The following is a 57,671-nucleotide window of genomic DNA, read 5'->3' as shown; positions in this document are numbered from 1 at the left end:
TGGCATATCGACCCTGACCCAGGATTCATTGAACGGGGTAGTATTCTATCTGATGCACGATATGATTGCCAAGGCGCTGCTGTTCTTCCTGGGCGGACTGATTATCGCAGCCTCCGGAACAGAGCAGCTGAGGCAGATGGGCGGTTTGATCCGCCGGTATCCATGGACGGGCTGGATGTTTTTTATCCTGACACTTGCGCTTGTAGGCGTACCGCCGCTTAGCGGCTTTGCCGGAAAAGTGATGATGGTCCGCAGCGGCTTCGGAGAGCAGCATGCCGCGCTTGCACTGATTGCGCTGGCTTCAAGCTTCGTCGTATTGTATTCGCTGATCAAAGTGTTCCAGCAGGTGTTCTGGGGAGGCGAGAAGAACGAAGTGGAAGTGCACCCTTTGCGTTACAAAGCGATGATGGCCCCGGCCGCTGTGCTGTTTACCCTCGTAATTCTGATGGGTGTCGGCGCCGAGACGGTGAACGGATATGTTCTTCAAGCCGGAGCTGTGCTGGCTGATCCGGCAGAATACATTAACGCTGTCATGAAGGAGTAGATGAAGATGGCCTTTCAAATATTATTGAATTTCATGATAGCGTTCTTGTGGATGTTCTTGAATAATGACTGGGCGGCATCCGGTTTCATCGTCGGATATCTTCTGGGTATCGCTGTTCTGTTCGGACTGCGGCGTTTCTTCGACGGACGTTTGTATCTTGGCAGGGGATGGGCCATTATTAAGCTGGCTGCCCTGCTGCTGCGTGAACTGGTCGTATCCAGTTATGTTGTGGTGAAGGCCGTGCTTAGGCCGAAGCTGGATATTCGTCCGGCCATTCTAATGTACACTACAGAGCTGAAGTCGGACTGGGAAGTGGCTGTGCTGATTACACTGCTATGCCTAACACCAGGGTCGGTGGTGCTGGAGGTTTCAAAAGATAACCGGACATTATATATTCACGCTATGGATATAAGGGATGCTGAACAGTTCAGAGACAATATCCGCAACACGTTCGAGCGTGCGATTCTGGAGGTGTCCCGCTCATGATTAACTTTATACTTATGCTGTCCATATCAATTATGGTAATCTCCATTGCTATTTGCGCCTGGAGGCTGGTCAAAGGGCCGTCGCTGCCTGACCGGGTCGCAGCGCTGGATACGATTGGAATCAACCTGCTTGCAATGGTGGCAGTCCTCTCGGTCTTGTTCAGAACACAAGCCTTTATAGAATATATTCTGCTCATCGGAATTCTCTCTTTTATCGGAACCATGGCGCTTGCCAGATATATCGAAAGGGGAGTGGTGTTTGAATATGGAAATGATCAAGACGGCAGCTGAACTGGTGTTCGCATTGCTTATTCTGACAGGTGCTCTGCTTAGTGCCGTCAGCTCTGTTGGACTGATCCGCCTGCCGGATGTATATCTGAGATCACATGCCGCAGCCAAAAGCGCCACGCTTGGAGTGTTATGTGTTCTCAGCGGGGCCTTTCTCTACTTTGCTTTTTTTCTCGATTTCATCAGTGTCAAGCTGCTGCTCGGAATCGTCTTCGTATTTATGACTTCGCCTCTGTCCGCCCACCTGACTGGCCGGGCGGCCTACCGGTCCGGAGTTCCGCTCTGGAACCGCCGTATTCAGGATGATCTGAAAGAGGTATTGGAGAAAGAAAGGATCAGGACAGATTCATCATCATAGGCTCATGACAACAGCAGGGATGTTTCCCAAGCCGTGCAGCGGCTTAAGGGACATCCCTGTTTTGTTGTAACGGACCCGAAGAGAACGGCTGGATACCATCCCGGGTGCGGGCGGAGCACCGCCGACTAAATCATGGCCGAAGCAGGCATGAAGGTGCAGGAACAATTGGGTCCGGCGGCGGCGGAGCAATTATTTTTCCTTTAAATTCTGAACGAATCATTCGAACCTATGCGGGCGGATACAAATGCTACAGCTCCGGCTTGCTGTATACTTACGAAGGCTTGAACAGCAGCGTTCGCAACTTCTATATCCTGGGAGCCCGTTCCCCCGCTCACGCCGATGCCGCCTGCGGTCTTGCCTTCTGCGGCGAACGGAATGCCTCCGCCCAGGATGGTAATCTTCCCTTGATGGGTTGTGTTGATCCCATAGGCATCACCTCCGGGTTGGGCAATCCGCGCCAGGTTGTCCGTCGGCATTTGCAGGGCTGCGCTCGTCCATGCCTTGCCCATGGAGACCTCAATATCGGCGATCCGGGCGTTGTCCATGCGGTGAAAGGCGATCAGATTTGCACCTTCATCGACGATTGCAATATCGCAGGAAAGCCCCAGTTCACGGGCTTTCTGTTCCGCGGCTGCAAGCAATTGTTTGGCTATTGCCAATGTAAGTTTGACCAACCTATTCGCTCCTTTGAGGTTTCAATGGATTCCGGGCCATTTATCAGGTGACGATGGAGCCTCCATTCACAAAAATAACCTGCCCTGACATGTATGAAGCATCGTCTGAAGCCAGCAGCACATAGGCAGGAGCCAGCTCGAACGGTTGTCCCGGGCGTTTCAAGGGTACCTCCGTGCCAAATGTGCTTACTTCTTCTGCGGTAAATGCGGAGGGGATCAACGGGGTCCAGGTCGGCCCGGGCGCCACCGCATTAACCCGAATGCCTTGATCGGCAAGCGAGAGGGCCAAAGAGCGGGTGAAGGAGACGATGGCTCCTTTGGTGGCCGTGTAATCAATCATGTTGCTCATTCCTGAAAAGGCTGTATCCGAGGTCGTATTAATGATGGAGCTTCCTGCAGGGAGATGGGGCAAAGCCGCCTTCGTCATATCAAAGAAGGAAATAATATTCGTCTGGAAGGTATTCATCAGTTGCTCTCTGCTAATATCCATAATGCTTTTTTGATGAAACTGCACACCGTGATTGTTGACCAGAACATCCAACTTTCCATAAGCTTTTATCGCAGCTTCCACTACAGAATGACAGTTTTCCTCTTGTCTTAAATCTACAGCAACCGGCAAACATTGCCGGCCCAGATTGTTGATCATTTGCTTCGTTTCGGCCGCATCCTGATGCTCATCCAGATAGGCGATGACCAGATCGGCACCCTCCTTGGCAAAAGCTATGGCGACAGCCCTGCCAATCCCGCTGTCCCCCCCTGTAACAATCGCTATCTTGTTTTTCAGCTTCCCGCTGCCTGTGTAGCCGGGATTTTGTGACAGCGGTCGAGGGTTCATCAAATATTCATACCCTGGATGCCGATTCTGATGCTGCGGCGGAAAGACGACCGGGACGTTGGTGCATTGCTGCTTCCAGCCGATATACGGATATATGAAATAAGGCATGCCTTGATCCTCCTCTTGGTATCAATATCACACTTTATTCCACTGGATTTGGGAATATGAAATATTTTTGTGGATAGGGGGAGGAGGCGCCGCAGCTGTTTTACAGGACAGCCCTGAAAGTTCCAGGCCGTTGTGTTTTTTATTTCAGTGTGATTTCTTTTTTTCAGTTGAGCTCTTGGCCCTGATCGTTTTTGAACTGGAAAACAACCTCGCCTGTTTCCGCAAAGCCCTTTACGATGCCGAGAGGCGTCTTCAGCTCGTGTGATATGTTGGCAATCTTACACCTGAAATCCTCGGTTCGATATTCTTGCCGTAGCATTAGTATTATTTTTCAGAAAATTCAGACAAATCATCATGTTTTTTATGCAAATATACTTATTTTCTGAAATAATCTAAATTTTTCAACTTATTTCGTCGATAGTAAACATTGAAACCATGTTCAACTGACAAATATGGTGAAAAAATATTCGGAGGTCATTAGAAGATGAACCAGGAAGAGCCAACCCAACTACATACGATAACAACTGCAAAGCAAGCACACCAACCTCCGAAGGAACGGTTGAAGGTACGCCAAGCTATAGCTAAAAAAGGGGGGAATTACAAGTGGTATAAATCTTTTATGGGAAAGATGATAACTGTGCTTTTGTTAGTGCTTCTCATCCCTAGCAGCTTAATAGGATTTGTTTCGTATGATAGTGCAAAGAGCGAAGTTAATAAACAAATTCAGATAGGCGTCAAGGCAAGTTTGAATATTGCCCAGAATACGATAGGTCAAATTTTCAATTCGGTTGTCAGAGAGCTCGACCAGACCGCATATTTTCTGGAGTCAGGTTCAGATCTGGATAATGCTGCGGCTTTGCAGAATCGGCTCAATTATTTACTTGAAACCATGTCATATCTTGAATCTGTTATAGTTGAGCAAGCGGACGGTAGCATGGTATCCGCACCGATTTCCACTGAAGGCAGTATAGTTTCGCTGGAACAAGAGTTAAATCAAAGCATCTCCGAAAACGCAAAGAAATATCAGATTTCGACGCCTGAAACAGACCCGCTGACCGGGAATCAGGTAGTCACTTTTACTCGTAAACTGGAAGGCAGCGGGAGTACATTGAAGTTCAGCGTCAGCACAAGTAAGATTTCCGAACTGATAAGCAACTTTAATATCGGTGAAAATGGGAGTTTGCTTATCCTTACTCCTGAGCGTGAAGTTGTTGCGGGCGCAGGTAATTTGTATACATATGGATTTGATCTAGGGTTCCCGTTCAAGGAAATCGAGCAGATTCCTGCAGACTTTACACCTGGCAAAGCTGACGATTTTTTTGCTTCGGAGATACAAACTGATGTTACAGGAGAAACAATCTATCTGAATGCGTTAAGCGCAATCGATCCGACAACCGGTTGGGAAATTAGCGCTTTGGTAGGCGCAGAAGATTATATTAACGCGGTTAAGCCAATTAAGATAGCTGTCTTATCTTATATCGCTGTAAGTTTTGTTTTTTCCTGTTTGCTTATAGTCTACCTTTGGAGAGCCTTCAAACGTCCTATTAAGAACCTGCAATCCAGTATCCAAACGATTCGTGAAGGTGATCTGACGGGAAGAGTAGCCTATAATAAGAAGGATGAGTTTGGATTATTGGCCTCCAATTTCAATCATATGACAATGTCTTTACAAAATATGGTGACGGCCGTTAAATCGGCTTCCGAGATGTTGGCAGCATCCGCTGATATCATTCAGAAGAGTACACAGGAGACGACTGAGTCTGTGAACCATGTTACTGAAATAGTTCAGGAAAATGCAGAGTATGCAGTTAGTGGTGCGGAAGCCGCTAAACAGGCGGCTAGTACAATTGATGAAATGGCCCGCGGCATTGTATCTGTCGCTGAATCTGCGGGAGTCATTGTGGAAGCTGCTTACAAGACAGGCGAACAGGTCAGTGTCGGCAATAATCATATTCAGGAAGTCGGTAATCAGATGAACAGAATTATGTCCGCCGTTGATGATTCTTCCGGAATTATGAACGAGCTGTCCATGCTCTCCGGCGAAGCGGGAAAGATGACAGTGGCAATTTCCGATATTTCCAGACAAACCAATTTGCTGTCCTTGAATGCCGCCATCGAGGCTTCACGTGCCGGCGAGAACGGGCGGGGGTTTGCGGTCGTTGCGTCTGAAGTTCGGAAATTGTCTGAGCAGTCAAACCAAACTGCTGTGCAGATCGGCAGCACCCTCAACCGAATGATCGAATTAATTCATCGTTCAAACCAAGCGCTGCAGGGGAATGTCCGTGAGCAGCTTAATCAGGGATTACAGGTTTCAACTGACGCAGCCGATGCTTTCAGCGGTATTGAACAGTCGACCACGCTCATTAATGGAATGATCCAAGATATATCTGCTTCAGCCGAGCAGATGTCAGCCAGTACGGAACAGGTTTCAGCTACGGTGTTTGAGCTTTCCAATATTTCCAAACGGACGGCGGACAGCGCTCAATCAACCTCGGCTTCAACTGAGGAGCAAATGGCCATGATGCTAGAAATCAATCACTCCACTCATGAACTGGCTGGAATTTCCGAAAGTTTACAGGAGCTGATCAAAAAATTCAAGGTCTGAAAGTACGGGCTTTAGCATTCGCATATTAATAGCTTAGAAAATTTCTCTTGTTGCTCTGTACGATTTGTACCCCGGCATAACTTCAGCACAAAGAGCCCGCGTCCTGCGCGGGCTCTTTGTAATTTATTCTTCCACCGTCGCCACCGGATTCTCGCTATATGAAATCCAGTCGCTCCAGCTCCTTACTCCCCCACGCCCCCGATTCTTGAATAGTTCCAACGAAAAAAAATGGGGGTTCGGAGCAGCGCGGCGGGAATGCCTCGGAAGACATGCCAACGCCCGTTTTCAACGACCTCCCTTGGCGCTTGGGCGGACTTGTGGAGCAAGAAGCCCGTGGAGGACGGGGCTGGAGCGGCAAGACGGTTTGAGTCGGGCAAGTCATCCACCCTGTGGCTAGGTCAAGCCGAACGGATCGCCAACAAAAGGCCAAGCGAAGTAAAGTAACACCCGAAGGGGGGACAAGTGTCCAACGCTGTTGCTTGCAAGCCATCGTAATTGAGAAACTATCGTATCCTTAATAAAGAGAAGTGCATCAAGCTTCTTCGATCTTAAGCCATGCTTCTAACTCAAAGATAGTATCTGCATAGCGTATAATGGAGTGTATCGTCCATCTATCCAATCAAAAACAAGATAGAATTGATCGTCTACTTCATGAATAGAATTTTCACTGAACACTTTAGCCGGTAGGGCAGGCACATAGCCTGCAGCAACATTGGCAATCCGTTCTGAGTCAATAAAGTTTTTCATGGCAGTAGGTCTGCGCATGATTTCTGGGTTTAGTGCTTTGACTACGTATCTCCCGAGAGTGGTTTTTAACGCATACATTCGGTGCATAAACCCGCCACTCACTGCTACAGGCGCTTCTACTATCTCTCCGAGCATTAAATAATTACATAGCTTTTCAAGCTGTACTATCTCGCTCAACTTTTGCAACTCCTTTTAGGCACCTCAACCCAAGTCCCCTCAAAATACACAGCAGTATCGTAACCTTTTAACCACGGCTATCTGAACAGTCGATCTGCATATCTAATTCACTTAATTTTTCATATTTTACAATCCACGACAACAGCAACACACAAACGTTTGACTTCCGCCGCAATCACCTTAAATCACCATTTTTGTTGACTTCATGTTGAATGAGTACTTATCGCTGTTGAGCCGTTGACTGATTTGATCAACCGCTTCATAAGTCGTAACTGCCGGCTTTCATTGTTTGCGTACAGCGGTGAGGACGTATGCTCGGTGGGCTGTACGATAAATAAAGAATCATACAAACAGGCGCTCGGTGCGGGGCTTCCTGAAAATGTTTACAGAGAGCGAGCGTTGACTCCTTGTTGACTTCGACGATCCCGAGCACGTAGCAAAGAAGTACATCGCTACATGAACGATGTACTCCGAGTCACATGCTGCTATGCCGTTTAAGCCTTTTCTTTGTCGCCAGTGGCTACAGGGTTTTGAGGGTACGAACTCCAATCGCTCCAGCTCCCCGCATACAGCCGGACATTCTTGAATCCGGCCTTCTCCAGCGCCAGCACATTGGGGCAGGCGGTTACGCCGGAGCCGCAGTAGACGATGATCTCAGCGTCTTGGTCCAGCTCGGAGAAATGCTCCTGCAACTCCTCAGCGCTCTTAAAGCTGCCGTCTGCGTGCTGCGTATCCTTCCAGAAGTAGTTGACCGCGCCCGGGATATGTCCGGCCTTCTTGTCCAGCGTTTCATTCTGCCCGCGATAGCGGTCATTCGCGCGGGAGTCGATCAGCACGGGAAGAGCAGAGGTCGAATCTGAATCCGAAGCCGGAGCATTTTCAACCGTCTGTCCGGATACCCGGCGAACCTCACCGACATCTGCCAGCATCTGCGGCTGCACATTTGCTGTAAATGAACTTGGCACCCGCACCGGCTGATGATCCGTCACCGGGAATTCCGCTGCTTTCCAGGCGCTGAACCCGCCTTCCAGAATGAATGCCTGCTCATGTCCGAGGTAGCGCAGCAGCCACCAAAGCCGCGCAGCATTCATGCCATTCTCGTCATCATAGGCCACGATGCGTGTATCGTTGCCAATTCCGAGCTTCGAGAGGCGTGCAGCAAGCGCCTGCGGGTCGGGCAAGGGATGGCGTCCGCCGTGTTCCCCTGCAGGACTGGACAGATCAAGTTCCAAATCGAGATAGACAGCACCCGGAATATGCTCTTGTTCATAGCTTTCCCGGCCAGCCTCAGGTTTACCGAGTGTAAACCGGCAGTCGACGATTGTCTGCTCCGGCTCATAGAGTCTTGCCAGCAGCCAGCGCATGGAAACGGTAGCGTCCATAAGTATCCCATCCTTTGCATATATCAATATGAAATTTATTATAGCGGAAAAATGGAAATCCGCATAACCGGCTGCATGAGATCCGGAAAGAGCCTGAAAGCCAGCAGGGCAAGGGAAAACTTTTTTAATGTATATAACTAAAAGTACATTACTTACAATATTATATTTAATGGTGTATAATGATTGTATTGAAATAAATGAACAGTCGCACTATAGTAGTGCAGAACTGATAAGAAAGGAAGAAGATGCACATGCATACCTTCAAGAAAAATGGATTGGAATTTGGCCTGTATACACTTGGGGACCATCTCCCGGACCCGGCCAGCGGAGAACGCATATCCGCTGGGCAAAGAATCCGGGAGATTATTGAGATGGCGCAGCTTGCCGAGCAGGCGGGGGTTGAATTTTTTAGTGTCGGAGAAAGCCACCAGTCTTATTTCGCTACCCAGGCCCATACCGTTATTCTCTCCGCTATTGCCCAAGCCACCAGACATATGAGAATCGGCAGTTCCTCGACCATCATCAGCACCTCGGACCCTGTACGGGTATATGAAGATTTCTCCACTGTTGATCTGATCTCCGGAGGGCGCGCGGAGATCATTGCCGGGCGTGCCTCCCGCATTGGCCTGTACAAATTGCTTGGCTATAATGTGGACGACTATGAGGAGCTGTTCGAGGAAAAGTTCGATTTGCTGCTCCAAATTAACCAGAATGAAACACTTAACTGGAAGGGGAAATTCCGTGCTCCTCTGGAGAACGCCCAGGTGATTCCGCGGCCCCAAAACGGCTCGCTGCCGATTTGGCGGGCGGTGGGCGGTACGCCGGCAAGCGCCATAAAGGCAGGCTATGCAGGCGTTCCGATGTTTTTGGCCCATTTGGGAGGTCCGGCCTCCAGCTTCAAACGCTCCATCGATGCCTACAGAGAAGCCGCCGCAAGCGGGGGCTTTGATCCGTCAGAGCTGCCTGTGGCGACCGCCGGATTCTTTTATGCCGCCGAAACGACCCAGCAGGCGCTGCAGGAATATTATCCCCATATTAATGAAGGGATGAAGCTGACGAACGGAAGGGGTTTTCCCAAGCAGCATTTTGCCCAGGGCTTGGACAAGAGAGATGTATTGAACGTTGGCAGTCCCCAGCAAATCATTGAGAAGCTGCTCTATCAGCATGAGCTGTTCGGGCACCAGCGCTATACGGCCCAGTTGGACTTTGGAGGGGTGCCTTTTGCAAAAATCATGAAAAATATCGAGCTGATTGGTACAGAAATTATTCCTGCACTGAAAAAATACACTAAGGAGGAAGTACAATGAAAGTGACTCTGCTGTCCGGTTCTGCGGTCGGTTCAAAAACCAGTACGGCTCTGCAGACAGCGGCTAAATATATTCAGGAGCAATTTGCAGGCGGCACTGTCCAGATCATAGACCTGAAAGATTACCATATCCAGTTCAGCGACGGGCGCAATTTCCTGGAATATGAAGGGGATACGGGTTATGTTGCAGGTGAACTGATGGATTCCGATGTAATTGTATTCGGCATGCCCGTATTTCAGGCATCTTTGCCGGGTACATTGAAAAATATATTCGACCTGCTGCCGCAGAATGCATTGCTCGGCAAAGTGGCCGGCATTGTGGTGACGGCGGGCTCTGCCAAGCATTATCTGGTGCCTGAGCAGCAATTGAAGCCCATCCTGTCCTATATGAAAGCGCAAATCGTGCAAACCTATGTATTTATAGAAGAAAAGGATTTTTACAAAAAAGAAATTGTAAATGACGATGTTATATTGCGTCTCCAGCGGCTGGCGGAGGACTTGAAAATCACCGCTGACACCTACCGGGAAATAAAAAGAATACAAGAAGCGGCATACGATTTCTAATTCATTCAATTAGCCGGATAGCCGGAAGCAAAGAGCACAAATAAGAGAGGGGCATAAGCCTACGGATACCCTTATAAGCCAGATTTGGCCGGAGTGGAACGGGAAGCTGAGCAAGCGGAGTGGAGGCTGGAATAATACTACTTATTTTGTTGAAAATGGAGCTCGACGTGCTGTGCTGCGGATCTATGATACGCACAGGGACAGAGGCAAAATCGAATTCGAGCATGCCGTGCTGCAAAAGCTGGGGGGAAGGTCTCTGCCATTCCAGGTGCCTGTGCCCATCCTCACCCCAACCGGAGAAACTCTGGTTCAGCTGGAGGAGGGGGCAGGCAAATTTGCCTGCTTGTTTCAATATATTGACGGCGATTCGCCCGCAGAAGAGGAATCCGGCTATTTCGAATCCTTCGGAGAGGCGGCAGGTACGTTGTCCCGTGTGCTGGCCGGCGTAAGTCCGGGCCTTGCTCCGGTGTACCGCCCTTATTATGAGCTGCGCCGGGCTTATCCGCTGTGCACCGGAGAAGTTATCCGGGAGCTGTGCCTCAACCCGCCTGTTCCTCTTACTGAACTGGGCCAGGAGCTGCAGCTGCTCTACAGGGCGCATGAAAATATCACGGCTTCACTGGCAGAATTGGAAGGGCTGCCGCACCAGCTGGTGCATGGTGATTTGAACGCTTCCAATCTGCTGGTGGAGACAAAGGATCACCGGCAAGTAGCCGCATTGCTTGACTTTGAGTTTTGCACCTCCGATGTGCGGGCAATGGAGCCGGCGGTTATTCTGTCCGGGCTGCTGGGGCATACGGATGAAAAGACGGCGGTCCGGGATTTTTGCCGGGGCTTCAGCCGCCGATTCCGTTTCACCGCAGCTGAAATCAAGGCCATTCCGGTGCTGATGCTGCTGAGAAAAGTTGATGTGTTCCTTCATTTTGCGACCCGCTATCTGGAAGGAACCGATGAAGCCTCTGTGCTGCAGGAGCAGGTGAAGCTGTTGTCCGTGGATTTAAATCAGCTCTCGGTGAGTACAGGGGCAATTATGCAGATTTTGCTGGAGGAACAAAACACTCGGGCGCAAACAGGCATTCTGACGGAACAGCTTTCCAATGCTGAACAATACATACCAGGCATTGATTGAACGCATTTGCTCCGGAGAGACGCCGCAGCAGTCCGCCAGAGCTGCCGGCAGGCTGAGTAACTTTTTCACAATAGCTTCCTAAGCAGAAGCAGAGGCGGGACACTGTCAGACTACGCCTTGCGCCAGCATGGTATCGGCGACCTTCAGGAATCCGGCGATATTGGCACCCGCCACCAGGTTTCCGGGCATTCCGTATTCCTCTGCCGCCCGGACAGCGCTGCGGTAAATGTTCTTCATAATCTGCCGCAGCCGTTCGTCCACCTCTTCAAAGGCCCAGGACAGCCGCATTCCGTTCTGGCTCATTTCCAGCCCAGACACGGCAACGCCGCCGGCATTGGCTGCCTTGGCTGGCGCGAACAGGATTCCATGCTCCAGAAAATAATTGACCGCCGGCAGTGTGGACGGCATGTTGGCGCCTTCTCCGACAGCCTTCACACCACCTGCTGCCAGAGTCCGCGCCGCTGCTTCATCCAGCTCGTTTTGCGTGGCGCAGGGCAATGCAATCTGGCAGGGGATGCTCCAGATGCCGGAGCAGCCTTCCGTATATACCGCATCGGAATGCACTTTGACATATTCACTGATCCGCAGCCGGTCCTGCTCCTTCAATCTCTTGACGGTATTCACATTAATGCCTTGCGGATCATGGATGTACCCGCCGGAATCGCTGCAGGCGACGACGAGTGCGCCGAGCTGCTGTGCTTTTTCCATGGCGTAAATAGAAACGTTCCCTGAACCGGAAACCACGACAGACTGCCCCTGAAAGTCCATTCCTTGCGCTGCCAGCATTTCCTGCACGAAATATACGAGCCCGTAGCCCGTGGCTTCTTTTCTCGCCAGGCTTCCGCCGTACAGCAAACCTTTGCCGGTTAGCACGCCTGCCTCATGCCCGCCTCGAATCCGTTTATATTGCCCGAACATATAGCCAATCTCGCGTGCGCCGACACCAATATCACCTGCAGGTATATCCGTACCCGGTCCAATATGGCGGTACAGCTCGGTCATGAAGCTCTGGGCGAAGGCCATAATTTCCCGGTCCGACTTGCCCTTGGGATCGAAATCTGCGCCTCCTTTGCCTCCTCCGATGGGCAGGCCGGTCAGGGCATTTTTGAATATCTGCTCAAAGCCCAGAAATTTGACAATGCCCGAGTAGACGGATGGATGGAAACGGATGCCGCCTTTATAAGGCCCAATGGCACTGTTGAACTGTATCCGGTAGCCGCGGTTGACACGGATTTGTCCGGAATCATCGCTCCAGGGAACACGGAAGGTAATGCTGCGCTCCGGTTCGACAAGCCGTTCCAGAATTGCATTCTCCTTATAATGGGGATTGTGCGCCAGCACGGGCACAAGGCAATCCAGAATTTCCTTGACAGCCTGATGGAACTCGCGTTCATGGGGATCGCGGCGCTTAACCTCTTCGTAAATTTGCTGCACATAGCCGGTAGCCAAAGCCAATGCCTCTGATGTAATGGCGGACACTAATATGAACACTCCCTGTCTGTGTAATGGATGCATATTAACCTATTATTTGTTAACTGTTAAGAATTTAAAATAATCTTACTAAAACCTAACATCGTTTTTCCAATCATTTCTTTTTTGATGGTCCATTAATCATTTCTATTAAACTCACAAGAGTTGTCATGTATTAGCGGGGAAAAAGTGTCGATGAGCTGTTCCGAGAGGTGTATGCGGAATGATGAGGCTGATGAAATACGATTTGGAGCGCAGACGTGAGCGGCTTCTTGCATTCTTTGTCTCCATGGTCATTGTCCGGATTGGGATATGGATTGAAGCGGCTCCATGGGGATCGCACCCGTCTCGCTGAATATGATTACGTATGGTATTTTGGCTGTACGCGGCTGATTTCTGCCATTATCAGCCATGACCGATATTTAAGATCCTATGCCAGACGGCTTTTGCCGTTGCCTGCTGTGCAGAGTGTGCTCTCGCCGCTGCTGCTCTGCTGGGTCCTGCTGCTGATCCAAAGGAGGATCGAAGAATAAGCATATATTGGTTCCGGTTGGCGTAAGCATGATCATGGGCTGCATGTTCGCTTTTGCGCAAGCAGAAACTGTGCTGCTGCTCCCCGCCGCTGAGAGCCGCTGATCAAGCGCATCCCCAAAAGACGTCCTCCTTGAGGAGGGCATCTCTGATGACGGAGGGACTATACTCATTGCGCTCTGCGCGAATTCGTCCAGAGCTCAAGCTCCCGGAGCAGCTGATCTTCTTCAGCTTCCTGTAAATCCAGGCGGATGCCGTATTGGAACTGTCCCAGTCCAAACATCCAGCCCCAACGCACGCTGCCTTCGAACTGAAGCTTGTCTTCCGCCAGCCGGAAATGGATAATCAGCTTCGTATCACCAGCGGTGAAGCGGAGGTTCAGCGAGGTGCGCACCTTGCAGCCGGAGCGGCTAAGGTCGAGCAGCACCCCTTCAGTCAGCTTTCCGGCACCGGGCCCGGAGTTGCCGGCTGGAAGTTCCAGCCAGCATTCGATTGGCTGATTCATCACATATCGGAACGGTTCTTTTCTGCTGGAGTCGTCCATGGTTACCTCCGCTGTTTTTTTTGCAATTATATCGAACTGCAATGATCACCACAATCTACTAAAGTGCTATTTTTAAAAGAAAAGATTTAAAATTTTTCTCTGCTTAATGAAAGGGAGACTCACTGCCGGGAGATAAGGCGGCAGGACTGAAAAAAGAATACCGGCAGCTCTCCATGGCTGAGACAGCGGTATTCCTGATTAGAATGGAAATATGTACAAATTCTCAGAGGAATTAATGAATGCATAGAGAAGCCAACCGTCTACTAACATCTTGGGTACTCGGATCGGCCCAGATCCTGTGACGAAGCAATATTTCTGCCCCAACAAAGAAGAAAGCGAACCTGTTCCAAGCTTGCAATTGTAAATGTTGCGCTCAGCGCTGGAGCAGGGTGCTTGTCCATTTAAACCTTAAACCTTTCACCATAGGTCTGGAGAACTATCCGGCGCACTATGAAGAAAGGTTTTATTTAATTCTGCCATAAGCCGGCACGGACACTTCTGATGAGGGCTAGCGCAGTCTTTTACGCGGTTTGGACCACCATTTAATCCATAGATAGCCTTCGTCGTCTCGGAAGAATTTGACTCCTATCCAATTTAGGGGTGTCCAGAGCTCTTTGAAATAATATGAAGGCATAGGCAATCAGACCCTCCTGAGTAGTGAATTGTAACTATATTACGGCAAAAATATGAAAATCACAAGTGTCGTTTGCTTAGTATTACCCAAAACATTCATTATTGCTTCTATAATACATGATGCTGCAAAAAACACCGGTCTAATCTATTAAAAACACATATCCATAGGGGACCGCACAGGCATTTCAACAGAATCCGCATTCTATATAGAGAAAGGATGTGAGGAGATGACGGAGAGTGAATTTATTGCCAAAATCGTGCCTTTTGCTGTTGCCGATATGAAGCAGAGCAATATTGCAGCTTCCTTGACGATTGCACAGGCAGCACTTGAATCCGGCTGGGGAAGCAGCGGACTGACGGTCAGGGCTAACAATCTGTTCGGAATCAAGGGCCGCGGGCCTGCCGGAAGCATCACCATCCAGACGACTGAATATCAGAACGGAAAAGCGGTACAGGTGTCTGCGGCTTTTCGTGCCTATAATAACTGGGGAGAATCCGTAGCCGACCACTCTGAGCTGATCCGGGAGGGTGTCTCGTGGAACCGCAACTTGTACAGCAAGGTCATCGGGGCGGGTGGCGCGGCCGCAGCACGGGAGATTGCTGCAGCCGGCTATGCCACTGATCCTAACTATGCCGCGAAGCTTATCCAAATTATGAATACTTATAATCTGTTTCAATATGATGAATTAAAGGAGGATGGGGAGATGTCGGCAGAGGATAAACAAAAGCTGGCCAGTCTGGAAGCGCAGCTTAAGGAGCTTCAGCAGCTCGTCAGCGGACTGGGCACAAGCAGAGATACGCTCAAGACCGGAGTTATGGAGCAGGGCCAGACCATCAAAAATGTGATAGACCGTCTGGCAGCCCTGGAAGGGCGGACAGCTATGAACGTGCCCGAGTGGGCTCAGCCTGCGGTCAATGCAGCGGTGGCAGCGGGACTGCTCGATACGCCTTCCGGGGGCAGCTATGATTTTTACAGAACGCTCACTGTGATGTACCGGGCAGGCCTGATTGCAGCCGAGAAGGAGGTGTGATGCACATGGTGAATGATGCACTGAACAATGTGCTGGCGTTTGCTTCCGTCCTGGCTGTCTTTGTCCTCGCGCTGGTTCAATTGGTCAAGACTACCGTGGTCCTTCCCCGCAATCTGGTTCCGGCCGTCGGACTGGTTATCGGCCTGTTTGTAGGCGCTGTAGCCTATCCGTTTACAGACATGAATCTGATTCTGCGCCTGTGGGCGGGCGGACTTGCAGGCCTGTCGGCAACCGGACTGTTCGAACTGGCGTTCAACAAGAGAGAAGGCTCAACAAAGGATTGATAGACATATCGCAAGTCTAACCGGGCCTATAGCCGCCGGCTGTAAGCTGGGCGAGCTTCACAGGCCGTCAGTACAAGCTGCCGCGGCGCTTATGAGAACTTATCTTAATCCTGTCACACCCTTGAAAAGGCGAGGCGGGATTTTTTTGCAAGCTGCAAATGCTGTATTTGAGCGGCGGGCACAAATGACTGCCTAAATTTAAACGGTTTAGCCCAATCTGCACGGGGCGAGGGTACATATTCTGTTGTGTAGTGACCATTTTGAAGGAGGTAATCTCATGGGAGCAGATTGCGGTTATGGCGGTAAAGAGGCCGGGGTTAAGGGAGGCTATCCTCCTGTAAGTCCTTTCGCCTCAACAGGTGCGATTCTGGTGCTTTACATCCTGCTTGTCATTATTTTGAGTGCATGCTTCTTCTAAGTTATAAGAACTGAGGCGTGATCTAAGCTGAAAAGCCAGGTCGCGCTTCTTTGCCTGGGTGGAATGGACAAGCCACTGGAATATATTTTCAACACGGATTGTTTTGCGCTAAAAGCCCCGTTCTCCTTGGGCATCATACCCAAATTCAACGGTCAGTCGCCAGGAGTTATTGCCGCGCTTTTCTATGCTGCCTTTCGCCATGATTATATGACCTCCCTAACTTCCCAAGTAGAATAAAAAATTTGATTCTGGTACAATCTATATATCAAGTTTGAAGGAGCGGAGCACATGGATAATGATTGGGTGCAGTTATTTCGGTCTGTTATTCGGGAAGAATTGGTACCTGTAAATGAGCGGTTGGATCGTACAGATGAACGGCTGGATGGTGTAAGCCAGCATCTTGGGAACATTGACCAGCGTCTGAACCGCATTGAGGCAGATCAGCACCTTATTAAGAGCGCTGTGCTGGAAACCAACGAACGTGTAATTAAAATAGAGACTATTCTAGAGAATCAGCACCGGATTATTGAACTGCTCTCGGCACGTTCCATTGAGCAGGAAGCCCAGCTTAAACGAATTAAATAGATGGCTCAGTCCGGCGCGGTCAGGTGTCGGATTTTTTTTGTTTTGTGATTTTTTTCAAGGCTGAAATTAGAGTATGCACTTTAAGGCACAGTCTGTTCGCTGAAGCCTTGTCGTGCGTACTTTTTTCATGTGCAGGATCGTGAGAATGAAGGGAATCAAGCTATCAGTCTTGAAAGGACGTTCGTCTCTTAGCAGAGCTGGTTTTGGCATTCATGAAAAATGGCATAAAAAATCGAGGCCCTATCTCTAGGGCCTCTTTCATGGGAGAGGAGAAACCGGACGAAGAGCTTATGGGGAAACGTAAGCCTGCTCCGCGGTTGTCTACGACATTTTGCGATGTCGATAGTTACATGATGTCCCTGAATGTCCAAACTTATACACGCCAGGCCAGAAAAGTTGTATAGATTACACTTGAGATCTGTGGCCTTGATGGCCGATAACCCTATAGGGGATTTATTGCATGGCTGCACTTTGTGCAATAGCTTCCGTTTTACGAAGGGTCTACCGGTCCTAATGCGACATGTACAGACAATCTTTTTATTTCAATAGACAATTGTGGTACTATAGGCTTGGACTAATGCCCTGAACGGCATAACAAACAGAGACATAAAAGCAGGTGGACGAGCGGTGAGAGTTGTATCGGGAAGTGCGAAGGGCAGACCCCTGAAGAGTGTTCCGGGCAGCGGAACGCGGCCTACAACCGACAAGGTTAAAGAAGCGATGTTCAGTATAATTGGACCTTATTTCGAGGGGGGCGCCGTGTTGGATTTGTTCGCCGGAACAGGCGGACTGGGAATTGAAGCCTTGAGCAGGGGAATGGACCAGGCTGTTTTTGTGGATATGGAGCAGAAGAGCATTGATACGGTGCGCGCTAATTTGAAGGCGGCCAAGGTGGAAGAACAGGCGGAGGTCTACCGCAATGATGCAGGGAGGGCGCTTAGTGCGCTGGAGAAGCGGGGGCGTTCGTTTGATCTTGTATTCCTGGACCCTCCCTACAGGCTGAAGCACGGGCATGAACTAATGCTGGCAATGGTTCAAAAGGGTCTGCTGCGGCAGGACGCGGTCATTGTGCTGGAGCATGAGTCAGGCTATGAATATCCGGAGGTAATTCCGGGATTCCATAGAACAAGGCAAGCGGTATACGGGGAGACAACCGTCTGCATTTATAAGTATGAAGCTTCTTCCCGAGAAGAACCCGGGAGCGGCAAGGAGGGTAATGATGAGTCAGCAGATTAGAAAAGAACGTGTCGCCATTTATCCGGGAACCTTTGACCCGGTAACAATGGGGCATATGGATATTATTCAGCGTGCAGCGAAACAGTTCGACAGGCTGATTGTTGCCGTCCTTAACAATTTAAGCAAAAATCCGTTGTTCTCCGTAGAAGAGCGCACCGATCTGCTGCGGCAGGCAACCGAAGATATTCCCAATGTGGAAATAGACAGCTTCCGTGATCTCTTGGTGAATTTACTCCGGCAAAAGAATGCCCAGGTAATCGTCCGCGGAATCCGTACGGTGACCGATTTTGAGTATGAGCTGCAGAATGCCTCCATTAATCATAACCTGGACCCTGAAGCGGAAACGATATTTATGATGACCAATCCGAAATATTCCTATCTAAGCTCAAGTGTAGTGAAGGAGATTGCCCATTTCGGCGGGAATGTCTCCGACTTTGTGACGCCTGAAGTAGAGCAGGCCATGAAGCTCAAATTCATGCGGATGGACGGCGGAGCGAAGCAATAACATAAACAGCCCCGGACAGGGCTAATAATAATAGCAGGATCAGGGACTGCAAGCCCAATAATTGGGGAAAAGAGCTCCAGACTGTTGCGGGGCTTAAGGTGTCTGCGGGCAGGTATTCCCCCGGGACTGCGGTCGCCGGCAGCGCAGCCGTGTGCAGATTCAGCAGCGGCTTCCACAATAGCAGAGTCAACAAAAAGGCATAGATGCCATGAAGCAGGCGGCTGCCGGCATAAGCCAGGAAACGCACTCCGGCCTGCTTAAGCACGGTCAGCGCCTGGAGCTGTCCGCACACACCGCTCCAGCCCAGGGCAGCCGACAGCAAGGCTGTGCTCAGCAGGCCTGTAGAATTGAAGGAAGGAAGTCCCGTTGCTTCTGTGCTAAGCGCGCGGGCTCCGAGATGAATCTCCAGCACACCGGCCGCAAGTGCCTGTGGCAGCTGCGGGAACATGGAAGCCGCTATATTAATCGCTACTGCGAACATGATCATATAGCCGCCGACGACCATCAGATTCTGGACGGCAGAACTTACGGATTCGCCGAGCAGTCTGCCGAAGCTGCGCCCATCCTCTATGCGGGCTTCGGCGGCGGCGCGGAGAACACGTTTGGGCAAGGAGGCTTTTTTGCCGTTCACCTCTGCAGGGGGAACCGGCTCCTGAACCCTGGAGCGTCTGCATATCAGGGCGGAGGTACAACCGGCGATGAGCCCGGCAAGCCAGTGAATGGCCAGCAAGGCATACCCTGACGCCGGATTGTGCAGAAAGGCTACTCCTACGACGACCAGTACGGTTACCGGACTGGCGTAATGAGCCAGCGAGGCCAGGCGTCCGGCTTCCTTGCCGGAAATGCGCCCCTGCTTGTGCAGCTGCATGACCGCGTCGGCTCCGGCCGGGAAGCCTGCAGTCATACCGAGCGCAAGCGTCCAGCCTCCGGTGCCCGGCAGGTGGAATATCCGTTTCATCAGCGGCTCCAGCAGCACGCCGAAGCCGTGTACAATTCCCGAGGCTGCAAGCATTTCCGACAGGATAAGAAAAGGCAGCAGTGCCGGGAAAACAAGGGTCCACCAGAGCTTAAGGCCCTGCATGGAAGCCGCGAACGAAGCTTCCGGCGCGGACACGATGGCAACGGCGAGCAGTATGGCTGCCGCTCCGCCAAGGTAGGGTGCGGCGCCCGCGGTTATCCGGTGTATTTTAATGTTATTCATTTTGCGCATCACCTCTTCATAACTTAGGACATAGGCTAAAGACTGTTATCAATTTATGCAGGGAAGACAACCATCATGCCACAGCGAAACGAGGGACGGGACAAGATTGTTCTAATGTACAGCCTGGAGCCGTGGGAAAGAAGGGAAAAGCAGTGAGGCAACTGAAACGCCGGGTAGGATTCCGTGCCACCGCCTACTTGTTCACATTTGTGGTTATTCTGTACGTTGCTGTATTTATGAATACGCCTTATATTGTCTATCAGCCGGGCAGCGCCTCCGAGGTAGCGCCGATGATTCAGGTCCGGAACGCCGATGCGGATGAAAAGGGCGCCTTCATGATGACCACGGTATCTGCAAGCTATGCCAATGTAGCGCTTCTGATCGCCTCTGTATTCAATTCCAATGCGGAGATTGTACTGAAGGAGACGCGGCTTGGGGATAAAACGGAGCAGGAATATGCGGCTGAGCAGGTCTATTATATGAACAGCTCGCAGTCCTATGCGGTACAGGCGGCTTACCGTGCAGCTGATATTCCCTATGAAGATGTTGTGGATTATCTGTATGTGTTCTCGGTGCCGGTGACCGGCAACCAGAACAAATTCAAGCCCGGAGACAAAATCATCAGTGTGGAGGGGCAGACCATACCCGATCCGGAGGCATTGTCCGCACTTTTGGCGGCAAGCAGGATTGGTGACCAGGTGGCTGTTGTGCTGGAGCGGGGCGGCAAGGAAGTCAGGGAAGACGTTAAGCTGGTTGAGGTCAAAAACCAGGAGAGCGGGACGGTAAAGCCCGGGCTGGGCGTCGTAATCGGAGCGGTGCAGAAGGTGAAGCCTGAGGCCGAAGGGAACACAGTCAGCTTTGTGGATACGGATGTCGGAGGCCCTTCTGCAGGGCTGATGTTCACCATGGAGATAGTTAACCAACTAACCCCGGGCGATCTGACCAAAGGCAGCCGGGTGGCCGGTACGGGTACGATTGATGCCGATGGGAACGTAGGCGCTATCGGCGGGGTCAAGCACAAGATTGTCGCGGCGGACCGGAAGGGGGCGGAGATTTTTTTCGTGCCGGTCAAAAACTATGAGGAAGCCAAATCCAAGGCCGACAAAATAGGCACGGACATGCAGCTTGTGCCGGTATCCACCCTTGCGGAAGCGCTGAAATACATGCAGGAGCTGCCGGTCAAACCCTGACCGGCGGCTCCAGGTAGTCCCCGTAAAGATCTGTGCGCGAAGGATTGCTGAATGCTCCGGCAAAAGCGGCTGCCGCCTGCAGATCCCTTTCAAGCAAAGGGTGGGAGAACCGGGCCGGATTTGTCACGACGGGCCATACGGCACTGTGCTTCATTTGCTTCAGCAGCTTACGCCCGCTTTCCCGGAAGCCGAGCACCCTGATGTAGCCCGGACCCCGGGCGAGCACTGCCGGCGCCATTTCTTCCTTGCTGTGATTCAGCAGCACATGGATCAGCAGGCGCTGGAGCCTGGTACGGGTATAGCGCTTGCTTTTCAGCGCTTCCAATAGTCCCGAGACGGTAAAGTCCGGCAGGGCCGGCATGATTCGAAGCAGCCGGTTTTCAAGGCCCTCGTTCATGTCCTGCAGGTGTTGCAGCTCCGAGGCTGTTCGGGTACTGAGCAGATGGCGGAGCTGCATCCGGAAGCTTTCCAGGTTCAGCGGTCCTTTGCCTGCCGCCTGCTCTCTTTCCAGGATGGATATGCTGTAATCCGGCATATATTCTGCCGGAGAGCCTCCCTTTTCGAGCAGCCGGCGGATTGCCGTGGCGCTGGCAATCCGCGACCCGCTCTGCAGCGGGTCGTGGAAGCCTGCGCCGGTGCGCGGCACCGTAAGAGGCCTGATCGCGCTGCCGAGCCGCCGCAGCGCGATCAGGTAGTGCAGGCCGAGGCTGTTGTTCGGCTGGCGCAGCAGCTCGGCGGCATCGAAGGTTCTCTCCCCTCCCGGGAGAGAACCTTCCCAGGCGGACGCCGCAGCTGCGGCGTATGCGGCCGGAAAGCCTGCACCGAGCGCCATGCGGCGGCGGATCCCGTCCTGGAGCGCGCCGCTCTCTTCGGCCAGGAACCCGGCCAGCGGCAGCAGCGTGCCCAAAGTGCCGGCTTCGGAGCCGAAGCACAAGCTGTCCACGACGCCGGTCGCTTCCAGCAGAGCTACCGCTCCGAAGGCGAACCACTCCGCCGGCTGGACGGCATATGCCACCGGCAGCTCAAGCACGAGGTCGGCGCCCATATGGAGCGCCATCTCCGTGCGGGCCTGCTTGCTCACCGCCGCCGGCTCGCCGCGCTGGGTGAACGGCCCGCTCATAATGACAATGGAGCGGTCCGCGCCCGACAGCTTCTTCGCTTCCGTGAAGTGGTGGACATGCCCGTTATGCAAAGGACTGTATTCTGCAATAATACCGACCGTAGCCATTTGGTTTCACTCCGATTCTGGACAATTAGTAATTTCATTAGTTATATAGAGTGAACTTAAGAATTCAACTTGCTGCACTGGCGGAATCCTTGTTTCCCATGGATTGGGTCAGTCAGTTGGCCATCATTCTTAAGTTCAGCTTATATATATCATAAATTGTCCGGCAGGATGAAACAATATAAAGGGAAAATGGTTGACAAAGCTCGGTAATAATAGGTATAATAAATTTTGTTTGTTTGGAGTGATACTTATGAAGATTCACTTTCGCAAATTGGCTAATGCCGACGAGTCCCTGCATATTCAGGAAACGCTGGATGTCAGTGAGCTTGTCAAGGGGCGAAAGGATATACTTGCTGTTGCGCCGCTCTCAGTGGACCTTAAAGCGCTGCCCGCGGGCACCGATAGTGTGAACGTGGTGGGGAAATTGAATGGAAATGTGGACATGTTATGCTCACGTTGCCTTACAGATGTCAACAGCCAATTGAACATTCCTTTTGCTGAGACCTTCAAATGGCTTAAGCAGCCGCTTCTTCCTGAAGATGAAGATGAGGAACTCATTTACATCGGGGATGAGATTGTGGATCTTGTCCCGTTTGTGGAAGAAAACTTCGTACTGCACTTGCCGGATTCGGTATTGTGCAAGGCAGACTGTCTTGGTCTTTGTCAGAAATGCGGACAAAATTTGAACGAAGGCACCTGCAGTTGCGACAACACAGTGGTCGATCCCCGGCTCGCTGCGTTGAAAGGATTCTTTACCAAGCAAGATGACTAAGAAGAAATCCCGAGTGATAACGGGTTAAAACGAAATTCAGGAGGTGTAACACAATGGCAGTACCTCAACGGAGAACGTCCAAAACACGCCGTGACAAACGCCGCACCCACTTCAAACTGGTTGTGCCGGGCATGGTGAAATGCGAACAATGCGGAGAGCTGAAGCTGGCTCACCACGTATGCAAGGTTTGCGGAACTTACAAGGCTAGAGAGATCATCAAACAATAGTTTGCAAATAGAGTAGCACTTCATCTGCTGGTGAGGTGCTATTTTTTTTGAGAAATTCAAATTTTACAAACCCGGGCAGCCTGGAACAGTGCCTGCAGGTGATATTCAGGAGCTGCGAGGAAAATAGTACCCGCTTTTGCTGACAGCATCTCCGCGGTTTTGGGAGTGTTGCCAACAAATTAGAGAGACTTTATGCCGCTGCAGTCTCTCCATAATCGCTGCTTCGGAAGCATTGGCTCCCACTTTAAGGGCGCGAGACCTTTTCTGCCTGTAAGTGCGGCTTGCTCTGCAGGGGCGGCTGCAACTCCATGCTTTATTTTTGCCGCGGCATGCTTTATACTACATATTAGTACCTGGTTCTAAATTATGTTTGAGACCTTATTGCTATGACACCAGCGGCCATTCCCAGGGCCGGATTCTTGCGGGAACGGGTGCGTCCCTGAAAGGGGCGCCGGAGCCGTTTCCGCTTGGCATGTGCCAGGAGGTGAGCCGCCATAGAGCGGATGTCCAAGAAAGAGCGTCAGCAGCAACTGCTGCAGATTATAGACGGCAATCCCTTTGTGACTGACCGGGAACTGACCCGGCAGCTGAAAGTAAGCATACAGACGATCCGGCTGGACCGGATGGAGCTGGGAATTCCCGAGCTGCGCGAGCGGATGAAGCAGATGGCAGAGCACTCCTATGATCAGGTGCGCTCTTTGCCTGCGGATGAAGTGATCGGTGATATAGTAGACCTGCAGCTGGACCGCAGCGGGATATCTATATTTGAGATCCGTGAGGAGCATGTGTTCTCCAGAAACGGAATCGCGCGCGGCCACTACGTGTTTGCCCAGGCTAATTCGCTGGCGGTTGCCGTTATCAATGACGAGATTGCCCTGACTGCTTCCGCAGATATTCGCTTCGTCCGTATGGTCCGGCTCCATGAGAAGTGCATTGCCAAAGCGCAGGTGCGTTCACTGGCGGGCCGGAACGGCAAAGCCGAAGTGGATGTGTTTATCTATGTCGGTGAAGAGCTCGTCTTTCAGGGTCATTTCGTGGTGTACCGGTCCGCAATTGAAGAAAACAGCGAAGGGGGAAACCGCAGTGCTGATCGCCATTGATGCGATGGGCGGGGACAACGCTCCTGAATGCAATGTTGAAGGTGCGTTGTCCGCGGCCGCAGAATGGAGTGACACGCAGATTGTGCTTGTCGGCGACGAAGCCAGACTTGAGCCGCTGCTGAAGAATAAGCCGTCCAATGTGACCGTCCGTCACGCGGCGGATGTAATCGGCTCCGATGAAGAGCCGGTTAAGGCGGTCCGCCGCAAAAAGGATTCGTCCATGGTGGCAGCCGGCCGCATGGTGCGGGAAGGCGAAGCTGACGCGATGATTTCGTCCGGGAACACCGGAGCCCTTATGACTACGGGACTGCTGGTCGTGGGAAGAATGCAGGGAATAGAGCGCCCGGCGCTGGCGCCCATGATACCGACGCTGGATGATGTCGGTGTGCTGGCTCTGGATCTTGGCGCCAATATGGACGCCAAGCCTCAGCATCTCGTGCAATATGCCCTGATGGGCAGCATCTACCGCAACAAGGTGCATGGCATTGCGAAGCCGCGTGTCGGTCTGCTGAATGTAGGCACCGAGCCGGGCAAGGGCAACGAGCTGACGAAGGAAGCTTACCCGCTGCTCGAAGCATTGGAGGGCATACATTTTGTCGGCAATGTGGAAGCCCGGGATGTGCTGTCCGGCAGCTGTGATGTGCTTGTCTGCGACGGCTTTGCCGGGAATATATTATTGAAGACGCTGGAAGGTACGGCAGGTGCGATGTTCTCGCTGCTGAAGACGCAGTTCAGCAAGTCCCTGAAGACAAAGCTGGGCGCTGCCATCCTGATGCCGGAGCTTAGAAGCCTTAAGGGCAAGATGGATTACAAGGAGCATGGGGGTGCGCCGCTTCTCGGTCTTAGCGGACTGGTAGTGAAGGGCCATGGCTCTTCTGACGGCAATGCGGTCAAGAATGCTGTCAGACAAGCACGGATTGCATTGCAAGCGGACTTGGTATCCAGCATATCCAAGGAAATCAGTGGGAAGTGAGTGAAAACATGAAACAATTGCGTCCGGTAGGAATTATTGGCACAGGAAAATATGTGCCTGAGAAGATATTGACCAACAGTGATCTGGAGAAGATAGTAGAAACCAACGATGAATGGATTGTCAGCCGTACCGGCATCCGGGAGCGGCACATTGCCGCTCCGCATGAAGCAACTTCAGACCTGGCCTATGAAGCCGCGCTCAGAGCGCTGGATTCAGCGGGAATGAAGGCGGAAGACCTGGATCTGATTATTATAGCTACAGTAACACCGGATAGTGCATTTCCATCCACGGCCTGCATCCTGCAGGACAAACTGGGTGCAAAAGGCGCAGCGGCGTTTGACTTGTCGGCTGCCTGCTCCGGTTTTGTATACAGCCTGGCGACAGCTACCGGATTTATCCAGAACGGAATGTACAACAATGCCCTTATCATTGGCGCGGATACCTTGTCACGGATTACAGATTACACGGACCGCAATACCTGCGTTCTTTTCGGAGACGGTGCAGGTGCCGTTATTCTTGGGGAGGTGCCGGAAGGCAGAGGCTTCCAATCCTTTGATCTGGGCGCCGAAGGCTCCGGCGGCAACCTGCTGAAGATGGAAGCGGGCGGCTCGCGTCTGCCGGCCTCCCGGCAAACCGTTGAAGAGAAGAAGCATTTCATCTATATGAATGGCCGTGAGGTTTTCAAATTCGCGGTGCGTGTGATGGGGACGGCTACGGAACGCGTGCTTACCAAAGCGGGAATCACGAAAGAGAATATCGACCTGTTTGTACCGCATCAGGCCAATATCCGCATCATTCAATCCGCCATGCAGCGTCTGGATCTGCCGCCGGAGAAATGCATAATCAACGTGGATAAATACGCCAATACCTCAGCAGCTTCCATCCCGCTTGCCCTTGTCGAGGCCGCGGAAGAAGGCCGGATGAAGGAAGGCGACACTGTGCTGATGGTCGGTTTCGGCGGCGGCCTTACGTGGGGCGCTTCTGTTTTGATCTGGTAAGGCGGCAGCTATATATTATAGAAGGAAGTGGTGGCAGGCCGGCCAGAACCGGGCTGGCAGCCTCACTGTTCAACGAGAAGGAGTTCAGACTTATGGGTAAAATTGCATTTGTCTTTCCCGGCCAGGGTGCACAGGCGGTAGGTATGGGTAAGGATGTATATGATGCGCTTCCGCATAGCCGTGCGGTATTCGACAAGGGCGATGAAGTGCTTGGCTTTCCGCTTAGCCGTCTTGTTTTTGAAGGGCCGGACAGCGATCTGAAGCTGACCGTGAATACACAGCCCGCCCTTGTTACGACCAGTGTTGCTTACCTGGAGGCGCTTCGTAGCCAGGGTGTGCAGCCTGATTATGTTGCTGGACACAGTCTCGGGGAATATAGTGCTCTCGTGGCGGCGGGTGTGTTGTCTTATGAGGATGCGGTAAGCCTGGTGCGCCTGCGCGGACGTTTCATGGAAGAAGCGGTCCCCGGCGGAGAAGGAGCGATGGCGGCTGTGCTTGGCGCGGAACGCGAAGCATTGGCCGGACTGTGCCGCAATATATCAGAAGCGGGCAATCCGGTGGAACTGGCCAACATCAACTGCCCTGGACAAATTGTCATCTCCGGTTCGCAGGCCGGTGTGAATGAAGCCGCGCAGCGTGTCAAAGAAATCGGGGGCAAACGGGCTATCCCGCTGGAAGTAAGCGGACCGTTTCACTCTTCCTTGATGAAGGAAGCTGCGGAGCGACTGGCCGCCGAGCTGGAAAAAGTAACGTTTAATCCTCCTTCTGTCCCGGTGGTCGTGAATGTCAATGCCGCAGCGGTGACGGAACCGGATGAGATTCGCGAACTTCTGGTGCGCCAGGTATTTTCACCCGTATTGTGGCAGGATAGCGTGGAATGGCTGATTTCGGCCGGAGTGGATACCTTTGTGGAGATTGGCTCAGGCAGTGTGCTTGCAGGCTTGATCCGCAAAATTGACAAGACCGTCAAGGTTGTTAATATTAACAGTCTGGAGAGTGCTCAGGCAGGCTGGTAAACATAAGCGAAATCAAGCAATGTTGAATGGATGAAAGGGGAATATGGCATGTTCTCAGCATTAAAAGGCCAGACAGCTCTTGTCACAGGCGGATCACGCGGCATTGGCCGCAGCATTGCGCTTCTGCTTGCGGAGTACGGCGTGAAGGTGGCTGTGAATTATTCCGGCAACGAAACGGCGGCGCAGGAGACTGTAGCCCGTATCACCGAACTTGGCTCGGAGGGCCTTGCGCTCAAAGGCGATGTCGGCAACAGCCAGCAGGCGGAGAATCTGGTGAAAGAGGTTATCAGCACCTGGGGCAAAATTGACATTCTTGTCAATAATGCCGGCATTACCCGGGACAATCTGATTATGCGTATGAAGGAAGAAGAATTTGACCAGGTCATCGAAACGAATCTCAAGGGCGTATTCAACTGTCTTAAGTCGGCAACCCGCCCGATGATGAAGCAGCGTTACGGGCGGATTATCAATATTTCTTCGGTTGTAGGCGTAATTGGGAATGCGGGGCAGGTGAACTATTCTGCGGCCAAGGCGGGCATCATTGGGATGACGAAGTCGGCGGCACGCGAGCTGTCCTCACGGGGCATCACCGTGAATTGCATCGCACCGGGATTTATTAATACCGAGATGACTCATGAGCTGTCCGATGAAGTCCGCAGCGAGTACGAGAAGGGAATTCCCCTTGCCCGGCTCGGGCGGCCGGAGGACATTGCCATGACGGTTGCATTCCTGGCCTCGGAAGGGGCAGCCTACATGACCGGCCAGACGCTTCACGTGGATGGCGGAATGTACATGTAAGGTCCAAAAAGCTGTAAAGTCTTACGGGGAAAGAGAAGTGGGGCGGCCGGAAAGCGTTTTTTGAGCTCTATGGTATTTTGACTTCATATCTCGTATAATACCAAAAGAGGAGGTGAACCGGATGTCCGATGTATTGGAGCGTGTAAAACGCATTGTCATCGACCGCTTAGGTGCCGATGAAGCTGAGGTAACATTAGAAGCGTCTTTCAAAGATGATTTAGGTGCTGATTCTCTTGATGTAGTAGAATTGGTTATGGAATTGGAAGATGAATTCGATATGGAAATCTCTGATGAAGATGCAGAGAAGATTACGACCGTGGGTGAAGTTGTGAAGTACATACAATCTCATACCTAGAGTCATTATGATTGAGAGTCCCGTTCCTATCAGGGCGGGACTTCTCCTCATTTTACAAAGCAAAAGCTTAGCCAAAGGATGCCTAAGCACCTTTACGGGGAAAATAACAGAACCGAGGGTCATTGGATCAGCGGCAGCTGAAGTTTATATAGTTTTATAAATGAAGAAGATACAGCCTACAGATGGGGTGATTGCGTTTGAGTCATAGAGTAGTTATTACCGGTATGGGCGTGATGACGTCGCTGGGCAAAGATCTGGACACGTTCTGGGACAGTCTGATGAGCGGCAAATCCGGAGTATCAACAGTTGATGCCTTCGACGTCAGTGAGTATACTACGCAGATAGCAGCATCAGTTAAAGATTTTGATGCTGAGGCACGGTTTGGCCGCAAGGAGGCCCGCAAGATGGACCGTTTTGTTCAATTTGCCGTGGCTGCCGGAGAAGATGCACTGAAGGACAGCGGTCTAGTAATCGGTGAAGATATCGAGGCGGAACGGATCGGCGTATCTGTCGGTTCCGGTATCGGAGGACTGGGCACCTGGGAAGACAATCATAATCTTCTGCTGGAGAAAGGGCCTAAACGGGTCAGCCCGTTCTTTATTCCGATGATGATTGCGAATATGGGATCAGGCCAGCTGTCCATTAATCTGGGAGCCAAAGGCCCGAATACGACAACAGTGACAGCCTGTGCGACAGGGAGCCATTCCATTGGCGAGTCCTTCCGTCTGATCCAGCGCGGAGATGCGGACGCGATGATCTGCGGCGGTTCCGAAGCGACCATCCGTCCGACAGGCATGGCCGGCTTTTGTGCAATGAGAGCCATGTCGACACGCAACGATGAGCCTGAGAAGGCCAGCCGTCCGTTTGATGCGGACCGTGACGGGTTTGTCATGGGAGAGGGTGCCGGAATTCTGATTCTGGAATCACTGGAGCATGCCGAAAAACGCGGAGCGAAGATCTATGCCGAGGTTATCGGCTACGGACTGAGTGCAGATGCCCACCATATGACTGAGCCTGATCCGGATGGCGCGACACGCTGTATTAAGATGGCGATCCGCGACGCCGGCATTGCGCCGGAAGAGATTGATTACATTAACGCGCACGGAACCTCCACTCCTGTGGGGGACCGGTCGGAAACTACTGCCGTCAAGAAGGCTTTGGGCGAGCATGCCTACAAGGTTGCAATCAGCTCGACCAAATCAATGACAGGCCACTTGCTTGGTGCTGCCGGAGGGGTGGAAGCGATCATTTGCGGGCTTTCCCTGCAAAAGAACATGATTGCCCCAACCATTAATTTGGACAATCCCGATCCGGAATGCGATTTGGATTATGTTCCGAATGTTCCGCGCAAGGCAGAGCTTAACATTGTTATGTCTAACTCTTTTGGCTTCGGAGGACATAACGCGACAGTTATTCTCAAAAAATATAATCAGTAGGGGAGACAGTGCAGTGAAAGGAGACCTGAAGCAGTTACAAAGCCAACTTCAAATCCAATTTCACGATGCTGCACTTCTGAAGCAGGCCTTTACCCATGCATCCTATGTGAATGAACACCGGTTCAATCAGCACCAGGACAACGAACGTCTGGAGTTTCTGGGCGATGCGGTTCTGGAGCTGACGGTGTCTGAATATTTGTACAACCTGCTTCCGGACAGGCCTGAAGGCGAATTGACCAAGCTGCGGGCGGCCATTGTGTGCGAGCCTTCCTTGGTCAGATTCGCGGAGAGTCTGGGTTTTGGACGCTATGTACTGTTGGGTAAAGGGGAAGAACTTACGGGCGGCAGAACCCGCCCGGCCTTGCTGGCCGATGTGTTCGAATCCTTCGTGGGAGCGCTTTACCTGGACCAAGGGCTGGAAACGGCACGCCGGTTTTTGGATAATCACGTATTCCCGCTGGTGGAGACGGACGGCAAGCTGCAAATGCAGATGAGCGATTTCAAGACGGAGCTTCAGGAGCTGATTCAGCATCACGGAATGGGTACGCTGGAATACCGGATTATTGAAGAACGCGGTCCGGCGCATGAACGGGAATTCGTCTCTGAGGTCTATATGGCCGGCCGGTCACTTGGCAGCGGCAGCGGACGCTCCAAGAAGGAAGCGGAGCAGCAGGCAGCGGCAGCGGCACTTTTGGAACTGAAGGAAGATGGCGCTTAGGCGCCGTACTGCACAATATTTTGATGTTCAGTTGAACCTTTTGAAATGGTCTTCAGAGACATGGCTCCACATAGTGGGGAAGTCTAGCGGAGGAGAGCAGCAATGGTCTGAATGCCGGCGTACGGGCGGGGGTCAGACCTTTGCTGCTCTTTTTCGGGATATTAGGCTAACGGCTTCACGGCATCCGGAATCCTTCAAATTTCCGCTAAATCATCTCGATTTCGAAAGGACGGCGAAGCGCTTTTTGCCTGAAAGATAAGAATTTATCTGTTTTGGGGTCCCCGCAAAGTACCTGAGTAAACATCGGAGCCAAGGCCCCACTACCCTGGAAATAACTTTACGGATGAGGATAAGCGCTCAAAGGCCGCAAGAAATTAAACACAACAAAATCCACCCCAATTTCCATCCTCTGTGGTGCCGCGTCAGCGGCATGGATGGCTTTGTGTGGGTATTTGGGGGACAGGAGTGATTGCCTGCAGGGTGTTCATTTTTATATTTCCCGCTGAAAAAAAGAATGGCGGAACCGTTTCTGTTTGGGGCTATTTTAGGCGCTGAAACGCTATGGTATAATGGGGCAGAGGTGAATAAGAGGGTATGTTTTTGAAACGGATTGAATTAGCTGGCTTTAAATCGTTTGCCGACAAAACGGAAATGGAATTTGTGCGCGGAATTACAGCCGTAGTAGGTCCCAACGGCAGCGGCAAAAGCAATATTTCCGACGGCATCCGCTGGGTGCTTGGTGAACAAAGCGCCAAAAGCTTGCGCGGCGGCAAGATGGAGGACATTATCTTTGCCGGGAGCGATGCGCGCAAAGCGGTGAACTACGGGGAAGTGTCCCTGACGCTGGATAATGAGGATCACGTGCTGCCTCTGGATTTCAGCGAGGTGACCGTAACGCGCCGTGTGCACCGCAGCGGAGAAAGTGAATACCTGATCAATAAGCAGGCTTGCCGTCTGAAGGATATCACAGAGCTGTTCATGGATACCGGCGTCGGGCGCGAGGCTTATTCGATTATTGGACAAGGCCGGATTGAAGAGATACTCAGTACTAGGTCCGAGGATCGCCGCGGCATATTTGAAGAGGCCTCAGGTATTGTTAAATATAAATCGCGCAAAAGAGATGCGGGACGCAAGCTGGATGAAACCGAGCAGAATCTGCTGCGCATTCATGATTTGATCAGTGAGCTGGAGGATCAGGTGGGACCGCTTAAGGATCAATCCGAGAAGGCAATCCGGTACAAGGAACTGCGCGAGCAGCTCAAGCAACTGGAAATCTCAGTGTATGTCCATCAGATCGAAGGTATACATACCGCCTGGAAGGAAGGCAATGACCGCCTGGAAGTGCTGCGTAACGAACAGCTTCAGCTGTCTACAGTGGTTTCCGCCCATGATGCCAAGCTCGAAAGCGGACGTGCCGAGCTGCGGACTCTGGAGGAAGAGGTAGAGAAGCTGCAGGAACAGCTGCTGCGTTATAGCGAAGCCAATGAGAAAAGCGAAGGCTATGGCGAGCTGCTTAAGGAACGCAGGCGGAATCTGGAGAACAACCGGGAGCAGCTGATGGCAACGCTGGGCTCTGTAGGCGAGCGTTCCGCCGACCGGCAGCGCGAGCTTGCAGAGCTGGAGCGCAAGCTGCAAGAGTCCCGGCAGTCTCTTGAGGAGCTGCGGAAGCAGCTGGCGGACGAGGAGTCCAGGCTGGAAGGCGTCGCCGTGGGCATTAGCCAGAGCAAGGAAGAGAGGCTGAAGAGTGCTCTTCTGGAGCTGATGAACCTGATGGCACAGGCCCGGAACGAAATTCGCTATGCCGACCAGCAGAAGGAGAGCCTGGAGCGCAGAATGAGCCGCAGCGAGGAAGAAAGCGGCAAATGGACGGCCAGGCTGGAGGAATTGACTTCGGCCCAAAGCGGGCTGAAGAATACGATTGCCGCATTGGGCAAAGAAATCGGCGCACTGCGCAATGCTTACATCAACGAGAGCGAGCAGACCAGCAAACGCCAGAAGCTGCTGGAGGAGACACAGGGGGGCTTACGCAAATGGGAGCAAAAGCGTGAAGCCCAGGTTTCCCGGCATGACACGATGAAGGAAATGCAGGATGATTTCGACGGCTTCATGCTTGGTGTCAAGGAGGTGCTGAAGGGTGCGCGCAAAGGTCAGCTTCAAGGTGTAAATGGTGCGGTTGCCGAGCTGATCTCGGTTCCCGAGAAGCTGGAAATGGCTGTAGAGACCGCGCTGGGGGCTTCGCTCCAGCATGTCGTTATGGATAACGAAGCGGTGTCCCGGCAAGCGATTGCTTTTCTGAAGCAGCGCCAGCTGGGCCGGGCGACCTTTCTGCCGCTGGATGTTATCCGGCCCCGGCAGATTGGCGGAAGCGACCGTGCAATGGTTGAAGGTGCGGACGGGTTTGTCGGGATCGGTGCGGAACTGGTTGGTTTCGAGGATAAATACGCAAGTATAATTGGAAGCCTGCTGGGCAATGTGGTGATTGCCGAGAGTCTGGAGCAGGCCAACCGCATCGCGGCCAAATGCCAATACCGCTATAGGGTAGTGACTCTGGAAGGCGACGTAGTCAATGCGGGCGGTTCCATGACCGGGGGCAGCCAGCACAAGAAGAACAACAGCCTGTTGAGCCGCAAACGCCAGCTGGACCAGCTATCCGGCGAGATTGAAGAGAGCGAGCGGCAAATTGCGAAGCTGAGGCAGGGCATCGGCCGCTTGCGGGAAGAACAGGAGAAGGCATCGCGTAAGCTGGAAGAGCTGCGTCATGACGGTGATGAGAAACGCCTGGAGGAGCAGCGTGTCTCCGGCGATCTGAAGCAGCTGGAGCAGGAGCTGCGCCATGTGCAGGAGCAGGTAGAGGGTGCCGGGGCCGAGCGCAGCGGCTTCGAGAGCGAGGCGCGTGCCCTGGATGAGAGCCGCAAGCAGGCGACCGCTGAGCTTGAGCGGCTGGAGAAGGAAGAGAAGGATGCCCATGAGGCGATCAGGAATGCTGAATCCGCACGCAAGGCGAATGAATCCGCTAAGGAAGAGCTGCAGAGCAAGCTGACCGGGATGAAGGTGACCGAGGGCAAGCTGGACCAGGAGATTTTTTCCCTGGAGGAGCAGCTGCGGCGCATGAGACAGGATGCGGGCTCGCAGGATAAAGAGCTGCGCCAGAGCCGCAGCCTGCTGATTACCATTGAGCAGGATCTGGAGGAAAATGCGAAGGAAGCCGTCAAGCAGAAGGAAGACCTGAACAGCTACCGCCTGAAGAAAGATGAGACCGCGGCCAAGCTTGATTTGGCGCGTGCCGACCGCGCCGCATTGACGCGCAAGCTGGAGCTTGCCGAAGGCGAGACCAAGGATCAGCGCCAGGCTCTGAAATCAGTCGATGACAAGCTGCATTCAACCGAGGTGGCTGTGGGGCGTCTGGATGTTGAGCTGGATAATATTTTGCGCAAGCTGAGCGACGATTATGAGCTGAGCTATGAACTGGCGAAGCAGCGCTATCCTGTTCCTGAGGATGTGCCTGCGGCCCAGGCAGAGGTGCAGCGGCTCAAACGCAGCATTTCTTCGCTGGGCGAGGTGAACCTGGGAGCAATTGAGGAGTATCAGCGCGTGCATGAGCGTTATACCTTTCTCAGCAGCCAAAAGGATGACCTGGTGGAAGCCAAAACGACGCTGTACCATGTCATTCATGAGATGGAAGAAGAGATGTCCAAACGCTTCAAGCAGACCTTTGACGCGATCCGCCATGAATTCGGCACCGTGTTCTCGAAGCTGTTCGGCGGCGGCCGGGCGGACCTTATGCTGCTGGACCCTGAGCATATGCTGGATACGGGAATTGATATTGTCGCCCAGCCTCCCGGTAAAAAACTGCAAAACCTGCAGCTGTTATCCGGAGGAGAGCGTGCGCTGACCGCGATGGCGCTGCTGTTCGCCATCCTTCAGGTCAAGCCGGTTCCGTTCTGCGTACTGGATGAGGTTGAAGCCGCATTGGATGAAGCCAATGTCGTGCGCTTTGCGCAGTATCTGCGCGAGTTCTCCGAGCAGACGCAGTTTATTGTGGTCACCCACCGCAAGGGAACCATGGAGGAGGCGGATGTGCTCTATGGTGTCACAATGGAGGAAGGCGGAGTATCCAAGCTCGTCTCCGTTAAGCTGGAGGATGAAGAAGCGGAGATTGCATAGGTTCGCTGTGCTTGCGAAGCCAGTTTTGAACGAAGCTGATCACAGAAGGCCTATGCTCCCAAAACTAAGCAAATGCTTCCGAAGTGAGTTTTGTACGCAAAGATTATTCAAGGAAGCAACGCTCCCCAAACTTTTAGGAGGAACAATATGAGCTTTTTCCGGAAATTAAAAGAAAGCATCTCCGGTAAAACGGAGAACGTAACGAAACAGTTCCGCGACGGTCTGGAGAAGACCCGCAAAGGGTTCGTAGAGAAGGTCTCCGACCTGATCATCCGCCGCAAAAAGATAGATGATGAGTTCTATGAGGAATTGGAAGAGATTCTGATCGGCGCCGATGTCGGCGTGAATACCGTAATGACGCTGGTGGAGGATTTGAGAACCGAAGTGAAACAGCAGCGCATCGAGAATGCGGCCGAGCTTCAGCCGATTTTGTCACAGAAGCTGATGGAGCTGCTGCGCGGCGATGATGACAACAGTCTGCGGGAAAATCCGGACGGGATCACGGTCATTCTGTTTGTTGGCGTAAACGGCGTGGGCAAGACAACTACCATCGGCAAGCTGGCGCACCGTTATAAGCAAGAGGGCAAAAAGGTTCTGCTGGCAGCGGGGGATACCTTCCGTGCCGGAGCCATTGAGCAGCTTGAGGTATGGGGCCAGCGTGCCGGTGTTGATGTCATTAAGCAGCAGGCGGGCTCAGATCCGGCAGCGGTAATGTTCGATGCCGTCCAGGCTGCCAAGCAGCGGAACGCGGATATATTAATCTGCGACACCGCAGGCAGACTGCAGAATAAGAGCAATCTCATGGAAGAGCTTAACAAAATCTTCCGCGTGATCCAGCGCGAGATTCCCAGTGCGCCGCATGAGGTGCTGATGGTGCTGGATGCCACCACCGGCCAGAATGCATTGACTCAAGCCAAGCTTTTTGGAGAAAAAAGCGGGGTTACCGGTCTGGTACTGACCAAGCTGGACGGTACGGCCAAGGGCGGAATTGTCGTTGCAATCCGGCAGGAAATGAACCTGCCGGTGAAGCTGGTGGGCCTGGGCGAGAAAATGGAAGATTTGCAGCCGTTTGATTCCACCCAGTTCGTCCACGCCCTTTTCGCCGGCATGATTGACGAGGAAGAGCCGTACGAAGAGCAGGAATAACCAACCTGCCTGTCTGTAACTATGGGTGTCCGGTGCCAGGAGCAGCCGTGCTTTTATTATAAAAGCAGCGGCTGCTCTTTTTTAAAATATAGAATTTATATGCTTTGCATATTCAATTATCCTTCTATTTCCCGCTGAAACACTCCGTCTCAGATAAGGACGGCGTAGCCGTTTCTGCTTAAAAAGATAAGAATTTATCCTGGATTTCGAAAGTGAGTGAATTGAACCCATCCGGATAGGACAAGGGATAACCCCTCTTTTTCCTTCACCCATTGGGTGCAAGCTGTTTGTAGCAAGACATCTCTTCGTGTAGAGCTTTATAGATGATTTGTGGATACTTACTTTCGAAATTCAGGTTTATATGAATTGAACTGAAAACCTGGAAAAGCTGATGGAACACAACGGAGAGATTCATGGGGAACGGAAGCGAAGTGGAAAAAGTAACACTAATGGGCTGGAATTCTGGCATTAACGGGCTTTAGTGGGATTTTGTACACTTAATAGAGGCCCGCTCCCCCCATCCGGCTGAATTCAGCCGGATTAGTTGTACTTTTTCCCACTAGGGATGATCCGGAATCCGAATGCGCTACCTTAGTTATCCTTTTTCCCACTAAAATGGCTGCCCTTTGGATGAAGGGTTCAAGTTCATCATAATGTAGGCGTATTCCTCTGCAAGGGAGAGAAACGGATCGGTTAGGGTTCCTTTTTCCCGCTAACGCAAGTGAAAAAGCGGCCGGGGGAATATGAAGAGACCTTATCCGCTTGGCTTCCCGCCTGGCTTCAGCAGCCGGCCTTACATCTGAAATGCTAACAGCTGCGCTGCCCGGCCAAGGACGGCGCAGCTGTTTCCACCTATATTAAAAAATCAACATATGAAAAATTCATAATAGTACTGCTTGTCAGTGTTCCCGCATACAATTCTATGTATTCTTCCTATTTATGCCCCCGCAAAGCACTTCCGTGAGAAAGGAAGCGATTCCACGCCTGCTTAATGATTCATAAACTCCATTTTGCTGTTATATATATTGACATGAATATTAGCATTTACGTATTATGAATGTATCATTTAATATTTTCGTGCTTAATTTCTAAAATGTAAGCTAATTTGTAAGCAAACTTTACACATTATATTGATCCGAAAGGAGTCGGGCTCATGTCCAAACTAGATCCTCTGCCCGGGCTGTCTCCGTATCCGCTGCAGCATTTTTACGATGAAATGTATGCCGATGAGCGGAGCATCCGGCCGCATTACAAACATGTCAACCGCATGTTTTCCGGGATGAGCCCCGAAGAGCTGCTGGGCAAGCAGAATCTCATGCAGCGCCGGATGATGGAAGAGGGAATTACGTTTACGCTGTACAATCCGGCACAGGATCATCCTATGGAGCGTACGATTCCCTTTGATATGATTCCGCGAATTATCCCCAAAGGGGAATGGGAGAGGCTTGAAGCCGGCATTGTTCAGCGGATAACGGCTTTGAATCTGTTCATTCATGATATCTATCATGAGCAGTACATTGTCAAAGACGGTATCGTGCCGCGCCGGATGATCATCTCCAACTGCTACTTCCGTCCGGAGATGTCCGGCCTAAGAGTACCCGGCGGCGCTTATGTTACTACCTCGGGGATAGACCTGATCCGTCATCGCGACGGGGAATATTATGTGCTTGAAGACAATTTGCGGACCCCTTCAGGGTTTTCCTACCTATTTAAAGGCAGATCCCTGATGAACCAGCTGTTTCCCGAATTGTCCTTTGCCAGCTCCATAAGGGATGTGGACCACAGCCTGAACCGGTTTTTGTCCGTGCTGCGCAGTCTTTCCCCGTCACGGACAAAAGACCCGGTCATTGCGCTGCTGACCCCGGGAGAATACAACTCTGCATACTACGAGCATGCTTTTCTTGCCCAGCAAATGGGAATACATTTAGTAGAAGGCCGCGATTTGGTTGCCCAGGACCACAAGATATATTTGAAGGAAATGAACGGATTGCGGCGTGTGGATGTGCTGTACCGGAGGCTTGATGATGACTTCATAGATCCGCTGGCGTTTCAGCCGAACTCGCTTCTGGGAGTTGCCGGATTGATGAATGCCTACCGGGCAGGGAATATTGCCATCGCGAATGCGCCGGGAACCGGCGTTGCCGACGACAAAGCGATGTACGTGTATGTTCCGGATATGATCCGTTATTATCTGAACGAGGAGCCGATTCTGGGGAATGTGCCGACCTATCTGCTGGCCCGGGCGCAGGAACGCCAGTATGTGCTGGATAATCTGTCCGGGATGGTGGTGAAGGAGACTTCGCTGTCCGGCGGATACGGCATGCTGATTGGCAGTGAGGCAACCAAGGACGAGCTGGCGGATTTCCGGCTCAAAATCCTTGCTGATCCGGCCCGTTATATCGCCCAGCCGATTATGTCGCTGTCGAGGGCTCCGGTGCTCTCCGGGGGAAGCATGACCCCGCGCCATATTGACCTGCGGGCCTTTGTGCTGATGGGCGCGGACCGCAAGCCGCATGTCATTCCCGGGGGCCTGACCCGTGTCGCCATGAAGGAAGGCTCGCTGGTGGTCAATTCATCCCAGGGCGGGGGCGTGAAGGATACATGGGTCATGGCATAAGCGCATACAGCATATCGCTTCAAAATTAACAAAGTGCGGCATCAATACATGAAACGAAGGGGTGGCTACGATGCTGAATCGCAACGCGGAAGCTTTGTTTTGGATTGGCCGGTACATTGAACGGGCGGAGAATCACGCACGGCTTATCGATGTTCATTATCATATTCAGCAGGAAGAGGATTTTCAGGCGGAAGGACACAAGTGGTCAAGGCTGATTGATGCCCTTGGTGTCAGAAATGAATATCAACAGCAATTTGACAGCTTTTGCGAGCAGGATGTTTTGTCGTTTATCACCCTGGACCTTGGCAATTCCAATTCATTATTCTCGTGTGTACATCAGGCCAGAAATAACCTTCGTACCCTGCGGCAGCATCTTCCAAGCGAGCTGTGGGATATAGTGAACAGCTTCAACCTGTGGCTTGGAGAACAGTCGGTGGCGGATATAATGAGCGGACCCCATCAGTTCTACCAGCATGTCAAAGAGCGTGCGGCGATGTTCCTTGGAGCGGAGCAGTCTGTAATGCTGAGGGCCAACGAATGGCGGTTTATTGAGAGCGGACGATTCCTGGAGCGTGCAGAGAATACGACCCGGATTCTTCAGGCAGTTACGGTATCCTGCAAGTCCAAGGAGGTCAATGCGATTTACACCCAGCTTCAGGCGGTGCTCAAGTCAGTGAGCGGGTATCAGGCCTTCCGGCGGTATTACGCCGATGCGATGTCGCCGGAGAGCATTCTGGAGTTCCTGATTGTCAATGCGTATTTTCCGCGTTCGATCCGCTTCTCATTCCACAAGCTGGAGGAGCATTTAGCCAAGCTGGAGCTGGATTCCTCCGAGAAGGGCTCCGGTCACGAGCGGGTAATCCGCCAAGCCGGGAAGATCAAGGCCGAGCTGGATTATATGGAAAAGGAAGAGATGTCGGGTGATCTGGTGGAGGATGTATTGAAGTCCTTAATGCTTTCCTGCCAGAAGCTGGGCAAAACAATGGAAGGCGCCTTTTTTCGCCGTGAAGGAGTTTCCGTATGAAAATTCAGATCAATCATACGACCACATACAGCTATCCGGAGCCGGTTACGGACAGTGTCAATGAAATCCGGCTTACGCCGCGGACCAATTACCGGCAATCCTGCTATCATCATGAGATAGAGGTGTCTCCGCCGGCGAATTTGCTCACCTATGAGGATTTTTTCGGCAACCGGGTACATGCATATTCAGTTAATAAGCCGCACACGGAAATGGTGATTCACACCAAGGCGACTGTGGTTACACTCGATAAGGCACAGGGCTGGGATCTGCCGCGTATCCCGCTGGAGGAGCAGGTGAAGCTGCTGAACGATGAGAAATTCCAGAACCGCTATGTGGAGTTTATTCTGCCCACACGTTATACCGAAGTGACGCCCGAGCTTGTGGAGTTTGCTTCGCAGCACCCTTTTGATGAAGCAGAGGATATGTACGAATGGACCAAAAAGCTGTCTTCGACGATCTATGAGCAGTTTACGTATGATCCTGAAGCCACCAGTGTCAACACGACCGTCAAAAAAGCGCTGAAGCTCAAACGCGGCGTGTGTCAGGATTATGCCCATCTGATGATTGCCGTCTGCCGAAGTGTCGGCCTGCCGTCCAGGTATGTCAGCGGCTATCATTTTGTCGGCGACCTTCAGGGGGGCAATGCCAATTTCGAGCAGGCTTCGCATGCCTGGGTGGAGACGCATATTCCCGGCACAGGCTGGCTGGGTTTTGATCCTACGAATAATGTTGAAGTGAACTGGCGGTACATCAAGCTGGGCCACGGCAGGGATTACAAGGACATTGTACCTGTAAAAGGAGTCTACCGCGGAGTGGGCGGCAAGCTGACGGTGAAGGTGGATGTCCGGCAGCTGGAGAATTGAAGGAACGAAGCGGAGGTCACACTGCAGTGGGCCTCTTTTTATTTCCGGCTGTGATTCTTCAGCCTAAGCAGTGGGCTGTACGGGGCCTGGCACACAGGCTGGCGGATATTTCACAAGCTGGTTTGTGCACGTTGCATGAAGTTTGTGCAAATTTTGCATAAATTGATTATAATCAAGGCCTGTTTGGGTAATCTTGAAACAGAGCCACTTAAGTTGGACGAATTGGAAGGGGAGTGTACATATGAGCCCGAATATAGCGAAAAAGCAGCGTTTCGTCGGCAAAACAGCCATAATTACAGGAGCGGGCTCCGGAATCGGCAGAGCGACCGCGATTCAAATGGCCCGTGAAGGCGCAAATGTCGCCTTGTTTGATCTGGTAAATGAACGTACCTCCGTCCTGGAGCAGAAGCTGAACAAGCTGCGCAAGAACTGCGCGTTAGCCATTGATGTGGATACCTCGGATGCCGGACGGATGGAGGAGGCTGTACGCAGAACAATAGAGCATTTCGGCGGGCTGGACATTGTTTTTGCCAATGCGGGGATCAACGGTGCAGTAGGGCCGATTGAGGAACTGAGTGTAAGTGATTGGGAGCGTACGATGTCTGTGAATCTGACCGGCACTTTCCTGACGCTGAAATACAGCATCCCCCATCTCAAGGAAAGAGGCAAAGGCAGCATTATCATCACCAGCTCCATCAACGGCAACAGCCGGTTCGCCAGCTTTGGCTGGTCGCCGTACAGTACAACCAAGGCGGGGCAGGTTGCTTTTGCCAAGATGGCGGCTCTGGAGCTGGCGAAGTTCAAAATCCGCGTCAACGTCATCTGTCCCGGAGCCATCTCCACCAACATCGATGAGAGCACGGAATTCAATGAGGAGGTAGATACGATTGTAATCCCCATTGAGTTCCCCGAAGGTGCACAACCGCTTGCGGACGGACCGGGCAAACCGGAAAATGTGGCCGATCTGGTATCCTTTCTTGCCTCGGATGAATCCATCCATATTACGGGAGCACAAATTGTAATTGACGGCGCAGAATCGCTGCTATCGTAAAAAAAGAATTCTGGAGGATGTCCGCATCCCTGAATGAATGCAGCCTTATCCGATGGTCCTGGGGATCGGGGATAAGGCTTTTTGGCGCAACGCGGCGGGGACGGAGAAAGGCGCCGGTTGTATATTGGGCTGCGTATGGTAATATTTCTGGGTAGGGAAGCAGAGAAACAGAAGGGGGAATAACATGTCTGCCAAGCAGGAAGCGGCAAATGTGAAGATTCGTACGATAATTACGGGGGCAACCGGCATGGTGGGGGAAGGTGTGCTGCATGAGTGCCTCCTGAATCCAACTGTGGAAGAGGTGCTCGCCATTAACCGCAAGCCTTGCGGCATTGTTCATCCGAAGCTGACAGAAATCATCCATGAGAATTTCTTTGCGCTTTCAGACCTTGGGGAGCGGTTGGCAGGCTATAATGCCTGTTTCTTCTGCCTTGGGGTGTCTTCAGCCGGGATGAAGGAAGAGACCTACTACCGGCTGACGCATGATCTTACTCTGCATGCAGCGGAACTGCTGGCGCAATGGAACCCGGACATGGTGTTCTGTTATGTTACCGCAGCGGGGACAGACCGCACAGAACAGGGACGCAGCATGTGGGCAAGAGTCAAAGGGAAGACCGAAAACGATCTGCTGAAGCTGCCCTTCCGTAAAACCTATTTTATCCGTCCCGCCTTCATCCGTCCCACCCCGGGCTCGAAGCGTACGCATAAATATTATTATGCTATCGGGTGGCTATATCCTCTTCTGCGTCCGCTCTTTCCGCAATACATGATCTCGCTCCCGGAAATTGGCCAGGCTATGATCGAGCTTGTGAACAAGGACTATCCCGGTGATATTCTGGAAAGCTGTGATATTGCAGCGATTGTCCAAAAAATCAATTAAGGCAGCTCCCGTTAAGAGGCTGCGGATTTCATCAACAGCATCGAGCAGCCGTGGCAGAACCGCAGGGCAGCAGCCAGAACCCGGACGGCGTCTGGAACAAGCATAAATTCATGCTGGATATCGGCAATCATGACAACAAGGCGCTTCAGGCGGATTGGAGGGAGCATGGGGAGGAGGCGTTTGCTTTTGAGATTCTGGAGCGGATCAGGCCCGAGGAGGATTTTGTGGCGGAGGTATCGGAGCCGGCCAAATACCGCAAGCTGCTTCCGGAGCTGGAGAGCAAGTGGCTGGAACGGCTGTTGCCTTACGGGGAACGCGGTTATCTCAAGCAGAAGTGAGCCGGCCTGCCTTATGAATGCATGATTTCCCTCATCACCTGTGCTAAAATATAGGAAAAACGGCCATGCGCCGCCGGGCTGACCTGCTGTGGACAGGCAGTTTTCCTGGAGAGGGGGGATCGTTGGCATGGCGATATTATCTTGGCTGGCGGAGCAGCGGATTCAGGAAGCTATGCGAAACGGAGAATTCGAGAAGCTGCCGGGACATGGCAAGCCACTGGAGCTGGAGGATTTGTCCGCAGTTTCCGAGGAGCTGCGCATGTCCTTCAAAATCATGAAGAACGCCGGACTGCTGCCGGAAGAAGTCACGCTGCGTGCGGAGTGTGTAACACTGGAGCAGCTGGTGGCGGCTTGCCACAGCAGCGGGACTGCCGCAGAGGGTGAGCGGAAAGAGCTTGAAGCCGGTCTCACCCTGAAAAGACTCCGGCTGCAGGAGCTTATGCGGCAGCGCGGGTTGGAGAACAGCAGCGCCTTCTCCGACTACGGAGACAGGATTCAGGCGCAGCTCACCCGCGAATCATAAGGAGGAGAGCCGCCCGGACGGCAGGCCGGGGGCTCTCTTTGTGTGCGCATTGAACGCGTGACAGCTGACTGCAATCTCTGCAGTTAAACGGATGTGCGAACCTGATTTTCAGCGGCAGATAAATCCAAAATATGGAGAGATTAGATGAAGCAGCTTCCCATTACACAGGTGCTCCCTGACCTGAAAACAATATTGAACACCTCTACCGCCGCCGTTCTGATTGCAGAGCCGGGAGCGGGGAAGACCACCGGTACGCCTCCGGCTTTTTTGGATGAGCCGTGGATGGCCTGCAAGACCATATTGATGCTGGAGCCGAGAAGGCTTGCCGCCCGTTCGGCAGCCGCCTACATGGCTGCCTCCATGGGCGAACGGGTGGGACAAACTATAGGTTACCGTATGCGCAATGATACCAAGGTAGGCAAAAATACGCGTATCGTCGTTGTTACCGAGGGTGTATTGACGCGAATGCTGCAAAGTGATCCTGCGCTTGGCGAGGTGGGGCTGGTGATCTTTGACGAATTTCATGAACGAAGCCTGCATGCGGATCTGGGACTGGCCCTTACGCTGGAGGCGCAGGCTGTGCTGCGCGAGGATCTGCGGATTCTGATCATGTCGGCGACGCTGGACGGCGGAAGGGTCTCGGCTGTGCTGGGAGGGGTGCCTGTGGTGGATTGCCCGGGCCGGACCTTCCCGGTAGAGACGGTCTATCTCCCGGGCTCCGGAGACAAGCCGCTGGAGCAGGCCGCTGCAGCGGCCGTCCGTCGCGCGCTTGCCGAGCAGCAGGGGGATGTGCTTGTCTTTTTGCCCGGCGAGCGGGAAATCCGGCGCACGGAGCGCGAGCTGGAGCGTGTTGCTCTCCCGCAGGGGACGGTGCTCCGTCCGTTGTACGGGCAGCTGCCGCAGGCGCAGCAGGATGCTGCGGTGGCTGCTTCTGTGCCGGGTCAGCGGAAGGTGGTCCTCTCGACCTCCATCGCCGAGACCAGCTTGACGATCGAGGGAGTATCCGCGGTGATCGATACAGGGCTGCGGCGGACACAGGTGTTCTCGCCGCGCACGGGAATGCCCCGGCTGGCTACGGTGCCGGTCTCCAAGGCTTCCGCCGACCAGCGGCGCGGCCGTGCGGGGCGCACCGCCCCGGGGGTATGCTACCGGCTGTGGAGCCGGGAGGAGCATGCCCGTCTTCCGGACGATAACGTGCCGGAAATTATGGAAGCCGACCTGGCGCAGCTTGCCCTGGAGCTGGCGCTGTGGGGCGCGCCCTCCCCGGAGGCGCTGCTCTGGCTCGACGCGCCGCCTGCCGCGCCCTACGCGCAGGGCACGGCGCTGCTGCGCCAGCTCGGCGCGCTGGACGCCGGCGGCGCCATTACGCCGCACGGCCGCCGCATGGCCGCGCTTGGCGCGCACCCGCGCGTCGCGCATATGCTGCTGCGCGCGGCAGAGCTTGGAGCGGCGCCGCTCGCCTGCCGGCTGGCGGCGCTGCTCCAGGAGCGGGACCTCCGGCGGGGTCCCGCCGCGATGGACTGCGACCTCACGCTGCGCGTGGAGGCGCTGCTGAGGTTCGAGCGCTCCGCTGCGGACAGCGGCGGAGCGGACCCGGCGGCTCTGCGCGCGGTGCAGCGCGAGAGCCGGAGCTTCCTGGCGCAGCTGCAAGCCGCGCCGGGCGCGCTGCCGGACAACAGCAGCGGCACGGGGCTGCTGTTGTCGTTCGCCTACCCCGACCGGATCGGGCAGAAGCGCGGCGACGGCGCGTTTCTGCTCTCCGGCGGAAGGGGGGCGGCCATGAAGGAGGGGCAGCCGCTGGCGCGCTCGCCCTATATTGTGGCAGCCGGCATTGATGACCGCGCCGGCCAGAGCCGGATTATGCTCGCCGCAGAGCTGGCGGAAGCCGAGCTGCTGAAGCATCACAAGGACAGCCTGCGCGAGGAACGCGAAGTATACTGGGACAAGGAGAGCGGCAGTGTGCAGGCACGCCGGCGGACCTTGCTGGGAGCACTGGTTATGAAGGAAACCTCGCATGAACGGCCCGCAGCGGAAGAAACGGAAGAGGTGCTGCTGGCCGTCATTGCCGCTGAAGGGCTGGGACTGCTGCCTTGGGACAAAGGAACCGTTCAGCTCCGGCAGCGGATGCAATTCCTGCACGGCCTGCGGGCGGATTTCCCGGATGTTTCGGAAGAGGCTTTGCTCCCGGCAATTCACGAATGGCTGCATCCGTATATTCAAGGCATGCGCAATCTGCGTGATCTGCAGCGGGTGCCAGTATCCAGAGCGCTTGAGGGACTGCTGGATTGGAAGAGCAGGCAGCTTCTGGACAAGGAAGCGCCGACGCATATCACTGTCCCGAGCGGTTCCAGGATTCCGCTGGATTACAGCAATCCGGGTGCGCCGGTGCTTGCAGTGAGGCTGCAGGAGATGTTCGGCCAGGCGGATACCCCGAGGATCGGCGGAGGGGAGGCGGCAGTGCTGCTGCATCTGCTCTCTCCGGCCAGGAGGCCGGTGCAGGTCACGGCGGACCTCGCCAGCTTTTGGCGCAGCACTTATTTTGAAGTCAAAAAAGACCTGAAGGGCCGCTATCCGAAGCACTATTGGCCGGAGGACCCGCTGCAGGCGGTCCCGACAAACCGCACACGTCCCTCCAAATAGAGATTTGCCCTTGTTCCGCCGTAATTGGCTGAGAATGCCTCAACCTGTTTGGTCTGCCCGCGATAGGGTAATAATGTAGCGAACGACAATTTCAAAGGAGGGCTTCAAGTGACTGACAAAATCGTAGGAGTTTTTGATACGGAGCAAGAAGCAACCAGAGCAATTGAAGATCTGCAACGACAGGGTGTAACCAATGACGAAATCTCAGTAATTACCCGTGACCGGGACGAACTCAGAAATATATCAGACGAGACAGGTACCATGGCTCCCGAAGGCGTGGCGACCGGTGCTGCAACTGGAGGCGTAGTTGGCGGCATCGCCGGGCTGCTGGCCGGGGTGGGGGCATTGGCCATACCGGGGATAGGCCCGATCCTCGCCGCGGGACCTATTGTGGCCACGCTGACCGGGGCGGCTATCGGTGCAGGAGCGGGAGGACTCGTCGGCGGACTGATTGGACTGGGCATTCCTGAGGATGAAGCCAAGGAATATGAAGGCTATGTGGACAGCGGCAAAATCCTCGTTCTGGTGGACGACAACGGACGCGGGCGCGACATACACACGGTATTCCGGGGCAACCGTTCCTTGAATGCCGGCAGATACGACAGCATGTATGGCGGAGGCGCGTTGAACGCCGGTACCGCCACGGACCGGTATAACCGCAACCGGCTGTAGAACAGCCGCCAGGCTTCGTTGAAGCCCTTGAGCAGGCGGAAAAACAAAAAAAAGACTGCATTCCAGAGGGTGATCTGAAATGCAGTCTTTTTTTGCTGAAATATATCGGAGCACATGCAAATTAGGCACCCAGGCACCCTATAGAAATAATTTCATTAGATGAAAAATTCATAATAGAAAACCTGAAACATCCCTTCTCCGGCAACCAAGATTACATACCAGACATTGCGGGTACTTATATCATGCCCCACTGTTTCAAGGAATGACTATATCTTAAAATTTCTCATTGTGAAAGCTGGAAAATAGAGTTTATACTGGAGTTAGGCAGGCAGATAAGGAAAATGCGGTCAGGAGGTGGACGATGGCGTTTATGATTGCCCAGCGGGCTTTTATTAAGGTATATCTGATCACGATGGTTGAACAGCATAAAGGCTATGGCTATCAAATGCTGGAGGACTTGCGGAGGGATTTCAAGACTTACGGCTATTCTCCTCCCCAGAGTGAAATTTACCGGGCGCTGCACGAGCTGGTGCAGCAGGGAATTCTATACCGCACCAAGCAGCTGAAGGGAAACGACCCCAAGGTGGATTTCCAGGAAATCGTTCTGTATCACTTCACAGCCGATGGGGAGGACAAAGCCAGGTTGTATAAAAAGCAGGTCAAGACGGATCTTGACCGCTGTCTTGGCATACTCAATAAGGCGGTTGCCGATAATTTCTAGCTTCACGCATCTTCATCTTCAACATCCTGGCCCGTAGGGGTTACCGGAGAGCTGGCGCTGCCGTATTCTCTCCTTACCCTTTTGTCATCAAGAGCAATCAGAGTTGCCCGTTCTCTTCGGAACTGCAACTTTAGTGATATTTTCAGGCGGCTTTCACCCTGTTATAATGGTTACTGCCGGATGAACGCTATATACTTGGAGGTTACTGAAATGGATGAACACATGAAACGCAGACTGGACAAGCAGCGAAAGCTGTTCAGCCAGCTTGGCATTACACTTGACGCGCTCACGATTCACGAGAAAGAATTCAGCTTGAAGCTTCGCGGCTATGATGCCGAGGAGGTGGATACATTTCTGGACAGCGTGATCAAGGATTACGAGCGGTTTTATGCTACAATAGCGGATTTGATGGACAAATGGCAGGAACAGCAGATTGAGCTCCGCGAGCTGAAGGACAAGACCCAGAAGCTGGAAGCTATTCCTGCGCCTGCACCTATCGTTAGAGGGATTGACCCTATGGACCTGGAGGATGTAATCCTGAAGCTGGAAGCCAATGTGCGGCAATTGAAGGACAGGCTGCCCCGGAGTGAAAGCTACCTGTAATCACCCGGCATAGCAATCGGTCCGCTTATTATCCGGATTACCAATATTATCAATTCAAAAGGAACTACATTGAGACGCATGATGGAGGTTGGACCATTGCTTAACAAGCGAGCCTGGAGCCTGAGAATCCGTGGTAAAATTGCGCTCGGATATGCCGTGATCCTGCTTATGCTGGGTCTGTTTCTGCTTGTAGTATCAAGCAGAATCACCGATCTGGAGAAAGAAACTGTATTCTTAAGCGATCATGATATAGAGGTACATGAACTTAGTTATCAAATTGAAAAAAATGTGCTGGACATGGAAACCGGCCAGCGGGGTTATGCGCTTACCGGCGATTCTGCCTATCTGGACCCCTACAATAACGGGATTACGCAATGGACGATTAATTACACTCAATTAAGCAGGCTGATTGAGGATAATCCGGATCAGCTGCAGATTTTAAGCGACATTAAGGCCAATATTGAGAAATGGATCAATTCAGCGGGACAATATGTAGTGGATCTGAAACGGAATGGACAGAATGAGGCAGTGAATTCATTTTTCCGCAATGATTCCGGCAAGCAGATTGTTGATTCCATCCGCTCACAATTTGAATTCTTCCGCAATAACGAAAGGGAGCTTACCGGCAGCCGGATTCTTGATTTGAAGGAAAGCAACAACAGGCTTTTGACGACAATGTATATTTTATGGACGCTGGTCGCGCTTCTCGCCGCACTTATTACGTACCTTATCTCTGCAAGCATTGTGAATCCGCTGCGCAGCGTCATTCAAGCCATTGACAGCATAGCTGGCGGGGCCAATATGTCTGAGCGCATAAAAGTGAAGACCTTTGATGAAATCTATGATCTGGGGAACGCAACCAATGATCTCCTGGATACCATGCAGCGGAAGCAGTGGAGCAGCGAACAGCTGACATTGATGTCCATAGCCCTCCAGGAAACCACCGATCTGTCTTTGCTGTGCCGCACATTTTTAAATAGGCTGTCCGCAATGCTGGAAATGCAGTATGGAGCGATTTATGTTCTTAACGAGCATGAAGAATATAAACGGATGTATTCTTATGCGGGTGCTGAGGATCAGGAGCTTGAATTCGGGAAGCGGACGATCCGTCCTGGAGAAGGACTCATCGGCCAGTGCGCCGTTGATATGCGGATGAGCAGCATTGACAATTTACCCGAGGATTACATAAGCATCAATTCCGGACTCGGAAGAGCTGCGCCCAGATTTGCCGTCATTGCTCCCATTATATTTGAGAACAAAACCGTGGCCGTTCTGGAAGCGGCTTCCCTTACCAGATGGGCACCCTATCATTTTGAGTTTTTTAACGAACTGCTGAACATGATGGGCGTCACCCTGAATTCCGTCATGACACGAATGGAGATCCAGCAGCTGTATCAGGAATCTCAAGCCATGAACGAAGAACTGCAGGTGCAATCCGAGGAGCTCCAGGTGCAGTCCGAAGAGCTGCAGGTACAGACGGAGGAACTGCAGAATCACACGCTGGAGCTGCTATCCCTCAACCGGGAGCTTGAGAAACAGAAATCAGTTGCCGAGAACGCGGCCGTTCAGCTGGAAAAGTACAATGAGCAGCTGGAATTAAGCTCCCGGTACAAAACCGAATTTTTGGCCAACATGTCTCACGAGCTGCGCACACCGCTTAACAGTATGCTTATCCTGTCGCAGCTGCTTACAGAGAACCGGAACGGAAATCTGGCGGAAGAAGAGCAGGGGTACGCTTCTGTCATCCATTCGTCCGGAAGCGATTTGCTGGAGATGATCAACGATATTCTGGATTTGTCCAAGGTGGAAGCCGGGAAGATGACCGTAGAACGGGACGCGGTTAATCTTACGGAGCTGCCTTCCATACTGTATGGCTATTTCAACAAGACTGCCGAGCAGAAAAACATAGATTTCAAGATCACTCAGGAGGGCAATGTGCCAAATTTGTTCTTTACGGATGAAATGCGGCTGCATCAAATCCTGCGGAACCTGCTGTCCAATGCGTTTAAATTTACGGAGAAAGGCTTCGTCGGGGTGGTTATTACCCGTCTTGACTCCTATCCGGAACCGCAGTTTCAAACGGCTGGTCCCATGCTCGCCTTTGCCGTGAAGGACAGCGGAATCGGAATCTCTGAAGAAAGCCGCGAGGTGATCTTTGAAGCTTTCCGTCAGGCGGATGGGTCAACGGCACGGAAGTTCGGCGGGACCGGGCTGGGATTGTCCATTTCACTGCAGCTGGCCAGACTTCTTGGCGGGACCATATCGCTCGATAGTGAAGAGGGCAGGGGCAGCACCTTTACGCTATACCTTCCTTGCTATGAAGAAGATGGCGGGTTTGAATCCGTGCTTCCGGGTGTCTGGACTTCCCGGGCGGCGGCAGCCACAGAATGGGAGCAGCAGCAGGAGGCTTCTGCGGAGCCGGACAAGGCTCTGTCCGATAAAGAGTACGCGAAGCTGCACGGCAAAACTGTGCTGATCGTGGATGACGATGCACGCAACATCTATGCGCTGGAGAAAGGGCTGGAGCGTTATGATATGAATTTTCTGACCGCCCACTCCGGCTTCGAATGTCTGCAGATTATCAGAGAGAAGCCTCATGTGGATATCATTCTGCTGGATATCATGATGCCCAATCTGGACGGGTATGACACGCTGTCGATTATACGGGAGGAACTCCTGCTGCCTGAGCTTCCCATAATCGCAATTTCAGCCAAAACAATGAAGGAAGACCGTGAGAAATGTCTGGCGGCGGGAGCCTCGGATTTCATCAGCAAGCCTGTGGTTATTCAAGAGGTGGTAACCCGGATGTGCCGCTGGCTGGAAGAATGAGTGAAACTTGACTTTTTAAAAAATCCATTGACGGAATTATAGGGATGCTTTATTATGAACTCATAAATGATCATTTATATGCAATCGGCGTGTTACCTTTAAGGGCATGAGCCAAGAACAGACCTCATTCATTGGAGTCTTTCTTGGCTCTTTTTTATGCGCAAAAATCTGACAATGGATGGAAAGGAGGGAGAACTTGGCCAAGGAAAACGAGCAGTTTGAGGTGCTGCGGGTAATTGGAAACAACGTTGTGATGGTGCAAGGAGGCAGGAAGGGCAAGGAATATGTGATTATTGGCAAAGGGATCGGCTTTGCGGTCAAAGATTCGGGTGTCATTGAGGCAAATGACCAGCGGATTGAGAAATTGTTCCGGCTGGAGGATCGCGAGGAATGGAGCCAATACCAGATTTTGCTCGAAGATATTGATCCCAGGGTGATGAGAATTACGGATGATATTATTGCGGATATTGCCCTTGAATTTTCCGGCAAGTTGAACGACAAAATCTATTTGGCGCTCCCCAGCCATATCCAGTTCACCATATACCGTCTCCGGAACGGCATGGACATTGTCAACCCGTTCCTTAAGGAAACCAGGATGTCCTTTCCCAAGGAATTTGAGATCGCTTACAGGGCAGCGGAGAAAATCAGTGCGGAATTTGGGGTCCAGATCCCTGAAGATGAAGTGGGATTTCTGACTTATCACGTATATTCGGCGGTCAGCAATGTGCCGGTAGGACAACTGGTCAAAGCCTCCAATATTGTAAGCGAGCTGCTGGATATGATTCGCGGGGAACGCAATTTAACCTTTGCGCATGGCAGCATGAATCATGTCCGGCTGATGATACATCTGAGATTTTCCATTGAACGGATTCTCCAGGGCTCGCTTATAGACAATCCGTTCGTGAAGCATATCAAGAAGGAATACAAAGAGGAATACAAGCTGGCCCGGAAACTGGGCAAGGTTATGCAGAGCTCACTGGGCGCAGAGGTTCCGGAAGAAGAAATATGCTTCCTCGCCATGCATTTGCGCCGGTTGTTCCAGACCTTGGATAAACAGCAGCGGCCGTAACACTATCATAGAATAATTAACCGCAGCGGCGAGGAGTGGAAGCAATGTTTTCCAAATGGAAATCCAAAAAAGAAGAGAAACCCGCTGGACAGCCCGCGCTGGAGATTTCAGCCCCTGTCAGCGGCCTGGCCGTTCCATTAGCCGGTGTGCCGGATGAGACTTTTGCAGGCGGACACATGGGCCGGGGAATAGCCATCGAACCCCGTGAGGGGAAATTAACCGCCCCGTTTGACGGGAGAATCGCCCACGTGGTCAAATCCAGCCATGCCGTGATCCTTGAGCATTCCTCCGGACTGCAGCTGCTGCTGCATATCGGAATTGATACCGTAAGCCTGAAGGGCAATGGGTTCATCAGCCATATTGCCAGCGGAGACGAAGTAAAAGCAGGACAGCTCCTGATTGAATTCGATATAGCTGCTATACAGGCAGCCGGTTATCAGACCATTACACCGGTCATTGTGACCGGCATTGGGGAAATTGCTCCTGAAGTCGCCTGCCATTATGGCCAGGTAACAGCGGGCAAAGACAGTATTCTAACCGTGGCATCCAGGCAATAATTCATACAGCTTCATCGTTATGCAGGGCAAAATACCGAAATAAGGGGATGATTGTGATGTTGGCTTTTCTGCAAAAATTGGGCAAGTCACTGATGCTTCCGGTAGCAACGCTTCCGGCGGCGGCTATTCTGCAAGGGTTCGCACTGATTAACTACGAGAAGGATTTCCATTTAGGCGCGCTGGGCCGGTTTATCAACACTTATATTACTCCCTTCCTGAACGCAGGCGCGGGTGCAATCTTTGGCAATCTGGCCCTGATTTTTGCCATCGGGGTAGCCATAGGATTTGCCGGTGATGCAGTAGCGGCACTGTCTGCACTGATTGCCTACCAGATTCTCGACAGCATCCTGAAAGTCATTCCTGCGCAGATGCCCTTCATCGGCGACGATGTCCAGCTGAATATGGGCGTGCTCGGAGGGATCTTTGCAGGAGCGTGGGCTGCCTTCCTCTACAAGAAATACCACAATATTAAAATGCCGGATTGGCTCGGGTTCTTCGCCGGCAAACGTTTTGTTCCGATTATCACTGCGGTAACCACTATGGTGCTGGCTGTCCTGGTCGGAATGGTCTGGAGTCCTGTTCAAGATGTAATCAGTGATTTTGGCACCTGGGTTGTGGGTCTCGGCGCAGTCGGCGCCTTTATCTTTGGCACCGCGAACCGCCTGCTTATTCCTTTTGGGCTTCACCATGTCATCAACGCCATTGCCTGGTTTCAAATCGGCGATTTCACCGACGCAGCCGGAAAGCTAGTCCACGGCGACTTGTGGCGCTTCTTCGCCGGAGACAAATCTGCCGGAATGTTCATGACAGGCTTTTTCCCGATTATGATGTTTGCACTGCCCGGAGCGGCGCTCGCCTTTATTCATACGGCCAAACCGGAAAAACGCAAAATGGTTGCCTCCATCTTCATTGGTTCAGCGATCGCCTCCTTCTTGACGGGGATTACCGAGCCGCTTGAATTCTCCTTCATGTTCATCGCACCGGTGCTGTATCTGATCCATGCCTTGCTCACCGGCTTTGCCGGCTTCCTGATGTATGTGCTCGATGTGAAGCTGGGATTTGGTTTCTCCGCAGGGCTGATCGATTACTTGCTGAATATGAAGCTGTCAACAAACGCTTGGATTTTGATTCCTGCAGGCCTTGGATTCTTTGTTCTCTACTATGTGCTCTTCCGGTTTATTATTGTCAGATTCAACCTGAAAACACCCGGACGCGAGGATGAAACCGAGGATGAAGTTCTGGAAGCCGATGTGAGCGGCACCAAGATTTCGGCCTCCGCCAGAGCGGTTAAAATTCTGGCAAGTGTCGGTGGTCCGTCCAACATCCGCAACATTGATGCCTGCATCACACGGCTGCGGCTTATTGTCAATGATGAGAAAGCAGTCAAGGACGCCGAGCTGAAGCAATTGGGAGCATCCGGGGTAATGAGACTGGGCCAGGGCGCGGTGCAAATTGTATTTGGTCCGCAATCGGAGCAGATCAAGGATGACATTAATAAACTCCTGTAGAAAACGCGCACAGTAAGCAGCAAGGGTGGATGTTCTTAAATCCGCCCTTGTTTTTTTATCCGCAGACTATTGCATTATTTATAATACCGAGTATAATACTTGGTATAAAAGGGATTAAGGAGTCGGTACACATGTCAGTCGATGATTATCTGGATCTTCTAAACTATGCCAAAGCAATTAACGATGGACAGTGGCAGGCTGACATCATAGAGAGCTTGAAGAATTACAAGGAAACGGCTGAAGAGCAACGGAGAATAGAGAATGTGAAGGAATTATGGAGCCGCTTTGATCAAATTAATCTGCTGCTGCTGGAATTGTTCGACAAGCTGAGAGATGACGAGGATGCTCCGGAGAGCGAACGGTGGAAAGAACGGATCTGGGAGCTGAAGCTGGAGCGGATTACCCTGGCCAAGCAAATTCAGGAGAGATATATCAAGATCAGATAGAGAGCTATTCATGCATATAATTAATCCGGATTGCCCCAAAAAGACAAAAAAAAGGCATGCAGTTAGTCTGCTCTGCCATGACCAATAATGATTACTTTGACATTTGCATGCCTTCACGCATCATTGTCATGCACATCGTCATCATTTCATCACAGTCCTGCATTTTTTTCATCATCATATCCATATCCATGTCCGTCATGCCCATTTCCGGCATTTTTTCCATGCACATCTTCATCGTGTTCATTCTGGCCATCATATCTTCCATACACATGTTCATCATCATTTCCATACACATCATTTCCATTGTCCGCACCACCTTTCATTTTTTAATAGGTTCACTTTATAAATTACTATATTTACCTGGAATAAGCAACTTTATGTGAGCAAAATGTCCAAAAAAATTCATTTTTCGTCTCAAATATGGATAATCAGACCTTGCGGATAGTAATAATATGAATACTTGACATCGGTATGTAGGCTTTTGCTACAGATGAAGAAGCAGTTTCTTCTTAATGGAAGAAGCTGCTTTTTGGTGTTCGGAACGGGACTTATACAAATGCTATGATAAAAATACCGTATATCCTGATACAAAATTGCTTCGGCGTTCGTCTTACTTATAGCTGCAGCTGATAAGGAGGATTAACACAATGGAATTTCCGGAATCTGAAATGTTTCGCACTGTATTTTATGAACACTACCCGGTGGTGCGGCGAAAGCTGGCGGCTCTGGTGCGCGACGAGTCGGCAGCAGACGATTTAGCCCAGGATGTGTTTCTCAGATTGTACCGTAATCCGCCTGACGATCCTGATGCGCTGGGTGCCTGGCTTCATAGGGTGCTCACCCGGATCGGGTATGACTATTTGAACAAAAAAGCCAGGGAGCGGCGGCTCCAGGATAAGCAGGAGCTGTTGTTCAGTGCAGAGGAGGCTCCCCTTTCCGGTGAAGAAGCCGTACTCAGCAAGCTGGATCAGGAGGATGTGCGGACCTGGCTGGACGGCCTGCCGGAGAGAGACAGACAGGCGCTGCTCCTGCGTTACTCGGGCTACAGCTACTCGGAAATTGCAAGCCAGCTTGGCGTGAACCCGCCGGTCGTCGGAACCCTGCTGAGCCGGGCGACGCTTAAGCTGAGACAGCAGGCCGCAGAATCACTTCCGCAGACGGATTGAACCGTGCTGCAAAATATAAGTATATGCTTCGCGGGGCGGGGCCAGTACGGAGCATGTTCAAGACGCATAGCTATACAAAACTTAAGCGTATGCTTCCGGAGCCAGTTTTCTAAGAAGTTACTCAGGTTGCCTACGCTAACATAACTTTAGGAGGAATATCAAATGACCAATCCTGTGAATAAGCATACAGATCAGACGGGTACAGATGAAGCCTGGGCCAAAATGCAAAAGATACTCTCCGCTGAGCCGGTGAACCCGGCATGGGCTGCTTGGGGACAGCGCGCAGAGCCGAAGAGCGGACCTTCCATTCCTGGCGCAACCACAGCGGAAAAGGCTAATAATGAAGCTGGAGGGCTGCCTATGGCCGGATCTGCGGCTGACAATAAACGGGGACGGGCGCGGCGCCCTCTATTGACCCGGCGCCGGAAATGGGCTGTGGCGGCTGCGGGCGTGGCGGTTTTTGCCGCTGTGCTCGCTACTCCAGTGGGCAATACTGCAATGGCGGCAATCCTTGGCCAATTCCGGGTACAGGAAGTTACAGTCGTCAATGAAGATGATCTGCGGAATATCTTCTATCAGCTCGGCGAAGACGGGAATTTCAATGAAACTGTGAATAAATTCGGCTCCTTCAGCACTTCATACGGCACAGTAGACGGAGAAGTGCCGGTGGATGCCCTGCAAGCCAAGCTGGGCTACGCTGCCCTGACGGGCGGGGCTTTTGACAACATTGAAACGGTGTATATAAACAATTCAAGGGAAGTTACGCTGACGCTCAAGGTTGATGAGGTGAATAAGGCGCTGAAACACCTGGGGGCGAAGCAGCTGCTGCCGGCATCCATTGACGGCAAGCCGGTCACGCTTCACATTCCCGAATCCGTAAACTATGATTTATCCACGGATAATGATCACTGGGCCACTCTTATGCAGATGAATACACCTGTGGTGAATGTAGATCCTTCTGTGAATATTGAAGAAGCTGTACAGGCGGTCCTTGACTTTCCGCTTCTTCCGGATGAGTTCAAATCCAATCTGCAGCGGAGCAGTATCCTGGCCGGAGACCTGCCCATGCCTTTGGTCAAAGGGGATCATTCCGAACAGATTACAGTGGACGGAATAAAAGTGATTCTCGAAACTGTGGAATACGGCAATGGGCCTGTCTATAAGGCAACCTGGGTGAACAAAGGGCAACTGCTGGAGCTGTCCGGCGGATCATTGTATCAGGATAAAGAAAAATTTATGAATCAGCTTCAGGAGTTGATTACGCAATGAACGCACCTGCCATTGAAGCCCGGCTGCTGACCAAGGAATACAGCAATGGCCGCGGCTGCCGGGATGTAACGATAACTGTTGAGAAAGGGGAAGCCTTTGGCTTCCTCGGCCCCAACGGTGCCGGCAAAAGCACATTTGTCAAAATGCTCGCAGGCCTGATCCGTCCATCCAGCGGAAGTGCCGCTATATTCAGGCATCCTATAGGCTCACTGGAGGCGAAGATGAAGATTGGCTATCTGCCGGAGCTATACCGGTATCAGGAATGGCTGACAGGGGAAGAGGTAGTGCGGCTCCACGCCCGTTTATGCCGTATCGGGAAATCTGCGGCAGACCGCAAAATACCGGAGCTGCTGGACGAAGTCGGGATTGGGCAACGCGGGCGGGACCGGGTGAAGCATTATTCCAAGGGAATGCAGCAGCGGCTTGGACTGGCCTGTGCGCTTGTGAATGATCCGGAGCTTGTGTTCCTGGACGAGCCTTCATCGGCGCTTGATCCCATCGGGCGCATGGAAGTGCGGAGTATTCTGGAGAAGCTGAAGCAGCGGGGCATCACCATTTTTCTCAACTCTCATCTGCTTGAGGATGTTGAGGTGCTGTGCGACCGGATGGCGCTGCTGAATAACGGCGAAATCCTGCGGCACGGCAAGGTTGCAGAAATATTAAATAAGCGAACCAGCTGGCATTTTAAAGTGGGCGGCTATTCGCCTTTTTTGCTGTCCTGGCTGATTGACCATACCGGACTGCAGATCAGACAGTCGCCTGTGGCTGTGGATGAGAGGGAAGACGGCATTGCCTTGCCTTCATCCCTTGATGAAAGCACCGTGTGGCTGGAGGCAGAACTGGACAGTGAAGAACAGGCGGGCTGGCTCAATGCACTGATGATTCAGCAGGGTATGACTTTATATGAGGTTGCGCGCAAAAAAGAACGGCTTGAAGAGTGGTTTATGGCTGCTGTATCGGGGCTTAGCCACAGGGGGGAGCGGGAATGAGAATTATAATGGGAATGACCTGGAAGGAACTGCTTCGCAAGAAGGTTATGCTCATGACCCTGCTGTTGACCGCTGTTTTCCTGCTCGCGTTCTGGTTTGTTGCGAGTACTGTTGGCAGCAGCGGATCTGGCCGGACTTCAGAGAT

General features: G+C 52.4%; 58 protein-coding genes (2 of these 58 running past the window's edge). 48 read left to right on the top strand and 10 right to left on the bottom strand.

Features of this window, described 5'->3' with window-relative positions:
- The 4 genes in view from HYD27_RS05730 to mnhG are tightly spaced (at most 6 nt apart) and all read left to right on the top strand, a layout consistent with a single transcriptional unit that may run on beyond the window.
- Positions 1-544: the 3' end of a Na+/H+ antiporter subunit D gene (locus HYD27_RS05730; protein WP_219212432.1), read on the top strand. Its footprint begins 935 nt before the window's first position; 544 of the gene's 1,479 nt are visible here — the last part of the coding sequence; the start codon falls outside the window, past its left edge; it ends in the stop codon at positions 542-544.
- Positions 545-550: 6 nt separating this feature from the next.
- Positions 551-1,030: a Na+/H+ antiporter subunit E gene (locus HYD27_RS05725; protein ID WP_219212429.1), complete on the top strand. Its 480-nt coding sequence runs from the start codon at positions 551-553 to the stop codon at positions 1,028-1,030.
- Positions 1,027-1,320, top strand: a complete 294-nt coding sequence (locus HYD27_RS05720) for a Na(+)/H(+) antiporter subunit F1 (protein ID WP_219212427.1) — start codon at positions 1,027-1,029, stop codon at positions 1,318-1,320. The genes HYD27_RS05725 and HYD27_RS05720 overlap by 4 nt, the downstream gene beginning before the upstream one ends.
- Positions 1,295-1,675 carry a monovalent cation/H(+) antiporter subunit G gene (gene mnhG, locus HYD27_RS05715; RefSeq protein WP_219212528.1) on the top strand — a complete coding sequence of 127 codons (381 nt, stop codon included), beginning with the start codon at positions 1,295-1,297 and terminating at the stop codon, positions 1,673-1,675. Before HYD27_RS05720 ends, mnhG begins: the two co-directional genes overlap by 26 nt.
- Before the next feature lie 200 nt (positions 1,676-1,875).
- Here mnhG and HYD27_RS05710 read toward each other — a convergent pair whose 3' ends face one another.
- The 3 genes from HYD27_RS05710 to HYD27_RS32890 all read right to left on the bottom strand — a co-directional run bounded on the left by HYD27_RS05710 (position 1,876) and on the right by HYD27_RS32890 (position 3,611).
- Positions 1,876-2,349 carry a GlcG/HbpS family heme-binding protein gene (locus HYD27_RS05710; protein ID WP_219212425.1) on the bottom strand — a complete coding sequence of 158 codons (474 nt, stop codon included), beginning with the start codon at positions 2,347-2,349 and terminating at the stop codon, positions 1,876-1,878.
- Between the two features lie 43 nt (positions 2,350-2,392).
- Positions 2,393-3,292 (bottom strand): SDR family oxidoreductase, encoded by a 900-nt coding sequence (locus HYD27_RS05705; protein ID WP_219212423.1) that lies wholly within the window; start codon positions 3,290-3,292, stop codon positions 2,393-2,395.
- 163 nt (positions 3,293-3,455) lie between these two features.
- Positions 3,456-3,611 (bottom strand): histidine kinase dimerization/phospho-acceptor domain-containing protein, encoded by a 156-nt coding sequence (locus tag HYD27_RS32890; RefSeq protein WP_375373895.1) that lies wholly within the window; start codon positions 3,609-3,611, stop codon positions 3,456-3,458.
- A 165-nt stretch (positions 3,612-3,776) separates the two neighbouring features.
- On the opposite strand from HYD27_RS32890, the gene HYD27_RS05700 reads away from it, so the two are divergent.
- Complete coding sequence (locus HYD27_RS05700) at positions 3,777-5,897, top strand: methyl-accepting chemotaxis protein (protein WP_219212421.1); 2,121 nt, start codon at positions 3,777-3,779, stop codon at positions 5,895-5,897.
- 561 nt (positions 5,898-6,458) lie between these two features.
- Here the strand turns inward: HYD27_RS05700 and HYD27_RS05695 are convergent.
- Together HYD27_RS05695 and HYD27_RS05690 are read right to left on the bottom strand one after the other, a co-directional pair.
- Positions 6,459-6,821 carry a hypothetical protein gene (locus tag HYD27_RS05695; RefSeq protein WP_219212419.1) on the bottom strand — a complete coding sequence of 121 codons (363 nt, stop codon included), beginning with the start codon at positions 6,819-6,821 and terminating at the stop codon, positions 6,459-6,461.
- A gap of 494 nt (positions 6,822-7,315) precedes the next feature.
- A complete protein-coding gene (locus tag HYD27_RS05690; protein ID WP_219212417.1) occupies positions 7,316-8,203 on the bottom strand; it encodes a sulfurtransferase in 888 nt (295 codons plus the stop codon).
- A 251-nt stretch (positions 8,204-8,454) separates the two neighbouring features.
- On the opposite strand from HYD27_RS05690, the gene HYD27_RS05685 reads away from it, so the two are divergent.
- The 3 genes from HYD27_RS05685 to HYD27_RS05675 are packed head-to-tail and all read left to right on the top strand — an operon-like array spanning position 8,455 to position 11,202.
- Positions 8,455-9,510 carry an LLM class flavin-dependent oxidoreductase gene (locus HYD27_RS05685; protein WP_228744992.1) on the top strand — a complete coding sequence of 352 codons (1,056 nt, stop codon included), beginning with the start codon at positions 8,455-8,457 and terminating at the stop codon, positions 9,508-9,510.
- A complete protein-coding gene (locus HYD27_RS05680) occupies positions 9,507-10,073 on the top strand; it encodes an NADPH-dependent FMN reductase (protein WP_219212412.1) in 567 nt (188 codons plus the stop codon). The genes HYD27_RS05685 and HYD27_RS05680 overlap by 4 nt, the downstream gene beginning before the upstream one ends.
- A 40-nt stretch (positions 10,074-10,113) precedes the next feature.
- Positions 10,114-11,202, top strand: coding sequence for a phosphotransferase enzyme family protein (locus HYD27_RS05675; protein ID WP_219212526.1), 1,089 nt, complete (start codon positions 10,114-10,116; stop codon positions 11,200-11,202).
- 105 nt (positions 11,203-11,307) lie between these two features.
- Here HYD27_RS05675 and gdhA read toward each other — a convergent pair whose 3' ends face one another.
- Positions 11,308-12,681: an NADP-specific glutamate dehydrogenase gene (gdhA, locus tag HYD27_RS05670; protein WP_375373894.1), complete on the bottom strand. Its 1,374-nt coding sequence runs from the start codon at positions 12,679-12,681 to the stop codon at positions 11,308-11,310.
- A 251-nt stretch (positions 12,682-12,932) separates the two neighbouring features.
- On the opposite strand from gdhA, the gene HYD27_RS05665 reads away from it, so the two are divergent.
- The gene (locus tag HYD27_RS05665; RefSeq protein ID WP_219212409.1) at positions 12,933-13,205 is read left to right on the top strand and encodes a hypothetical protein; all 273 of its coding nucleotides are present in this window, start codon (positions 12,933-12,935) and stop codon (positions 13,203-13,205) included.
- Positions 13,206-13,372: 167 nt separating this feature from the next.
- Here the strand turns inward: HYD27_RS05665 and HYD27_RS05660 are convergent, their stop codons facing one another.
- Complete coding sequence (locus HYD27_RS05660) at positions 13,373-13,747, bottom strand: PilZ domain-containing protein (RefSeq protein ID WP_219212407.1); 375 nt, start codon at positions 13,745-13,747, stop codon at positions 13,373-13,375.
- Between the two features lie 860 nt (positions 13,748-14,607).
- On the opposite strand from HYD27_RS05660, the gene HYD27_RS05655 reads away from it, so the two are divergent.
- The 6 genes from HYD27_RS05655 (at position 14,608) to coaD (ending at position 18,439) form a co-directional block, all read left to right on the top strand.
- On the top strand, positions 14,608-15,411 hold the full coding sequence (locus HYD27_RS05655; RefSeq protein ID WP_219212405.1) for a glycoside hydrolase family 73 protein: 804 nt from the start codon (positions 14,608-14,610) through the stop codon (positions 15,409-15,411).
- A 5-nt stretch (positions 15,412-15,416) separates the two neighbouring features.
- Positions 15,417-15,695, top strand: a complete 279-nt coding sequence (locus HYD27_RS05650) for a holin (RefSeq protein WP_228744991.1) — start codon at positions 15,417-15,419, stop codon at positions 15,693-15,695.
- Positions 15,696-15,972: 277 nt separating this feature from the next.
- Positions 15,973-16,113, top strand: coding sequence for a YjcZ family sporulation protein (locus HYD27_RS05645; protein WP_219212403.1), 141 nt, complete (start codon positions 15,973-15,975; stop codon positions 16,111-16,113).
- A 288-nt stretch (positions 16,114-16,401) separates the two neighbouring features.
- On the top strand, positions 16,402-16,698 hold the full coding sequence (locus tag HYD27_RS05640; RefSeq protein WP_219212401.1) for a hypothetical protein: 297 nt from the start codon (positions 16,402-16,404) through the stop codon (positions 16,696-16,698).
- 627 nt (positions 16,699-17,325) lie between these two features.
- Positions 17,326-17,934, top strand: coding sequence for a 16S rRNA (guanine(966)-N(2))-methyltransferase RsmD (gene rsmD, locus HYD27_RS05635; RefSeq protein WP_219212399.1), 609 nt, complete (start codon positions 17,326-17,328; stop codon positions 17,932-17,934).
- Positions 17,918-18,439 carry a pantetheine-phosphate adenylyltransferase gene (gene coaD / locus HYD27_RS05630; RefSeq protein WP_219212397.1) on the top strand — a complete coding sequence of 174 codons (522 nt, stop codon included), beginning with the start codon at positions 17,918-17,920 and terminating at the stop codon, positions 18,437-18,439. Before rsmD ends, coaD begins: the two co-directional genes overlap by 17 nt.
- On the opposite strand, the gene HYD27_RS05625 is transcribed toward coaD, so the two are convergent.
- Positions 18,408-19,640 (bottom strand): nucleoside recognition domain-containing protein, encoded by a 1,233-nt coding sequence (locus tag HYD27_RS05625; protein ID WP_219212394.1) that lies wholly within the window; start codon positions 19,638-19,640, stop codon positions 18,408-18,410. The genes coaD and HYD27_RS05625 overlap by 32 nt on opposite strands.
- Positions 19,641-19,792: 152 nt before the next feature.
- On the opposite strand from HYD27_RS05625, the gene HYD27_RS05620 reads away from it, so the two are divergent.
- The gene (locus tag HYD27_RS05620; protein WP_219212392.1) at positions 19,793-20,830 is read left to right on the top strand and encodes a SepM family pheromone-processing serine protease; all 1,038 of its coding nucleotides are present in this window, start codon (positions 19,793-19,795) and stop codon (positions 20,828-20,830) included.
- Here the strand turns inward: HYD27_RS05620 and HYD27_RS05615 are convergent.
- Positions 20,820-22,058, bottom strand: a complete 1,239-nt coding sequence (locus HYD27_RS05615; RefSeq protein ID WP_219212391.1) for a tRNA(Met) cytidine acetate ligase — start codon at positions 22,056-22,058, stop codon at positions 20,820-20,822. The genes HYD27_RS05620 and HYD27_RS05615 overlap by 11 nt on opposite strands.
- A 250-nt stretch (positions 22,059-22,308) precedes the next feature.
- Between HYD27_RS05615 and HYD27_RS05610 the strand changes: the two genes are divergently transcribed.
- From HYD27_RS05610 to HYD27_RS05475, 28 genes are all read left to right on the top strand, one after another.
- Entirely contained in the window at positions 22,309-22,830 is a 522-nt protein-coding gene (locus tag HYD27_RS05610; RefSeq protein WP_219212389.1) for a YceD family protein, read from the top strand.
- Between the two features lie 53 nt (positions 22,831-22,883).
- Entirely contained in the window at positions 22,884-23,057 is a 174-nt protein-coding gene (gene rpmF / locus HYD27_RS05605) for a 50S ribosomal protein L32 (RefSeq protein ID WP_019911234.1), read from the top strand.
- Between the two features lie 503 nt (positions 23,058-23,560).
- The gene (fapR, locus tag HYD27_RS05600; RefSeq protein ID WP_219212388.1) at positions 23,561-24,157 is read left to right on the top strand and encodes a transcription factor FapR; all 597 of its coding nucleotides are present in this window, start codon (positions 23,561-23,563) and stop codon (positions 24,155-24,157) included.
- Positions 24,141-25,130, top strand: coding sequence for a phosphate acyltransferase PlsX (gene plsX, locus HYD27_RS05595; RefSeq protein WP_219212386.1), 990 nt, complete (start codon positions 24,141-24,143; stop codon positions 25,128-25,130). Before fapR ends, plsX begins: the two co-directional genes overlap by 17 nt.
- Before the next feature lie 8 nt (positions 25,131-25,138).
- Positions 25,139-26,128 carry a beta-ketoacyl-ACP synthase III gene (locus tag HYD27_RS05590; protein ID WP_219212384.1) on the top strand — a complete coding sequence of 330 codons (990 nt, stop codon included), beginning with the start codon at positions 25,139-25,141 and terminating at the stop codon, positions 26,126-26,128.
- 92 nt (positions 26,129-26,220) lie between these two features.
- Complete coding sequence (fabD, locus tag HYD27_RS05585) at positions 26,221-27,144, top strand: ACP S-malonyltransferase (RefSeq protein WP_219212382.1); 924 nt, start codon at positions 26,221-26,223, stop codon at positions 27,142-27,144.
- Positions 27,145-27,192: 48 nt separating this feature from the next.
- Positions 27,193-27,942 (top strand): 3-oxoacyl-[acyl-carrier-protein] reductase, encoded by a 750-nt coding sequence (gene fabG, locus HYD27_RS05580; protein WP_219212380.1) that lies wholly within the window; start codon positions 27,193-27,195, stop codon positions 27,940-27,942.
- Between the two features lie 121 nt (positions 27,943-28,063).
- Complete coding sequence (locus tag HYD27_RS05575) at positions 28,064-28,297, top strand: acyl carrier protein (protein ID WP_019911228.1); 234 nt, start codon at positions 28,064-28,066, stop codon at positions 28,295-28,297.
- A 197-nt stretch (positions 28,298-28,494) separates the two neighbouring features.
- Entirely contained in the window at positions 28,495-29,733 is a 1,239-nt protein-coding gene (gene fabF, locus HYD27_RS05570; protein WP_219212379.1) for a beta-ketoacyl-ACP synthase II, read from the top strand.
- Positions 29,734-29,746: 13 nt separating this feature from the next.
- Positions 29,747-30,451, top strand: coding sequence for a ribonuclease III (gene rnc / locus HYD27_RS05565; RefSeq protein WP_219212377.1), 705 nt, complete (start codon positions 29,747-29,749; stop codon positions 30,449-30,451).
- 594 nt (positions 30,452-31,045) lie between these two features.
- Entirely contained in the window at positions 31,046-34,615 is a 3,570-nt protein-coding gene (gene smc, locus HYD27_RS05560; protein WP_219212374.1) for a chromosome segregation protein SMC, read from the top strand.
- Positions 34,616-34,762: 147 nt separating this feature from the next.
- A complete protein-coding gene (gene ftsY / locus HYD27_RS05555) occupies positions 34,763-35,761 on the top strand; it encodes a signal recognition particle-docking protein FtsY (protein ID WP_219212372.1) in 999 nt (332 codons plus the stop codon).
- Positions 35,762-36,914: 1,153 nt separating this feature from the next.
- Positions 36,915-38,378, top strand: coding sequence for a circularly permuted type 2 ATP-grasp protein (locus tag HYD27_RS05550; RefSeq protein ID WP_219212370.1), 1,464 nt, complete (start codon positions 36,915-36,917; stop codon positions 38,376-38,378).
- Positions 38,379-38,448: 70 nt separating this feature from the next.
- Entirely contained in the window at positions 38,449-39,402 is a 954-nt protein-coding gene (locus HYD27_RS05545; protein WP_219212368.1) for an alpha-E domain-containing protein, read from the top strand.
- Positions 39,399-40,265: a transglutaminase family protein gene (locus HYD27_RS05540; RefSeq protein WP_219212366.1), complete on the top strand. Its 867-nt coding sequence runs from the start codon at positions 39,399-39,401 to the stop codon at positions 40,263-40,265. Before HYD27_RS05545 ends, HYD27_RS05540 begins: the two co-directional genes overlap by 4 nt.
- 241 nt (positions 40,266-40,506) lie before the next feature.
- On the top strand, positions 40,507-41,316 hold the full coding sequence (locus HYD27_RS05535) for an SDR family oxidoreductase (RefSeq protein ID WP_219212364.1): 810 nt from the start codon (positions 40,507-40,509) through the stop codon (positions 41,314-41,316).
- 184 nt (positions 41,317-41,500) lie between these two features.
- Complete coding sequence (locus HYD27_RS05530) at positions 41,501-42,196, top strand: Rossmann-fold NAD(P)-binding domain-containing protein (protein WP_219212362.1); 696 nt, start codon at positions 41,501-41,503, stop codon at positions 42,194-42,196.
- A gap of 50 nt (positions 42,197-42,246) precedes the next feature.
- The gene (locus tag HYD27_RS05525) at positions 42,247-42,534 is read left to right on the top strand and encodes a GIY-YIG nuclease family protein (protein WP_219212360.1); all 288 of its coding nucleotides are present in this window, start codon (positions 42,247-42,249) and stop codon (positions 42,532-42,534) included.
- A 127-nt stretch (positions 42,535-42,661) separates the two neighbouring features.
- Positions 42,662-43,057 (top strand): DnaJ family domain-containing protein, encoded by a 396-nt coding sequence (locus HYD27_RS05520; protein WP_219212358.1) that lies wholly within the window; start codon positions 42,662-42,664, stop codon positions 43,055-43,057.
- A gap of 144 nt (positions 43,058-43,201) precedes the next feature.
- Positions 43,202-45,697 carry an ATP-dependent helicase HrpB gene (gene hrpB / locus HYD27_RS05515; RefSeq protein ID WP_219212356.1) on the top strand — a complete coding sequence of 832 codons (2,496 nt, stop codon included), beginning with the start codon at positions 43,202-43,204 and terminating at the stop codon, positions 45,695-45,697.
- Between the two features lie 108 nt (positions 45,698-45,805).
- Entirely contained in the window at positions 45,806-46,369 is a 564-nt protein-coding gene (locus HYD27_RS05510) for a general stress protein (protein WP_219212354.1), read from the top strand.
- Between the two features lie 361 nt (positions 46,370-46,730).
- Positions 46,731-47,090, top strand: coding sequence for a replication termination protein (locus tag HYD27_RS05505; RefSeq protein ID WP_219212352.1), 360 nt, complete (start codon positions 46,731-46,733; stop codon positions 47,088-47,090).
- A 210-nt stretch (positions 47,091-47,300) separates the two neighbouring features.
- Positions 47,301-47,693, top strand: a complete 393-nt coding sequence (locus HYD27_RS05500) for a DivIVA domain-containing protein (protein WP_219212350.1) — start codon at positions 47,301-47,303, stop codon at positions 47,691-47,693.
- 96 nt (positions 47,694-47,789) lie between these two features.
- Positions 47,790-50,522 (top strand): CHASE3 domain-containing protein, encoded by a 2,733-nt coding sequence (locus HYD27_RS05495; RefSeq protein ID WP_219212348.1) that lies wholly within the window; start codon positions 47,790-47,792, stop codon positions 50,520-50,522.
- Positions 50,523-50,718: 196 nt separating this feature from the next.
- A complete protein-coding gene (locus tag HYD27_RS05490) occupies positions 50,719-51,591 on the top strand; it encodes a PRD domain-containing protein (protein ID WP_228744990.1) in 873 nt (290 codons plus the stop codon).
- A 44-nt stretch (positions 51,592-51,635) separates the two neighbouring features.
- Positions 51,636-52,148 carry a PTS sugar transporter subunit IIA gene (locus HYD27_RS05485; RefSeq protein ID WP_219212344.1) on the top strand — a complete coding sequence of 171 codons (513 nt, stop codon included), beginning with the start codon at positions 51,636-51,638 and terminating at the stop codon, positions 52,146-52,148.
- 56 nt (positions 52,149-52,204) lie between these two features.
- A complete protein-coding gene (locus HYD27_RS05480; protein ID WP_219212341.1) occupies positions 52,205-53,656 on the top strand; it encodes a PTS transporter subunit EIIC in 1,452 nt (483 codons plus the stop codon).
- Positions 53,657-53,787: 131 nt separating this feature from the next.
- Positions 53,788-54,102, top strand: a complete 315-nt coding sequence (locus tag HYD27_RS05475; RefSeq protein ID WP_220101512.1) for a hypothetical protein — start codon at positions 53,788-53,790, stop codon at positions 54,100-54,102.
- A gap of 91 nt (positions 54,103-54,193) precedes the next feature.
- Here HYD27_RS05475 and HYD27_RS05470 read toward each other — a convergent pair whose 3' ends face one another.
- On the bottom strand, positions 54,194-54,406 hold the full coding sequence (locus HYD27_RS05470) for a hypothetical protein (RefSeq protein ID WP_219212339.1): 213 nt from the start codon (positions 54,404-54,406) through the stop codon (positions 54,194-54,196).
- Between the two features lie 343 nt (positions 54,407-54,749).
- Between HYD27_RS05470 and HYD27_RS05465 the strand changes: the two genes are divergently transcribed.
- From HYD27_RS05465 to HYD27_RS05450, 4 genes are all read left to right on the top strand, one after another.
- Positions 54,750-55,268, top strand: coding sequence for a sigma-70 family RNA polymerase sigma factor (locus HYD27_RS05465; protein ID WP_219212338.1), 519 nt, complete (start codon positions 54,750-54,752; stop codon positions 55,266-55,268).
- Positions 55,269-55,430: 162 nt separating this feature from the next.
- Positions 55,431-56,537, top strand: a complete 1,107-nt coding sequence (locus HYD27_RS05460) for a PE/PPE C-terminal domain-containing protein (RefSeq protein WP_219212336.1) — start codon at positions 55,431-55,433, stop codon at positions 56,535-56,537.
- Positions 56,534-57,526 carry an ABC transporter ATP-binding protein gene (locus tag HYD27_RS05455; protein ID WP_219212335.1) on the top strand — a complete coding sequence of 331 codons (993 nt, stop codon included), beginning with the start codon at positions 56,534-56,536 and terminating at the stop codon, positions 57,524-57,526. Before HYD27_RS05460 ends, HYD27_RS05455 begins: the two co-directional genes overlap by 4 nt.
- Positions 57,523-57,671, top strand: the 5' portion of a protein-coding gene (locus tag HYD27_RS05450; protein WP_219212333.1) for an ABC transporter permease. Its footprint extends 736 nt past the window's final position; 149 of the gene's 885 nt are visible here — the first part of the coding sequence; its start codon is at positions 57,523-57,525; the stop codon falls past the right edge of the window. The genes HYD27_RS05455 and HYD27_RS05450 overlap by 4 nt, the downstream gene beginning before the upstream one ends.

Source organism: Paenibacillus sp. S150 (genome assembly GCF_019352175.1).
Taxonomy (GTDB): Bacteria; Bacillota; Bacilli; order Paenibacillales; family Paenibacillaceae; genus Paenibacillus_AQ.
This window is presented reverse-complemented; position numbering and strand designations above follow the sequence as displayed.

Coding starts and splice junctions, on each gene's coding strand:
- HYD27_RS05725 (WP_219212429.1), top strand. CDS start 551: ATGGCCTTTCAAATATTATTGAATTTCATGATAGCGTTCTTGTGGATG.
- HYD27_RS05720 (WP_219212427.1), top strand. CDS start 1,027: ATGATTAACTTTATACTTATGCTGTCCATATCAATTATGGTAATCTCC.
- mnhG (WP_219212528.1), top strand. CDS start 1,295: ATGGAAATGATCAAGACGGCAGCTGAACTGGTGTTCGCATTGCTTATT.
- HYD27_RS05705 (WP_219212423.1), bottom strand. CDS start 3,292: ATGCCTTATTTCATATATCCGTATATCGGCTGGAAGCAGCAATGCACC.
- HYD27_RS32890 (WP_375373895.1), bottom strand. CDS start 3,611: ATGCTACGGCAAGAATATCGAACCGAGGATTTCAGGTGTAAGATTGCC.
- HYD27_RS05700 (WP_219212421.1), top strand. CDS start 3,777: ATGAACCAGGAAGAGCCAACCCAACTACATACGATAACAACTGCAAAG.
- HYD27_RS05690 (WP_219212417.1), bottom strand. CDS start 8,203: ATGGACGCTACCGTTTCCATGCGCTGGCTGCTGGCAAGACTCTATGAG.
- HYD27_RS05685 (WP_228744992.1), top strand. CDS start 8,455: ATGCATACCTTCAAGAAAAATGGATTGGAATTTGGCCTGTATACACTT.
- HYD27_RS05680 (WP_219212412.1), top strand. CDS start 9,507: ATGAAAGTGACTCTGCTGTCCGGTTCTGCGGTCGGTTCAAAAACCAGT.
- HYD27_RS05660 (WP_219212407.1), bottom strand. CDS start 13,747: ATGGACGACTCCAGCAGAAAAGAACCGTTCCGATATGTGATGAATCAG.
- HYD27_RS05655 (WP_219212405.1), top strand. CDS start 14,608: ATGACGGAGAGTGAATTTATTGCCAAAATCGTGCCTTTTGCTGTTGCC.
- HYD27_RS05650 (WP_228744991.1), top strand. CDS start 15,417: ATGGTGAATGATGCACTGAACAATGTGCTGGCGTTTGCTTCCGTCCTG.
- HYD27_RS05645 (WP_219212403.1), top strand. CDS start 15,973: ATGGGAGCAGATTGCGGTTATGGCGGTAAAGAGGCCGGGGTTAAGGGA.
- HYD27_RS05640 (WP_219212401.1), top strand. CDS start 16,402: ATGGATAATGATTGGGTGCAGTTATTTCGGTCTGTTATTCGGGAAGAA.
- coaD (WP_219212397.1), top strand. CDS start 17,918: ATGAGTCAGCAGATTAGAAAAGAACGTGTCGCCATTTATCCGGGAACC.
- HYD27_RS05625 (WP_219212394.1), bottom strand. CDS start 19,640: ATGAATAACATTAAAATACACCGGATAACCGCGGGCGCCGCACCCTAC.
- HYD27_RS05615 (WP_219212391.1), bottom strand. CDS start 22,058: ATGGCTACGGTCGGTATTATTGCAGAATACAGTCCTTTGCATAACGGG.
- HYD27_RS05610 (WP_219212389.1), top strand. CDS start 22,309: ATGAAGATTCACTTTCGCAAATTGGCTAATGCCGACGAGTCCCTGCAT.
- rpmF (WP_019911234.1), top strand. CDS start 22,884: ATGGCAGTACCTCAACGGAGAACGTCCAAAACACGCCGTGACAAACGC.
- fapR (WP_219212388.1), top strand. CDS start 23,561: ATGTCCAAGAAAGAGCGTCAGCAGCAACTGCTGCAGATTATAGACGGC.
- HYD27_RS05590 (WP_219212384.1), top strand. CDS start 25,139: ATGAAACAATTGCGTCCGGTAGGAATTATTGGCACAGGAAAATATGTG.
- fabD (WP_219212382.1), top strand. CDS start 26,221: ATGGGTAAAATTGCATTTGTCTTTCCCGGCCAGGGTGCACAGGCGGTA.
- fabG (WP_219212380.1), top strand. CDS start 27,193: ATGTTCTCAGCATTAAAAGGCCAGACAGCTCTTGTCACAGGCGGATCA.
- HYD27_RS05575 (WP_019911228.1), top strand. CDS start 28,064: ATGTCCGATGTATTGGAGCGTGTAAAACGCATTGTCATCGACCGCTTA.
- smc (WP_219212374.1), top strand. CDS start 31,046: ATGTTTTTGAAACGGATTGAATTAGCTGGCTTTAAATCGTTTGCCGAC.
- ftsY (WP_219212372.1), top strand. CDS start 34,763: ATGAGCTTTTTCCGGAAATTAAAAGAAAGCATCTCCGGTAAAACGGAG.
- HYD27_RS05550 (WP_219212370.1), top strand. CDS start 36,915: ATGTCCAAACTAGATCCTCTGCCCGGGCTGTCTCCGTATCCGCTGCAG.
- HYD27_RS05545 (WP_219212368.1), top strand. CDS start 38,449: ATGCTGAATCGCAACGCGGAAGCTTTGTTTTGGATTGGCCGGTACATT.
- HYD27_RS05540 (WP_219212366.1), top strand. CDS start 39,399: ATGAAAATTCAGATCAATCATACGACCACATACAGCTATCCGGAGCCG.
- HYD27_RS05535 (WP_219212364.1), top strand. CDS start 40,507: ATGAGCCCGAATATAGCGAAAAAGCAGCGTTTCGTCGGCAAAACAGCC.
- HYD27_RS05530 (WP_219212362.1), top strand. CDS start 41,501: ATGTCTGCCAAGCAGGAAGCGGCAAATGTGAAGATTCGTACGATAATT.
- HYD27_RS05520 (WP_219212358.1), top strand. CDS start 42,662: ATGGCGATATTATCTTGGCTGGCGGAGCAGCGGATTCAGGAAGCTATG.
- hrpB (WP_219212356.1), top strand. CDS start 43,202: ATGAAGCAGCTTCCCATTACACAGGTGCTCCCTGACCTGAAAACAATA.
- HYD27_RS05505 (WP_219212352.1), top strand. CDS start 46,731: ATGGCGTTTATGATTGCCCAGCGGGCTTTTATTAAGGTATATCTGATC.
- HYD27_RS05500 (WP_219212350.1), top strand. CDS start 47,301: ATGGATGAACACATGAAACGCAGACTGGACAAGCAGCGAAAGCTGTTC.
- HYD27_RS05485 (WP_219212344.1), top strand. CDS start 51,636: ATGTTTTCCAAATGGAAATCCAAAAAAGAAGAGAAACCCGCTGGACAG.
- HYD27_RS05480 (WP_219212341.1), top strand. CDS start 52,205: ATGTTGGCTTTTCTGCAAAAATTGGGCAAGTCACTGATGCTTCCGGTA.
- HYD27_RS05475 (WP_220101512.1), top strand. CDS start 53,788: ATGTCAGTCGATGATTATCTGGATCTTCTAAACTATGCCAAAGCAATT.
- HYD27_RS05470 (WP_219212339.1), bottom strand. CDS start 54,406: ATGGAAATGATGTGTATGGAAATGATGATGAACATGTGTATGGAAGAT.
- HYD27_RS05465 (WP_219212338.1), top strand. CDS start 54,750: ATGGAATTTCCGGAATCTGAAATGTTTCGCACTGTATTTTATGAACAC.
- HYD27_RS05460 (WP_219212336.1), top strand. CDS start 55,431: ATGACCAATCCTGTGAATAAGCATACAGATCAGACGGGTACAGATGAA.
- HYD27_RS05455 (WP_219212335.1), top strand. CDS start 56,534: ATGAACGCACCTGCCATTGAAGCCCGGCTGCTGACCAAGGAATACAGC.